Source organism: Frigoribacterium sp. MEB024 (genome assembly GCF_000878135.1).
Lineage (GTDB): Bacteria > Actinomycetota > Actinomycetes > Actinomycetales > Microbacteriaceae > Frigoribacterium.
The window spans coordinates 1-57,671 of sequence record NZ_JXQZ01000039.1 but is presented as its reverse complement, the minus strand read 5'-3'; the positions used below and the strand labels follow the sequence as shown (position 1 = coordinate 57,671).

Here is a 57,671-nt window from a genome sequence, read left to right as displayed (position 1 = left end):
TCGGTCCCGAACGGCTGCCCGGTTACGCCTCGAAGCTCGCCCAGCTCGTCCGGACGGTGCGGGACATGGCCAACGGCGCGAAGACCCGCATGCGCGACGAGATGGGCCCCGAGTTCGACGACGTCGAGTGGCAGAAGCTCGACCCGCGCCAGTACGATCCGCGTCGCATCATCCGCGACGCGCTGCTGGACGGCACGGACGCCGCTCCCAAGCCTTCGGCGCCGAGCATGGCGACGGCCGGTGCCGCAGCCGCGGCGGTGTCCGCAGGGTTGCCCGGGGGCCGCTCCTCCGCTCAGGCCGTGCCCTTGGCGACGGGCGAGGTGCCGCCCTACGACTCCGAGGCGACCTGACGCTCTTGCCGCGCCGCGCCTCCTGATCCGGCGGCCGGTCGCCCCTCCGGCCTCGTGCACGGTTGCCCCGGCGACGGGTCAGACGCCTCCGTGCACCGCCGCCACGCGGGAAGCCTCGGCGCGGAGCGCGTCGACGACCCGCCGGACGGAGGGGCGCTCCGCCCGGTCGCGCCGCATCACGGCCGACACCCAGCGCACTGCCCGGATGCTCTCGAGGGGCACGAGCACCATGTCGTCACGGGCGTCCTTGGCCGTGAAGCGCGGCAGCACGGCGATGCCGAGGCCGGCTCCGACGAGCGACTCGGTCACCTTGGTGTCGCTGAAGCGTTGGGCGACACGGACGGGGCTGCCGGTCACCCGCTCGATCTCGCGGTAGACCCACTCGAACGGGAAGTCGTGCGGCACGCCGATCCAGTTCTCTCCCTCGAGGTCGCCGGGCGCGAGCGAGGCGCGACCGGCCAGTCGGTGGTCGGCGGGCAGGGCGATGTCGAGGGGTTCGGTCAGCAGCGGGACGGTGACGAGTCCACGGCCGGGCCAGGGCTTGTCGTCGGACGAGTGCGCGACGACGACGTCGTGGTCGGCGGCCAGTTCGGGGAACTCACGGATCGACGGGTCGTGGTCGCTCGCGACGACCACCAGGCCCGGGGTCTCGGCCACCGTGCGCAGCAGGCCCGGCAGCAACATCTGCCCGCCCGTGGGAAAGGTGGCCAGCGTGACCTCGCCCTGCGGGGTCGCGACGAAGTCGTCCCAGACCGCCTGGGCGCGTTCGAGTGCCACGGCGACGTCGGTGGCCGTCTGGGCCAGCACGCGTCCGGAGCCGGTGAGCACGATGCCGCGTCCCACCCGCTCGGTCAGGGCGACCCCTGCTTCGCGCTCGAGCACCTTGAGCTGCTGCGAGACGGCGCTCGGGGTGCGGTGGGTGGCCCGGGCGACGGCGGCCACGCTGCCTCGTTCGGCGAGTTCGCGGAGGAGTTCGAGGCGCTTGACATCCATGTAGCAAAACTACTCTGTTTCGGTAGAAACGTGAGATTGATCTACCGCTTCCCGAGGCGCATCATTGAAGCGTCCCCGGAGCGCGTCGTAGCGCTCCCGAGCTCCGGTCGACCTGGTCCCGGGCTCGGTGGCGAATCCATCCCACCACGCAGAACCGCGCGCCGAACCGCGCCAGAAAGAGTCCCCCATGCTCACCGGAATCATCGTCCTCATCATCGCCGCAGTCGTCGGAATCGCCGGCTCGCTCGTCTCGGTCGCCCGCGACGGCTTCCGCGCCATCCCGACCAAGACCTACAACCGCTGGTCGTAGTCGACTTCGCGGTGACAGGCTCGTCTCCCTCCTGAGCGTGCCGTCACCGCGTGTGCCGCCCCTGTGCTGGGGTGCGGCACGAGCACGTCGCCGCCCCCGGGCGAGACGCTGTGACGAAAGGGCACCTCGCCACGCGAGGTGCCCTTTCTGCGGTTCCGGGAGTCGGGCCGGAGGTCAGCTGACGCTGAGTCCGAGCTTGCGGCCCGCCAGACCGCGTGCCCGCACGGCCAGTCGGCCCGCCAAGTCGTCGATGGCCGCGGCCGCGGGATCGTCGGGAGCGGCGAGCACGACCGGGACGCCGTCGTCACCGCCCTGCCGCAGGCCCAGGCTCAGCGGCACGCTGGCGAGCAACGGCACCTCGGCCTCTTGCCCGGTCGACAGTCGGCGTGCCGTCTCGGCGCCACCGCCCGACCCGAAGAGCTCGAGCACGCTGCCGTCGGACTGCGGCAGGCCCGCCATGTTCTCGACCACCCCGAGCAACCGCTGACCCGTCTGGCGCGCCACGAGCCCGCTGCGCTCGGCGACGTCGGCGGCGGCCGGTTGGGGCGTCGTGACGACCAGCACCTCGGCGTGCGGCAGCAACTGCCCCACCGAGATGGCGACGTCGCCCGTGCCGGGAGGCAGGTCGAGCAGCAGGACGTCGAGGTCGCCGAAGTACACGTCGGTGAGGAACTGCTGGATCGTGCGGTGCAGCATCGGACCCCGCCAGGCGACCGCCGTCGAGGCGTCGTCGACGAACATGCCGATCGAGATGACCTTCACGCCGTGGGCCACGGGGGGCAGGATCATGTCGTCGACGCGGGTCGGCTTGACGGACGCGCCGTCGGGGCCGACGAGGCCCAGCAACCCGGGGATGCTGAAGCCGTAGACGTCGGCGTCGACGATGCCGACCGCCAGGCCGCGGGCCGCGAGGGCGACGGCGAGGTTCGCGGTGACGGTGGACTTGCCGACACCGCCCTTGCCGCTCGTGACGGCGTACACCCGGGTCAGCGTGTCGGGCCCGAACTGCATGCCCCGCGCCGCCCGGCCCGCCCGGAGCTTCTCGGTGAGGGCGTGTCGTTCGTCCTTGGTCATGACGGTCACGTCGACGGTGACGGCGGTGACGCCGGCCACCGAGGCGGTGGCCTCGCGGACGTCGCGTTCGATCGTGTCGGCGGCGGGACAGCCCACGATCGTGAGCTTCACGGCCACCGTCGCCGCGCCTCCTGCGTCGACGGCGACCTCGCCGATCATGTCGAGCTCGGTGACGGGCTTGCGGATCTCGGGGTCGAGCACGCGACCGAGCGCACGGCGCACGTCGTCCGGCGTCGGCACCGGCGGCCGCGGTGCCGGCGCCGGCTCAGCCACGGTGCCCGTCGCGCCGGGCCTCGCGTCGCGAGGGGGACGAGGAGGCGCGGGTCGCCTCGACCCCGGAGGGCTCGTCGTCGTCGCGGCGGTCGAGCTCGTCGAGCAGCGAGCGCAGCTCGGCCCGGATGAAGTCCTTGCTCGCCATGTCGCGGATCGCGATGCGGAGGGCGACGACCTCGCGGGCCAGGTACTCGGTGTCGGCCAGGTTGCGCTCGGCGCGCTGGCGGTCCTGTTCGAACTGCACACGGTCGCGGTCGTCCTGACGGTTCTGCGCGAGCAGGATCAGGGGAGCGGCGTACGACGCCTGCAGCGAGAGGATCAGCGTCAGGGCCGTGAATCCGATGGCGGCGCTGTCGAACCGGATGTCGACGGGAGCGACCGTGTTGTAGATCATCCAGACGACGCAGAACAGGGTGAGGGCGATCAGGAAGTAGGGCGTGCCCATGCCGCGGGCGATGGACTCGGTGGCCCGGCCGAAACGGTCGCTGCTGACCCGCTTCCGCCCGGGCAGGACCCTGGTGCGCAGACCCTTCGGAGCGTCGAGGCGGACGTCGTTGCGGTTATCGCGGGCCATCGTCGCTCCTCGTGCTCTGACCGATCGCCGGGCGACGGGCGCGACCACGCGGTCGGCTCGCGGTCAGGGGTTGGTCGGGGTCTTGACTGCGCCAGTCGTCGGGCAGCACGTGGTCGAGCACGTCGTCGATGGTGACGACGCCGACCAGGCGGTGGGCCGAATCGACGACGGGCACCGAGACGAGGTTGTAGGTCGCCATGACACGCGTGACCTCGAGGGCCGTCGCGTCGACGCGGACCGGCTCGGTGGTCTGGTCGAGGATCGTGCCCAGGCGCTCGTTCGGCGGGTAGCGGAGCATCCGCTGGAAGTGCACCATGCCGAGGAACCGGCCGGTGGGCGGCTCGTAGGGTGGCAGGACCACGCAGACGGCCGCGCCGAGCGCGGGGGCCAGCTCGTGGCGACGGATGAGGGCCAGGCCCTCGGCGACGGTCGCGTCGGCCGAGACGATGACGGGCTCGGTCGTCATGAGGCCGCCGGCGGTGTCGGAGTCGTAGCTGAGCAGCATGCGCACGTCGTCGGCCTCGTCGGGCTCCATCAACGTGAGGAGTTGCTCGGTGCGCTCGTCGGGCAGCTGGGCGATGAGGTCGGCCGCGTCGTCGGGCTGCATCTGGTCGAGGACGCTCGCCGCGCGGTGGTCGTCGAGGCCCGTGAAGATCTCGACCTGCTCGGCCTCGGGCAGCTCTTCGAGCACGTCGGCGAGACGGTCGTCGGACAGTTCACCGGCGACCTCGAGCCGCCGTTCGGGCGTGAGGTCGAGCAGGGTGTTCGCCAGGTCGGCGGGCACGAGGTCGGAGTACGCGGCGATGAGGTGCTCGGCGCTCTGCGCCTCGCCCGGGCCAGCCTCTTCGACCACGTCGTCCCACGCAGCGAACGCCGTGGGCGGTTTGACGAACGGGGACGGCGACGTCTTGGGCTTGCGCAGGAAGAGCTGGCCGACCTCCCAGTCGCCCTCGCTCACCTCGTCGATCGCCACGTCCTCGATCGTGGCGTGGCCCCCACCGTGCCGGAACGACACCCGACGACCGAGCAGGTCGGCGATGACCCGGGTCTCGCCGCCCCGCTGTTCGAAGCGGCGGAGGGTGATGACGCCGTTCGTGATGATCTGGCCCGAGCCGATGCTCGTGACGCGGCCGATGCCGACGAAGACCCGGCGCTTGCCGGGCACCTCGACGACGAGCCCCACCACGCGGGGCGCCCCGGTGCGGCGGTAGACCACCAGCACGTCGCGCACCTTGCCGACCTTGTCGCCCGCAGGGTCGAAGACGGAGCAACCGGCCAGGCGGGCGACGAAGACTCTGGTTGCACTCACGCGTCCAATTTAGTCGCTCGCACCGACGCCGCCGACGGGGGCTCGGCAGGGGCACCGTGTTTAATGCAGGGATGACGAACCCGGGCCCCGTGGGGCGACGCCCGCCGATGGTTCCCACCCTGCCGCGGGGTGACGTGCTCGGCACCTACGACACGTATCCCGAGGCCCAGCGCGTGGTCGACCGGTTGTCGCAGGCCGAGTTCCCGATCAAGCAGCTGGCGATCATCGGCAACGACCTCAAGACCGTCGAACGCGTCACCGGTCGGCTGAGCTACGGGCGTGCCGCGCTGGCGGGGGCCGTGACCGGACTCTGGCTCGGCGTCTTCTTCGGGCTCGTCATGCTCGTCTTCGCGACCGAGACCGCCACCGCCGCCACCGTCGGGGCGGCCGCCCTGCTCGGTGCGGGCTTCGGCATGCTCTACGGCATCGTCAGCTTCGCGGTCACGCGTCGTCGCCGCGACTTCACCTCGACGCACCAGGTGCTCGCCTCGAACTACCAGATCGTGGTCGACCCCGTGGTCTCCGGTCGGGCGCACGAGATCCTCGCCCGTCCCGAGACCCCGCGCCGCTGACGTACCCTGGTGTCGACATGGCACCCCGCGACCCCTCCACGACGGCCACCCGGGCCGAGCGCTTCGCGCGTGGTTGGCTGACCGCCGGCGCCTCGACCCTGGTCGCGGCCTTCTCCCACGTGGCGGGCGGCGGCATGCAACCCGGCGTGCTCGGCGTGGTCCTCGCCCTGGCCGTGGCCGTGCCGGTCTCGATCGCCCTGGCAGGCGTGCATCTCTCGACCGTGCGGCTGGCCGTCGCGGTCGCGCTCAGCCAGATCGCGTTCCACCTGCTCTTCTCGCTCGGTGCCGAGGGCGTCGGCGGAGCCTCCGCCACGGGCGGCCACCACGCGGCGCTCGTGATCTCGACGGCCACCGACGGGTCGGTGTCCGGCACGGTCGCGGGTGCCATGGTCATGGGCGGCCCCACCATGTGGCTGGCCCACGCCCTCGCGGCCGTGGTCACGATCGTCGCCTTGCGGCGGGGCGAGGGCGCCGCGTGGGCCATCGTCCGACTGGCCGTCCGCGGTCTGACCGTCGCGCGCCTCCTGACGGCCGGACACCGACCCGAGGTGCCCGTCGTCCGACGCCCCTCGACCCCGACCGGCGTCCGTCCGCGTCCGCCCGGACGACGACACCTCACGGCCCGGCCCCGCCGCGGTCCGCCCTGCCCTGCCTGACCCCTCACGCCGTCGACTCCGTCGTCGGTGAACCCGTCGTGCGCGCCCCGCGCCGTCGGGCCCCATCGTCATGCACCGCAGACCGATCGCCCTCGCGATCGAGAGGACCAGATCCATGAACCGCACCACCGTCCCCGCATCCGTCACGACCCGCCGTCCCCGGTCGTCCGTCGTCGTCGCCCGGTCGGCCGCCGCCCTCGGCGCGGCCGCCCTGCTCGCGCTGGCCGCGCCCCTCGCGGCCTCGGCCCACGTCCACGTCGAGCCCGGCCAGGCCGAGGCCGGCTCGTACGAGACGCTGACCTTCAAGGTGCCGAACGAGTCCGCGACCGCCGGCACCGTCGGGCTGGTCGTCGACCTGCCCACCGACACCCCGTTCACCTCGGTGTCCTACGAGCCCCTGCCGGGGTGGACCACCGAGGTCACCACCAGCACGCTGCCCGAGCCTGTCGAGCTCGACGGCGCGACGATCACCGAGGCGCCGACCCAGGTGACCTGGACGGCCCAGGGCGGCACGCAGATCGCCCCGGGACAGTTCCAGCAGTTCGTCATCTCGGCCGGTGCGGTGCCCGACACCGGGTCGATCGCCCTGCCGGCCCACCAGCGCTACTCGGACGGCACGGTCGTCGACTGGGCCGACGCGACGCCGGCCTCGGGAGAAGAGCCCGAGCACCCCGCACCGACCCTCTACGTCAACGACGCCCCGCCGGCGGACGAGCACGCCGGACACGAGACGGACGACGACACGACGACCGCGGGTCTGAGCACCTCCGGCGACTCCGCGTCGGGTTCCGGTGACGCAGCGGTCGGACCGCTCGCGATCGGCCTCGGCATCGGCGGACTCGCCCTCGGTGCGCTGGCACTCGTCGTCTCGGTCGTGGCGCTGACCCGTCGGCCCCGGGCGACGGCGTCCGGTGCCTCGACGAGCGGTCGGGTGGACGCGTGACGGCCGCGCGCCTGCGGGCACCGCGCCTCCTCGGCGTCCTCGCGATCGCCGGCCTCGGCGTCGCGACCGGCACCCTCGCCCTCGCCCTCGTGCCGGCGGGCCCGGCCGCTGCGCACGACTACGTCGTGAGCAGCACGCCCGCCGCCGGCTCGACCGTCGACTCGTCCCCGTCGACCGTGTCGATCACGTTCAACGACGTGATCCTCGACCTCTCGGGGACGGGCAGCTCGAACGTGCTCGAGGTGACCGACGCCGCGGGCATGCACTACGAGGACGGCTGCTCGACCACCTCGGGGCCCACCCTCACGACCGGCGTCGCGCTCGGTGCGCCCGGGGCCTACACGATGACCTACCAGGCGGTCTCGGCCGACGGTCACACCGTGTCGGACGCCGTCCCGTTCACCTACGCACCCGCCGCGGGCACGGCCGAGGGGGTCGGCTCGCCGACCCGTCCGAGCTGCGGCAGTGCAGGAGGCGCGGGTGGGGCATCCGGCGCGCCCACCGGTGACGAGACCGACGCGGCCTCGCCCTCGGCGTCGCCCGAGCCCGAGATGACGACCCTGGCGACCCCGGGTGACGACACCGTGGCGACGCCGTCGGCCACGTCCGGGTCGGGCTCGGTCAACGCCGGTCTCGTCATCGGCATCGCGGTCGCGATCGTCGTGCTGGCCGCCGCCGGTGTGGTCGTGGCGATCGTCACCGGTCGGCGGAGGGACGGGACGCCCGCCGAGGCCGATGCCGACGACCCGTCGGTGCCGGACGGCGACGAGTCGTCCGACGGGCGATGACCGTGCCTCGCTGACCGGCGCGTGGACGGACGAAGGGCCCCGGGTGCGATGCACCCGGGGCCCTTCGGCGTCGGACCTCAGTCGCGCGAGATCCACGCCTCGACGTCGGCGACCGTTCGGGGGATGCCGACCGACAGGTTCTCGGCGCCGTCGGCCGTCACGAGGATGTCGTCCTCGATGCGGACGCCGATGCCGCGGAACTCTTCGGGGACGGTGAGGTCGTCGGGCTGGAAGTACAGGCCGGGCTCGATCGTGAACACCATGCCGGGCTCGAGGACGCCGTCGAGGTAGAGGTCGCGGCGGGCGGCGGCGCAGTCGTGCACGTCGATGCCGAGGTGGTGGCTCGTGCCGTGCACCATGTAGCGGCGGTGGTACTGGTGGTCGGGCTTCAGCGACTCGTCGGCGGAGACCGGCAGGAAGCCCCATTCGGCCGTGCGTTCGGCGATGACCTTCATGGCCGTCGCGTGGATCTCGCGGAACGCGATGCCCGGGCGCACGATCGCGAACGCCGCGTCGGCCGCCTCGAGCACGGCCTCGTAGACCAGGCGCTGCACGTCGGTGAACCGGCCCGAGACGGGCAGCGTGCGGGTGATGTCGGCCGTGTAGAGGCTGTCGAGCTCGATGCCGGCGTCGATCAGGATGAGGTCGCCGTCGCGCACGACACCGTCGTTGCGGGTCCAGTGCAGGACGCAGGCGTGGTCGCCCGACGCGGCGATCGTGTCGTAGCCGACCGTGTTGCCGTCGGCGCGGGCGCGGCGGTTGAAGGTGCCCTCGACGAGGCGTTCGCCGCGCGGATGCGCGACGATGTCGTCGAAGTCGGCGATCACGTCGGTGAATCCCTTTCCCGTCACCGTCACCGCCTGGCGCATCTGGGCGACCTCGTACGCGTCCTTGACGAGCCGGAGCTCGCTCAGGTCACGGGCGAGATCGGCGGAGGTCGCCCGCCCGGGGGCGCCGTCGCCGTCGGGTGTCACCTCGCCCGCAGCCGCCGAGGCGGGGGACTGCTCGGCTGCGGCCTCGACGACGGCGTCGAGACGACGGGTCAGGTCGGGGTCGGCTTCGCGGACGACGAGGGTCTCGGCGTCGACCGTGCCGACCACGGCCTCGAAGTCGGCCAGGTCGCGCGTGGCCAGACCCAGGTCGGCGGCGACCTGTGTCAACGAGGGGCGGGGGCCGATCCAGAACTCGCCGATCTCGGGGTTGGCGTAGAACTCGTCCGAGTCGCGGCCGGCGCTCGCACGCAGGTACAGGGTGGCGTCGTGCCCGTCGGCCGTGGGCTCGAGCACGAGCACCGAACCGGGCACGGTGTCCGAACCCCAGCCCGTCAGGTGCGAGAACGCCGAGTGTGCACGGAAGGGGTAGTCGCAGTCGTTCGAGCGGACCTTGGCGGAGCCGGCCGGCACGACCAGGCGGGTGCCCGGGTGCAGCACGGACAGCCGCGCGCGGCGGTCGGCGGCGAAGGGCGCCTGCTCTCGCGGCTCGGGCAGGACGTCGGGGCGGTCGGCCCACTGCGACGAGATGTAGTCCTTGAACGTGTCCGACCCGGGGGTGGTGGAGCGGTTGGTGGTCGCGCGCGGCGCCTTCTGATCTGCCATGCCCACCATTGTCCCGCCAAACGGGCCGGACGCCCAGTCGGCGGGGTCAGGCTCCCGTGCGACTGAGCTGCGCGACGACCGGACGATGGTCGCTGCCGGCGTCGTCGAGCTCGGTCACGACCCGGAACCCGGTCGGCAGCCACTGCTCGGTCGCCATGACGTGGTCGATCGGGGCGCCGAGGAGGGGAAGGACGTCGGTCGGCCAGGTGCCCACCCCGGCGTTGGCGGTCGCCTCGGCGGTGTCACGGCAGGCGCCTAGGGCTCCACCGTCGGAGCCGAGCCCGGCCATGTGGTCCAGCGTGGCGTTGAAGTCGCCTGCCATGATCACGTCACCCGACCGGCAGACGTCGGCGAGGTAGCCGAGGCCGGCACGCCACTGCCCCATGTCGTCGGGCGTCGGCGAGACGGGGTGCGCGGCGACGATGGTAGGCCCCTCGCCCGACACGGGCGTCGCGACGACCGTCGGGAGCACGGGCGTCGTGCGCGCGTCGGTGGTGCCGTCGTCGCCGACCGCGACCTGGTATTCGCCGAGCGCGGCGCTGATCAGCAGGGTCGTCGAGCGACCGCTCGCGATCTGGTCGTACGCCACCGTGTGCACCCACATGGGTTTGCCGGCGGCACCCATGGCCTCGGCGACGGCGACGCCGACCTCCTGCCGCGTCTCGGGGAGGGCGATCACGTCGGCGCCGACCTCGGTGGCGAGGGCGACCACGGCGTCGGCCCCGGTCGCCGCGCCGAGCGTGTTCCACGACAGGACGGTGACGTCGGTGGGCGTCTTCTCGACGAAGTCGGTGCGGCCGAGGCCTCGAGCCGTCACCACGCCGGCCGAGAGGACGCCGAACACGAGCAGCAGCACGGCCGCACTCGCCGTCAACGACCGGATCGGTCGGGCGATCAGGCCGAGCACGAGCAACAGCACCGTCAGGACGATCGCCACGGCCGCGGCGATCAGGCGGAACGACACCACCTGAGCGACCGGGAAGACGCGCTGCAGCCCGACGGCTTGGGGCCAGAGGGCGGCCACCAGCACGGCGGCGACGGCGAGGACGAAGACGAGGGCGACGAGACGACGGATCATGGCCCCTGGAGCCTAGGGGAACCCCCGACCGCAGGTCGGGCGCCGCACGGACGGCTCGGAAGCGCGCCGCCTACGATGGGGGGATGCCCACGCGCCTGGTCGACCTGCACACTCACTCGAGCGTGTCGGACGGCACCGAGGCGCCCGCGGCGTTGATCGCGTCGGCCGTGCGGGCGGGGCTCGACACCGTCGCCCTGACCGACCACGACAGCACCGCCGGGTGGTCCGAGGCCTCGGCCGCCGTCGCCGGGACGGGACTCACCCTCGTCCCCGGCATGGAGCTCAGCACCCGGCTCGGCTTGAACAGCGTGCACATGCTCGGCTACCTCTTCGACCCCGCGCACCCGGGTCTGGTCGCCGAGACGGCACGCCTCCGCGACAGCCGTCTGCACCGCGCCGAGCGCATCGTCGAGCGCATCGCCGCCGACTACGACCTCACCTGGGGCGACGTCCTCGCCCAGGCCAGTTCGGGGGCGACGCTGGGCCGGCCTCACATCGCCGACGCCCTCGTCGCGAAGGGCTACGCACCCGACCGCAGTGCCGCCTTCGCGGGGATCCTGCACTGGCGGTCCGGGTACTACGAACCCCACGAGGCACCCAGCCCCCTGATCGGCGTCCGCCTGATCCGCGAGGCCGGGGGAGTCCCCGTCATCGCCCACCCCGCGACCCGGGGGCGCGAGCCCAACGTCTCGAGCGAGGGCTTCGAGGCCCTGGTCGACGCCGGCCTGCTCGGCGTCGAGATCGACCACCGCGAGAACACCACGGCGGGCAAAGCGCGACTGCTCGAGCTCGCCCGGCGGTACGACCTCATCGTGACCGGCTCGAGCGACTACCACGGCGACGGCAAGCCCAACCGTCTGGGCGAGAACGCCACGGCTCCCGAGCAACTCGACCGGATCGTCGACGCGGCGACCGGGTGGGTGCCCGTCCGGGGCTGAGTCGACCCGCGCCTCCTCGTCCGGGACGGTGACGTGCCGGATGCACGAGACCCCCTCGCCGCGGACGGTCGAGGGGGTCTCGTGCTGGGTCGGTCGTCAGCCTTGGGGCTGTGACGACGAGTCGCCGGCGGGACGACGGCGACGGTTGCGGCTGCGCTTGCGCGGGGCCTCACCCGAGCCCTCACCGGCCGGAGCGGTCGCGTCGGACGCCTGTGCGGCGCCGCGGCCCGTGGCCGAGGGCTCACCCGAGGTGCGCACGGGAGCGTCGCCGCGACCGCGTCCACGGCCCCTGTCCCGGTCGCCCTGGGGGCCGCCGGTGCGCTCGCGCGAGCCGGCCGAACCCGCCTTGACCGCCGACAGGGAGGTCGCGCGCAGACGCCCCTTGGTGCCAGCGGGGATGTCGAGGTCGGCGAAGAGGTGCGGGCTCGACGAGTAGGTCTCGACCGGTTCGGGCTGACCCATGTCGAGCGCCCGGTTGATCAGGGCCCATTTGTGCAGGTCGTCCCAGTCGACGAACGTGACGGCGATGCCGGTCTTGCCCGCACGGCCGGTGCGGCCGGCGCGGTGCAGGTACGTGTCGTGGTCGTCGGGCACGGTGTGGTTGATCACGTGCGTGACGTCGTTCACGTCGATGCCGCGGGCCGCGACGTCGGTCGCGATCAGGATGTCCTTCTTGCCCGCCTTGAAGGCGGCCATGGCGCGCTCGCGTTGCTCTTGGTTGAGGTCGCCGTGGACGGCGGCCGCGTTGAAGCCGCGATCGTTCAGCTCTTCGACGAGCTTGGCGGCCGCGCGCTTGGTGCGGGTGAAGACGACGGTCTTGCCACGGCCCTCGGCCTGGAGGATGCGCGCGATCACCTCGTCCTTGTCGAGCGAGTGGGCGCGGTAGACCACGTGCTTGATGTTCGCCTGCGTGAGGCCCTCGTCGGGGTCGGTCGCGCGGATGTGGATGGGCTTCGACATGAAGCGGCGGGCCAGCGCCACGATGGGGCCGGGCATCGTCGCCGAGAACAACATGGTGTGACGCGTGGCCGGGACCTGCTGGAAGATCTTCTCGATGTCGCTGAGGAAGCCCAGGTCGAGCATCTTGTCGGCCTCGTCGAGCACGACCTCTTGCACCTCTTTGAGGTTCAGGAGGCGCTGGCCGGCCAGGTCGAGGAGGCGACCGGGGGTGCCCACGACGATCTGCGCGCCGGCCTTGAGCTGCTCGACCTGGCCCTCGTAGGCCTTGCCGCCGTAGATGCTGACGATCTTGGTGGCACGGTTCGAGGTGGCGACCTCGAGGTCGTCGGCCACCTGGACGCAGAGTTCGCGGGTGGGGACGACGACGAGCACCTTGACGCCGGGAGTCGGGTCGAGGCCGATCCGCTGGATGATCGGGAGGCCGAAGCCGAAGGTCTTGCCGGTACCCGTCTTGGCCTGGCCGATGATGTCTTGGCCGGCGAGGGCGAGGGGGATGGTCTGGGTCTGGATGGGGAAAGGTTCGAGGATCCCCTTCGACGCCAGAGCGTCGACCATGTCGGGGTCGATCGCGAGGTCAGTGAATGTCAAAGTGTTGCCCTGTCTCATATAGGGGGATGCGAGGAGTTTAGCCCGTCGCGACGGGCGGCCTCTCGGACCCCGTAAGATGTCGGCGTGGTGTCCTGGCCCGGTCGAGGTGCGAAACGCGGCGTCCCGTCCCTGCAGTGGCCGCGGCCCGCGGCGAAGCCGACCCCCGCGGCGCGTGTCGAGCTCGACCAGTTCACCCCCGACCTGTTGGTCTTCCTGGGGCACGCGGCCTACCTCGAGCTCGCTCTGTTCGAGACGCTCGGGCGCTCGTCGGCGTTCGCCCCCGACGTCCGCGCTAAAGAGACCACCGGTCGCATCGCCGAGTCGACGTTGGCACGACACCGTGGCCTGGTGGCCGAGATCGAACGATCGGGGCACGACGCCACCGAGTCGATGGAGCCCCACATCGCCGCGATCGACGAGTTCCGGGCCCGGACCGAAGGCACGGACTGGTACGAGGCGATCCTCGCGAACTACGTCGCGGCCGGCCTGCTCAACGACGTGTTCGTCCGGTTGGCGGCCGGGCTGCAGGCCGACCACCACAAGCGCATCGTGGCGGTTCTCAAGGCGCACGACGACGCACCGCTCGTCGTGCAAGAGCTCTCGGCGGCCATCGAGGCCGACCCGCGCCTCGCGTCGCGACTGGCCCTGTGGGGGCGCAGGCTGGTGGGCGACACCCTGTTGGTCGCGCGTGCTGCCGTCTCGGCGTCGCACGTGTCGGCGGACGACGAGCGTCTCGAGCCGGTCTTCACCGAACTCATCGCCGCGCACACCCGCCGCATGGACGCCCTGGGCCTGACCGCCTGAACCGATTCCGAGGCTTGGCTGATTCCAGAGGATCGCCTACGGGCAGATCCGTCAGGGGTCGCCGACCGACCTCTCAGCAGAGGCGTTCGACCGGACGTGCCGTGTCAGGAGGCGGAGCGGACCAGACGGGCGAAGTGCTCACTGTCGCGTGCCCGGCGACGGACGGCTGCGACGCGGCAGACGAGGACGGCGACGACGGCCGGGAGGACGAGCCCCACGACCCAGATCCAGCCGCCGTCGGCCGGCCACCCCGCCCAGGTGAGCGCCTCCCACACGATCGCGGCCACGACGGCACCGGAGGCCGGCGCGAGCAGCGCTCCGCGGGTGTCCGCATCGGGCAGCGCGTAGTGGAAGACGAATCCGAGGACGGCGCCGCCCAGGACGACGAAGAGGAGTTCCACGGCTAGCTGACGAAGCCGACTTTGCGGCTCTCTTCGCTGCCGACCTCGACGTAGGCGAGCGACGCGGTGGGGACCAGGTAGGTCTTGCCCTTGGAGTCGGCGAGGGTGACGTACGACTTGCCGCCGTCGAGCGCGTCGCCGACGACCTTCTCGACCTCGTCGGCGGTCTGCGCCGTCTCGAAGCTGATCTCACGGGGGCTGTTGGTGATGCCGATGCGAATGTCCACGTGGTCACGATAACCGACCTCGCCGCCCCGGCTCTGCACGTTCACTGTCGGCGCACAGGAGGTCGCCTCCCGGGCCGTCGCCCACCCGTCGGGCCGGCCTCGATGTCGGTGCGAGCCGGTAGCGTCGGGACATGGCCCCGACCGTCTCCCCGCCCCTCCCGGGTCCGACGCGAGCCGTGGCGCCGACGGCTCTCGACGACTCCCAGCGAGCAGTGCTCGACCTCCCTCACGGGCGGTCGGCGGCCGTCCTGGGGGCCCCGGGCTCGGGCAAGACCCGCACGCTCGTCGAGTTCGTGGTGGACCGGGTCGAGGTGCGCGGGTGGGGGCCGACGGCCGTGATGGCACTCGCGCCGACGCGGTCGACGGCCACGACGCTGCGCGACGTGATCGCGTCGAGGCTCACCGTCCCCACTCCGGGCCCCCTGGCCCGCACCGTCTCGTCGCTCGCGTTCGACGTGGTCGGCCATGCGGCACGACTCGTCGGCCTCCCCGCACCGACCCTGCTGACCGGCGGCGATCAGGACAGCATCGTCCGAGCCCTCCTCGAAGGGCACGAACTCGACGGCACGGGCCCGTCCTGGCCCGACGGGCTCGGTCCGACCGTCCGTCGGCTCCGCGGGTTCCGGACGGAATTGCGCGAGGTCCTCATGCGGTCGACCGAGCACCGCATCGGGTCCGAGGGGCTCCGACGCGCCGCCGAGCTGGCCGGCCGGCCCGAATGGGCGGCGGTGGCCGACTTCCGCGACGAGTACCTGGGCGTGCTCGACGCGGCCCGGGGACGGCACCTCGACTCGGCCGACCTCGTCGACTACGCCGTCGCCGCCCTCGACCGGGGCGAGACCTCCCCGGCCGTCGACGGGCTGCGGGTCGTCCTCGTCGACGACGCGCAAGAAGCGACCGAGTCGACGGTGGCGCTGCTGCGGGCACTGACCCGGCGGGGCGTCGCCGTGGTCGCGTTCGGCGACCCCGACCTGTCGACCAGCGCCTTCCGGGGCGGCACGCCCGACGTGCTCGGTCGTCTCGGCCCCCGGCTCGGCCTGCCCGACGTCGAGACGCTCTACCTCTCGACGGCGCACCGCCACCAGCCGCCTCTGCGGGATCTCGTCCAGCGCGTCACCTCCCGGATCGGGACGGCCGGGGCCGGTCGGCAGCACGGCGCCGTGGCCGCGCCGGTGGCCGAGCCCTCCGAGGTCGGCGACCGGCCCGACTCGCCGGTGCCCCCGATCGTCACCGTCCGGGCCGACAGCCCGACCCACGAAGTGGCGTCGGTGGCCCGGCTCCTGCGCGAGCACCACCTGGTCCGCGGGGTGCCGTGGTCACGCATGATGGTCGTCGTCCGCAGCGGCGGGCAGGTGGCGGGCGTCGCGCGGGGGCTCCAGCTCGCCGAGGTGCCGACCCGCACCTCCGTCGCCGGACGTGCCGTGCGCGACGAGCACGCGGCACGTCACCTGTTGCTCGCCGCTTCCGTGGCCGTCGGACGGGACGAGCTCACCGTCGACCTCGCGACCGAGTTGCTGCTGGGTCCTCTCGCAGGCTTCGATCCGCTCTCGCTGCGCCGCCTGAGGCTGGCCCTGCGCGCCGACGAACTCGGGGCGGGCGGCATCCGCTCGGCCGACGACCTCCTCGTCGAAGCCCTCGAGGGGGCCGGCCGGTTCGTCACGATCGACTCGAGGTTCGCCGCCCGCGCCGGGCGTTTCTCGACCAGTCTCGACGCGGCTCGTCGCGCAGCCGCGACCGGTGCGAGCATCGAGGAAGTGCTCTGGGGTCTGTGGGAGCGCAGCGGACTCGCGGCCGAGTGGTCGGCGCAGAGCGACGGTCACGGCATCGTCGCCGCCGAGGCCGACCGTCACCTCGACGGCGTCGTCGCACTGTTCACGGCCGCCAAGCGCTTCGTCGAACGCACCCCCGAGGCGCCGGCCGGGGCCTTCCTCGACTCGTTGCTCGGGGCCGAGGTACCCGAAGACACGCTCTCGCCGCAGGCGACGGCCGAGACGGTGCTGGTCTGTTCTCCGTCGAACGCCGTGGGAGTCGAGGTCGACGTGGTCGTCGCAGCGCGGCTGCAGGACGGCGTGTGGCCGAACCTCCGCATCCGCGGCGGGTTGCTCGCGCCGGACGAACTCGTCGCCCTGGCCGAGCGCGGGCTGCTCCGCGGCGGTCCGTCCGAGAACCCCGACGACGAGCCGGCCGCCCCCTCCGACGCGCGGGCCGTGGTGCTGTCCGACGAGTTGCGCATGTTCGCCCTCGCGGTGTCACGCGCCACCCGGCAGGTCGTGCTCTCGTGCACCTCGAACGACGACGAGGGCCCCTCCCCGTTCTTCCGGCTGCTGCCGGACGGCTGCCCGGAAGCCCCCGCCGGGCACCCCCTGTCGCTGCGCGGGCTCGTGGGGCACCTCCGGCACGTGCTCGTCTCGTCGCCTCACGGCCCACGGGCCGACGACGCGGTCGAGGCATTGGCCCGACTCGCCGGCGAGGGCGTGGCCGGGGCGTCGCCGGACGACTGGTACGGCCTGCTCGACCCGACCACCGTCGAACCGCTCATCGACCTCGACGACCCCGAGGCCCACGTGCCCGTGTCGCCGTCGCAACTCGGGTCGTTCGAAGAATGCCCCCTGCACTGGTTCGTCGACCGGTTCGGCGGCTCCCCTCCCAACGCGGCGATGGGTCTCGGCACGGTGCTGCACGACGTCATGGAGCACGCCGACGGCACGGACGCCGATTCGCTCTGGCGGGCGGTCGAGGGGCGCTGGCCCGAGCTCGAGTTCGAGTCGGCGTGGATCGCCGAGTCCGAGAAACGCCGGGCTCGCGACATGACCGAGAGCCTCTCTGCCTACCTGCGGGACTTCGAGGCGTCGGGTGGCAGTCTGCTCGGAGCCGAGTCGACCTTCACCCTCGACATCGGGCCGGCTCGTCTGCGGGGGTCGATCGACCGGGTCGAGCGGACCGCCGAGGGCGCCGCCGTCATCGTCGACCTCAAGACGGGGCGGTCGGCCCCGACGTCGTCCCAGGCCGTGGCCGAGCACCCGCAGCTGGGCAGCTACCAGGTCGCCCTCGCCGACGGTGCGGTCGAGGCCGTGCCCGAGGGCACGCCCCCCGGTGGGGCCAAACTCGTCATCGTGTCGTCGGGCGTCCGGGGCAAGCTCTACCGAGAGCCGGCCCAGGGGGCATTCGACGACGACCGACTCGCGGCCTTCCGGGCACGGGTCGTCGACGCGGCCGAGCACATGGCGGGCCGGGTGTTCGTCGCCCGCCTCGACGACCACTGCGAGGGCCGCCACGGCGGATCGTGCCGCATCCACGTGGTGGGCGAGGTGAGCGGCTCGTGACGGCCGTGGGCCGGGCCCCCGGCACGGCTGATGCGGCGGGTGCGGGTGACGGGAGCGGCGTGGGCGCCGCGACCCGCGCCTCCTCGTCCCTGCTCGGAGCGGCCGAGATCGCCGAGGCACTCGGGCTGCCCACCCCGACCCCCGAGCAACAGGCCGTCATCGAGGCCCCGCTCGAGCCCGCCCTCGTCGTGGCGGGCGCCGGCAGCGGCAAGACCGAGACCATGGCCAACCGCGTGGTGTGGCTGCTCGCCAACCGCCTCGTCGGCGTCTCGCAGGTGCTCGGCCTGACCTTCACCCGCAAGGCCGCCGGCGAGCTCGGTGAGCGCATCGAGCGGCGCATCGCCCAGCTCGGGGCGGTCGGACTGCTCGGCGACGAGGTGGATCCGTTCGACGTGCCCACCGTCTCGACCTACAACGCGTTCGCCAACGCGATCTTCCGTGACAACGCGCTGCGGGTGGGGCGCGAGAGCGAGTCCCAGGTGCTCGGCGACGCGTCGGCCTGGCAGCTGGCGCGCTCACTCGTCGTGGCCAGCCACGACGAGCGCCTCGCCGGGCTCGGCCGCAGCGTCGACGGCATCACCGAGGCCGTCCTCCGCCTGAGCCACGCCCTGAGCGAGAACGTCACCGAGCCCGAGCCCGTTGCGCGCCTGGCCGACCGGTTCCTCGACCTCGCGAGTCTGCCGTCGACGAAGGGCAGCGCCTACAAGTCCGTCGTCGACGCCGTCGGCGCGGTGTCGGCCCTCCCGCCGCTGCTCGACCTCGCCGCGGCCTTCGCCGACGAGAAGGCCCGTCGCGGCCTCGTCGAGTACTCCGACCAGGTGTCCCTGGCCCTCGAGGTCTGCGACACGGCGCCGAGCGTCGTGGCCGAACTGCGCGACCGCTACCGCGTCGTGCTCCTCGACGAATACCAGGACACCAGCGTCGTGCAGACCACCTTGCTGTCCCGCCTCTTCGAGGGCACCGGGGTCATGGCGGTCGGCGACCCCCACCAGTCGATCTACGGGTTCCGGGGTGCCAGCGCCGCGAACCTCGGACGGTTCCCGGAGGACTTCGGAGCCCGTCCCGACGCCGTCTTCAGCCTCTCGACCAGTTGGCGCAACGCGTCGCGCGTTCTCGACGCCGCCAACACCGTCGTGGCCGAGCTCGCGCGGTCCGCCGGTGCGGTCGTCGGCGAGCTGAACCCCCGGCCGGGTGCACCAGAGGGTCGCGTCGAACTGCTCTTCGACCAGACGTTGCCCGGTGAGGCCGACCAGGTCGCGGCGTGGCTCCAGCAAGAGTTGGCCGTCCCGACGGTCGTCGACGGCGAACCGGCCCGCCGGACGGCGGCGTTGCTCTTCCGGTCGAAGAAGACCATGCCCGTCTTCGTCGAGGCACTGGCCGCGCGCGGGGTCGAGTACCACGTGCTCGGTGTCGGCGGTCTCCTGCAACGTCCCGAGGTCGTCGACCTCGTGTCCTGCCTCCGGGTGCTGCACGACCCGTCGGCCGGTTCCGAGGCGATCCGCCTGATGGCCGGGGCCCGATGGCGGATCGGCGTGCGAGACATCGCGCGGTTGCGCGACGTCGCCTCGTGGCTCTTCTCGCACGACCACGCCCAACAGCGCCTCGACGACGACGTCGCCGCCGGGTTCCGGGCGTCGGTCGCCGCTGGCGAGCACGGGTCCGTCGTCGACGCCCTGGACTTCGTGGCCACGGCACCCGTGACCCATCGTCAACTCGCCGAGTTCAGCGACGAGGGCCTCGTGCGCCTGCGGCGGTTGGGCTCGCAGCTCGCGTTCCTCCGGGGCCGCACCGGGCTCGACCTCGTCGACCTCGTCACGCTGGTCGAGCACGAGATGCTGCTCGACGTCGAGGTGGCGGCGGCCACCGGGGTGCCCTCGGGCGGTGCCTGGTTGCAGGCCTTCGAGGACGAACTGGCCGGGTACGTCGCGACCGACGAGAACGCCGGGCTCGGGGGCTTCCTGTCGTGGCTGGCGGCAGCCGAGCGTCGTGACGACATGGGGCCGAGATCCGAGCAAGCCGAGCGGGGTACCGTCCAACTGCTGACCATCCATGGGTCCAAGGGGCTCGAATGGGACGTCGTGGCCGTGCCCCGCTTGGTCGAGGGCGAATTGCCCGGCACGTCCCGCGAGGGTGTGGGGTGGCTCGGTTTCGGCGAACTGCCGTACGAGTTCCGTGGCGACGCCGCCGAGCTGCCCGTGCTCGGCTGGCGGGGCGTCGCCGACCAGAAAGAGTTCGACCAGTCGCTGAAGGCGTTCAAGGACGAGCTCGTCGTCCGGCACCAGGCCGAAGAGCGGCGGCTGGCCTACGTCGCGCTCACCCGTGCCCGTGACGCCCTGCTCGTGAGCGGTTCCTTCTGGACGAGCGCCGTGCGCCCTCGCCCGGCGAGCCGGTTCGTCGTCGAGCTGGCCGAGAGAGCACTCGTGCCGATCGAAGACCTGCCCGAGCGGCCCGACGACGACGAGAACCCCCTGGCTGCGGCATCCCGCGAGCTCAGCTGGCCGCTCGACCCCCTGGGTCAGCGCCGCGCGGTCGTCGAGGACGCCGCGTCACGCGTCACCGCGGCCCTGGACCGGCGCTCACGTGACGAGCCCGCCGACGAGGAGCGACCAGGGCCCCGATCGAGATGGTCGTCCGACATCGAGCTGCTGCTGCTCGAGCGCGATGCCGCGCGAGCAGGCGCCGGGGCGGTTCCCCTGCCCCAGCGCATCCCCGCCTCTCGGTTCAAGGACTACGTCGACGATCCCGCCGCGGTCGCAGCCGCCCTCCGTCGTCCCCTGCCCGAACGGCCTTACCGGGCCACCCGCCTCGGCACGCTGTTCCACGAGTGGGTGGAAGAGCGCTTCCGGCCGACGGGTCGTGCCGAGACCCTCGACGCTTGGGGTGACGAGAGCGATCTGGACGACGAACGGGTCGGCTCGTCCGGGTCCGGGCCGATCGACCCCGACGACGCGAGGCGGTTCGAACAGCTGGTCGCGACCTTCGAGCGCTCGCCCTGGGCGTCCCTCGAACCGACCGACGTCGAGCTCGAGATCCACCTCCCCCTCGGCAGTCGCACCATCATCTGCAAGATCGATGCCGTGTTCGAACGAGACGGTCGGTTAGAGGTCGTCGACTGGAAGACCGGCAAGGCACCCACCGACGACGCCGATCTCGAGCTCAAGCAGCTGCAACTGGCGCTCTACCGCGAGGCCTACGCCCGGTTCACCGGCACCCCGGCCGAGAAGATCGACGCGGTGTTCTACTTCGTGGCCGACGACGTGGTGCTGCGGCCCCGACACGTGGCCGACCGCGGTGAACTGGTCGAGCTCTGGCAGCGGGTCGAGGCGGCGTCTCAGACGTGACGGCGCTCGGTCGCCTCGAGCAGGTCCTCGACGCCGTCGACATCGAGGGCGGCGGTCGAGCCCGAGCCGATGCCGGCCCGCCGATCTCCGGGCAACGAGTCGACGAGCTTTGTCATCATCTCGACGGCGTCGTCGACGACCGACGTGTTCTTGGTGCCGGTGCCGTGCAGCAGCCACTTCGCCAGGTCGAGTTCGCGGTAGAGGGTCGCCCGGTGCCGCAGCTGGTGGTCGCTCGTGCCGCGGGCGATGTTGTAGGCCTCGAACGCCGCGTCGACCGCCGTCGGGCTGGGGGCGCCGAGCAACCAGGCCAGGTCGCGGGCGGGGTCGCCGACCTGCAGCTCGTGCCAGCCGAGCACGCCGCTGACGGTGTCGCCGAGGACGAGCACCGAACCGGCGTCGAGGGAGCCGTTGACGACCGTCGGCTGGAATTGCCACAGCACGGAGTCCTGGATGGCGGCCTCCCACCGCTCGAGCAGTGCGGCCGGCAGCAGGCGCGTCGAAGCCGCGCGGTCGACGAGTGCCGCCGACGACCTCATCGCCTCGAACGGGGTGTGACTGGTCAGGCCGGCGTCGGTCACGAAGCTCGTCGGCAGCGAGTGGATCGCCGCCACCGCACGACCCAGGGCCGTGGGTAGGTCGCTCGTCGCGGTCAGTCGAGAGATCGACAGGTGCTCGCCGGGGACGACGTCGTAGACGATGCCGCGCGTGCGACCGATGGGCGCCTGGCCGCGGTAGGCGGGCACGTCGAACGAGAGCCGTCCGCGAACGCCGGCGCTCAGCGCGCGCAGGGCGACGAGATCGGCCGACTGCTCGGCCTCGGCTCGTTGCGACCGGGGGACACGGACGATGCAGTGCTCTCCGGCACGGCCGTCGACGAGTGCGGAGTCGAAGTCGCCACCCGTCTCGCTGCCGTGGCGTGACGCGCGCGTGACGTCCAGGTCCGCGACGGCGGCCGTGGCCAGCGCGGCTAGAGTGAGATGAGATCTGGCCATGCCCTCAGGGTAGGCCGCCGCACGCGATGCCCTGCCGTGCGCCACGCTGTCAACTCGCGATGATTGGTCGTCCGATGTCCTCGCCACTCACGTCCCGGCTCCCGTTGTCCCGCCACCAGGTCGACCGTGACTACCTCACCCGCGAGCGCGCCGGCGTCGTCGACGAACTGCTCGCCTCCGCGGCCACCCGTGTGCTGCCGGTCTGGCGGGGACGCACCCTCATGGCGTCGCCGGATTCCCTGGCTCTGCTGCCGGCCTCGTCGGTCCCGCCGGCCGACGACTACGTCTACCTCGGCGTCTCGAAAGACCCTTCGGCCGCCGAACCCGTGGGCACGCCCGTCCTGGCGGCACTCCTCGACGACGAACGCGCGAAGTCGATCGCGGCCGACGACTCGGCCTGGGGCAGTCCGCGAGTGTCGGGCACGGCGTTGAGCGCGCGCGACGCCGGCCTGGCCGTCGAGGCCGTCGCCGTGGCGAACTGGCACGACTCCCACCGGTTCTCGCCGCGGACCGGTCGGCGTCTGGTCACCCACAAGGCGGGCTGGGTGCGCCGCGACCCGGACGACGGCCACGAGATCTTCCCCCGGACCGACCCCGCGATCATCGTCGGCGTGACCGATGCCGACGACCGCCTCCTGCTCGGGTCGAACGCCCTGTGGGAGCAGAACCGTTACTCGTTGCTGGCGGGTTTCGTCGAGCCCGGCGAATCGCTCGAACACGCCGTGCAGCGTGAGATCTTCGAGGAGTCCGGCATCAACGTCGTGTCGCCCCGCTACCTGGGCTCGCAGCCCTGGCCGTTCCCGGCGAGCCTCATGCTCGGTTTCCGGGCCGAGGTCGACACCGATGATCCCGGCACGCTCACCCCCGACGGGGCCGAGATCCTCGACCTGCGCTGGTTCAGCCGGGACGAGCTGGTCGCGGGCCTCGGTGAGATCGTCCTGCCGGGGCGCACGTCCATCGCCCGTGCGATCATCGAGGACTGGTTCGGCGGCGAGATCGACCAGTGAGCGAGGCCGCCGACCTGATCGCGGGGCTCGACGAGCAGCAGCGCCGGGCGGCGTCCAAGCTGCTCGGTCCCGTGTGCCTGCTCGCGGGTGCCGGGACGGGCAAGACCCGCGCCATCACGCACCGCATCGCCTACGGGGTCGCCACGGGTGTCTACGCGCCGAACCGCGTGATGGCGCTGACCTTCACCTCACGGGCGGCCGCCGAACTGCGTGGTCGGTTGCGTCACCTGGGTGCCGGGGGAGTCTCGGCTCGCACCTTCCACGCCTCGGCGCTGTCCCAGCTGTCCTATTTCTGGCCGCAGACGATGGGCGGTCAGATGCCGCGCCTCCTCGACAGCAAGGCCAAGGCGCTCGCCCACGCCGCCGAGTCGTTGCGTCTCAAGATCGACACGGCGGCCTTGCGAGACCTCGCGGCCGAGATCGAGTGGCGCAAGGTCTCGCGGCTCACCCTCGAGGACTACGCGAAGGCCTTGCCGGGCAGGTCGCTGCCGCCCTCGATCAGCGTCGAGAAGGCCGTCGACCTGCACCGGGCCTACGAGGCCGTCAAGGACGAACGGCGCCAGCTCGACTTCGAGGACGTCCTGCTCGCGACGGTCGGCATGCTCGAACTCGAGCCGCGCGTGGCCCAGCAGGTGCACGAGCAGTACCGCTTCTTCGTCGTGGACGAGTACCAGGACGTCTCGCCGCTGCAGCAAGACCTGCTCGACCTCTGGCTCGGCGGTCGGAACGACCTCTGCGTCGTCGGCGACGCCAGCCAGACCATCTACTCGTTCGCGGGCGCGTCGTCGGACTACCTGCTCGGGTTCGGCGCGCGCTACGACGACGCCACGGTCGTCCGTCTCGAGCAGAACTACCGATCGTCGCGGCAGATCGTCGACACGGCCAACCAGCTCATGCGGGGTCGGCCGGGCGCATTGCACCTCCACCCGGCCGTCGAGACGACGGGGCCCGTGCCACCCGTGACCGAGTACGCCAGCGATTCGGCCGAGGCCCGGGGCGTCGCCGAGACGATCGCCGACGAGATCCGCTCGGGCGTCGCCCCGGAAGAGATCGCCGTCCTGTACCGGGTCAACGTCCAGGCCGCGGCGATCGAGCGCGCACTCGCCGACGTCGGCGTGTCGACCCGCATCCACGGTGCGACGCGGTTCTTCGAGCTGCGCGAGGTGAAAGAGGCCCTGATGATGATGAAGGGCGCGGCGGTCAGCATCGTGGGCGAGCCGCTCTTCAAGACCGTCAGTGACGTCCTGCGGTCGCTCGGCTGGACGCAGGACGCTCCCGACCAGAGAGGCGCGATCCGCGACCGGTGGGAGTCCTTGAACACGATCATGGGCCTGGCCGAGGCGTCGGCGCCCGGGACGACCCTCCGCCAGTTCGTCGACGAGCTCTTCGCCCGCCAGGCCGGGCAACACGAGCCGACGATGGCCGCGGTCACCCTGGCGACGTTGCACTCGGCCAAGGGGCTCGAATGGCGCAGCGTGTACCTGATCGGACTGAGCGAGGGCCTCGTCCCGATCAGCTACGCGAAGGACGACGCGGCGATCGACGAGGAACGCCGCCTCTTGTACGTCGGCGTCACGAGGGCGCGTGAGCGGCTGCGGCTGTCGTGGAGCCGATCGGGGCAGGGACGCGGCGGCGAACGGCGCGCGAGCCGGTTCGTGGAAGAGCTGCGCACCCGCACTCCGGGTGGGGCGCCACGTTCGCGCGAGTGACGAGACCTTCGGCGATCGAGATCGACTCGACCTCGGAGTCGTCCGGTGTGCCGGCCGCACCGCTCAGACGCGACCACAGACGACGGGCGGCTCTCGTGGCGACCTCGTGGACGGACAGCAGCGGAGGCGCGGTGAGGGGACGAGCGCTCAGCTGACCGGCGATCGCGGGCCAGGCGCGGTCGGCCTCGCCGGCGCAGAGGTCGAGACACCGGGCGCAGGCCGTCGCGCCGGGCACCGTCACGGGCCCGATCCGCGCATGACGATCGCCCAGTCGCACGACGAGGTGCGTCAGGTCGGACCGCACCCACTCTCGGACCACTCCGGGGTCGACGACGTGCCCGCCGACCAGGACGCCGGTGGTGTTCCTCGGGGGCGGCAGGTCGGCGTGGGCCCGACGGACGTCTGCCCCGCAGGAGCCCAGGAGGCGCGCGACGGCGTCGGCCACCGGGCCCGGCCCACCGACGAGGACGGACGGTGGGACGATCGGCTGGATGTCGCCGTCCAGCGCGGGCCGCAGGCGCTCGACCGAGGCCTCGACCGCGGCGCGGTCGAGACCGAGATGGGCGACGAGGGTGGGCAGCCCGCCTGCGCCGTGGCCCGCGGCGACGGCGGCGACCACGCGCTCGTCGAGCCTGCTGACCGGACTCAGGACGAGCGTCGGGCGATCGACGCCGACCTGGAGGGTCGACGGATCACGCCAGACGACGGGTGTTCGGGGATCGAGGACGAGAGGCATCGTCCGATCATGCCGTGGAGCCGGGGTGGATCAGAGGTTGTCCACAGGCGACCGTGGATCGACGTGACGCGAGGTCTCAGGACCGGGGGGCGTCCGGGTCGGGCCCCGACTCGCCCGGCTCGGTCGCCGATCCGTCGTCACCCTCGCGGGGACGATCGTCGGTGGTGTCGTCGAGCAGGTCCTGGATCGCCTGGTCGACGTCGTCGAAGGCGGGCTCGTTCGACGTCAGTCGAGCCACGAGGGCCTGGGGGTCGTCGACGTCGGCGCTGGTGGGCACGATGTCGGGATGCGACCAGAGGTCGTCTCGACGTTCGGCCCCGACGGCGTCGGACACGGTCTGCCAGAGGACGGCCGCCTCGCGGAGTCGTCGCGGACGCAGCTCGAGGCCGACCAGGGTGGAGAAGGCCGACTCGGCAGGCCCACCGGCGGCACGACGCCGGCGCACCGTCTCGGCGATCGCCGCGGACTTCGGGAGGCGCGCCGTGGCCTGGGCGGTCACGACGTCGACCCAGCCCTCGATCAGGGCGAGCGTCGTCTCGAGGCGGGCGAGGGCGGCGAGCTGCTCGTCGGTCTTCGGGGGGATGAGGGCACCGCTCTTCATCGCCTCTTGCAACTCGCCGGGGCTCGAGGGATCGAAGTCGACCGCGAGCTCTTCGAGCCGGGACGTGTCGATGCGGATGCCCTGGGCGAACTCGCGGATGGACGAGATGAGATGCAGCCGCAGCCATCGCGCGTGGCGGAACAGGCGGGCGTGGGCGAGCTCGCGCACCGCGAGGTAGAGCTGCACCTGGTCGGCCTCGATGTCGAGACCCTCGCCGAAGGCGGCGACGTTCTGGGGGAGCAGCGCGGCCTGCTGCTCGTCGAGCAGGGGGATGCCGACGTCACCACCGGACACGACCTCGGTCGAGAGCTGACCCACGACCTGGCCGAGCTGCATGGCGAAGAGCGTGCCCCCGACGCTCCGCATGACCTTGCTGGCCCCGGCGAGCATCGAGCGCATCTCTTCGGGAGCCTGTTCGCTGAGCACACCGGTGAGCGAGTCGGCGATCGACGTGGCCACGGGCTCGGCGAGCTGGCTCCACACGGGCATGGTCAGGCGGGCCCACTCGGCCCGGGTTACCAAGCGCGGCGTGGCGGTGAGCTCGGCCACGAACGTGACGTCGTCGAGCCACAGCGCGGCGACGTGGAAGGCCTGCTCGAGGGCGGCGGTCTCGGCGGCAGTCGGTGCGACGGCGGTCTGGGTGCCCACGGCGGTCGCCTGCTCGGTGGCGATCGACCAGTCGATGCCGTCACCGCTGCTGTTGACGGCGTTCTGCAGTTGGCTCATGAGTCGAGCCACGAAAGCCGGGTCGTCGGGCAGCCCCGCGGCCCCGGCGAGCTGTGACGGATCGATCTCGGAACCGCCGGACAGGAACTGCCGCAGCATGTCACGGAACTCGTCCTCAGGCCCGCGCGGCGAATCATCGGTCATGCTGACTACGCTAGCTGCTGGCCGCACGAAGATCCTGGGATTCGGCCACCGCCCCGGGGCCGACGCTCCGCTCGTGGCGAACGCGACCCGCGCCTCCCCGGCCGATCCCGAAAGGACCCTCCGTGGCCTTCTTCACGCCCCCGCGCACCTCCCCGTCGTCCGCTCGCCGTGCGGGTCGGGTCGGCTGGCCCCTCCTGGGCGTGGCCGTTGTCTCGGCGGTCGTCCTGAGCCTGCTGCCGGGGCCGTACCTGATCGAGCAGCCCGGCCCGGTGTTCGACACCTTGGGCAGCGCCGAGTACGAGGGCTCGTCTCAGCCGCTCATCACCGTCTCGGGCCACGAGACCTATCCCACCAGCGGCACGCTCGACCTGCTGACCGTCAGCGTCCAGGGCAACCAGGACGTCCGGCCGGGGTGGGTCGACGTCGTCCGTGCCTGGGCGGATCGCAGCCGTTCGGTCATCCCGGTCGAGGCCGTGTACCCGTCGGGGGTGTCGAACGACCAGGTCGACGAGCAGAACGCCGTGGACATGCAGAACTCGCAGAAGTCCGCGATCGCCGCGGCGCTGATCCACGAGGGGTACGCCATCCCCAGCGCCGTGACGGTCAGCCAGGTCTCCCAGGGCAGCCCGGCCGAAGGCGTCCTGCGCGAGGGCGACGTCCTGGTGAGCGTCAACGGGACGAGTCTCGCCACCGATGCGGACGTGGACGTCCTCCGCGGCCTCGTCGCGGCGAACGGCGCGTCGACGCCCGCCGAGGTCGTCGTCGACCGGGCGGGGACGAGCGTGACCGAGGAGGTCACCCCGCAAGAGGTCGACGGCACGCCGCTGCTCGGGGTCGGGGTCAGCGTGGACTACACGTATCCCTTCGACGTGACCCTGAAGCTCGACCAGGTCGGCGGGCCGAGCGCCGGCATGATGTTCGCGCTCGGGATCATCGACAAGACGACTCCGGGCGAGCTCACCGGCGGCGAGAAGGTCGCGGGCACGGGGACGATCACGGCTTCGGGCGAGGTCGGAGCCATCGGGGGCATCCGACAGAAGCTCTACGGTGCCCGTGACGCCGGGGCGACCGTCTTCCTCGCACCGTCCACGAACTGCTCCGAGGTCGTCGGGAACGTGCCTTCCGGGTTGGACGTCTACTCCGTCGAGACCTTGGACGACGCGGTGACGGCGCTCGAGACGGTCGCGGGCGGGGGCGACACGTCGTCGCTGCCCACCTGTACGGCCGGTCGATAGGGTTCGTGCAGCCCACGCAAAGCTGAGAAGGAGACGCTGAGGCGGCCAGGCTCGACACGTAGGATGGCCGTCCACGTCCCCGTCAGCCAGGAGCACACCCTTGACGTCACCCGCATCGTCGCGAACCGCACGACGCTCGCCCCGATTGCCCGTCTTGGTCACGGTGGCCGTCCTCGCCGCCCTGGTCATCGCCTTCTTCATCTTCTCGTCGCTGCTGACGGACTACCTCTGGTACCAGCAGCTCGGGTTCACGGGGGTGCTGACGACGCAGTGGATCGCACGCCTCGTGATGTTCGCGGTGGGCTTCGTGGCCATGGCGGTGCCGGTCTACGTCAGCATCGAAGTGGCTTTTCGGTTCCGCCCCGTGTACGCCAAGTTGAACTCGCAGCTCGATCGCTACCAGCAGGTCATCGAGCCCCTTCGACGTGCCGTCGTCATCGGCGTCCCCGCCGTGCTCGGCCTCTTCGCCGGCATCGCCACGTCGACGCAGTGGCAGACCGTCCTCGAGTGGATCAACCGCACCCCCTTCGGGCGGACCGACGCGCAGTTCGGGCTCGACATCGGGTTCTACGTCTTCGAGCTGCCGCTCTACCAGGCAGCGGTCGGCTTCGCCTCGGCCGTCGTCCTCATCGCCGGCATCGCCGCCGTCGCGACCAGCTACCTCTACGGGGCCCTGCGCTTCACCGGGCGCGAGGTGCGCATCTCCAAGATCGCGCGCATCCAGCTGGCCGTCACCGCCGCCGTCTACCTCCTGCTGCAGGGCGTCAGCCTCTGGCTCGACCAGTACGCGACGCTCTCCGACGGCACCAACAAGTTGCTCACGGGTGCCACGTACACCGACGTCAACGCGGGCATCCCCGGCAAGCAGATCCTCGCCGGGATCGCCGTCGTCGTCGCGATCCTGTTCATCGTGACCTCGATCGTCGGGCGCTGGCGCCTGCCGGTGATCGGCACGGCCGCGCTCATCATCATCAGCATCATCGTCGGTGGCATCTACCCCTGGATCGTCCAGCGGTTCACGGTGGAGCCCAGCGAACGGACGGTCGAGTCGCCGTACATCGAGCGCAACATCCAGGCGACGCGTGAGGCCTACGGCGTGGCCGACGTCGAGGAGCAGACCTACGACGCCAAGTCCGACGCCGAGGCCGGGGCCCTGGCCGGCGATGCCGTCACCACCGCCAACATCCGCATCATCGACCCCGCGCTCGTGACCGACGCCTTCGCCCAGCTCCAGCAGTACCGCCAGTACTACAGCTTCCCCGAGCAGCTCGCGGTCGACCGGTACACGATCGACGGCAACGTGCAAGACACGGTCATCGCCGTGCGCGAGCTGAACACCTCGCAGCTCGGCAACTCGGCGACCCCCTACAACACGACCTTCGTCTACACCCACGGCTACGGCGTGGTGGCGGCGTACGGCAACCAGCGGTCCGCGGACGGCCAGCCCGTCTTCCTCGAGTCCGGCATCCCCGTGACGGGCGCCCTCGGCGACGCCGGGGACTACGAGCCGCGGATCTACTTCGGCCAGGAGTCGCCGACCTACTCGATCGTGGGTGGCGACGGCGGCAACGACATCGAGCTCGACTACCCGTCGGGCAGCAACGACAACGGCACGAACGAGACGACGACCTTCGAGGGCAACGGTGGGCCCAAGCTCGACAACGTCTTCAAGAAGCTCATCTACGCCATCAAGTTCCAGTCCGAGCAGATCTTCCTGTCGGACGCCGTGAACGACCAGTCGCAGATCCTCTACGACCGCGACCCCACCGAACGCGTCCAGAAGGTGGCTCCCTACCTCACGATCGACAGCGCGCCGTACCCCTCCGTCGTCGACGGCAAGGTCGTCTGGATCGTCGACGGATACACGACGACGAACGAGTACCCGTACTCGAAGCCGCAGGCGTTGTCGGACGCGATCGCCGACACGTACAACGACCGCCCGGTGTACGCGTCGAACAACATCAACTACATCCGCAACTCGGTGAAGGCCACGGTCGACGCCTACGACGGTTCGGTCAAGCTCTACGCGTGGGACACCAGCGACCCGATCCTGCAGACGTACGACAAGATCTTCCCGTCGACGTTGTCACCCCTGAGCGACATGTCCGCCGAGCTGCTCCAGCACGTGCGCTACCCGCAGGACATGTTCAAGGTGCAGCGGGCGATCCTCGGGACCTACCACGTGACGGACGCCGACTCGTTCTACTCGAGCGACGACGCGTGGGTCACGCCGAACGAACCGACGAGCAACGCGCAGAACCCGCCGTTGCAGCCTCCGTACTACCTGACGCTGCAGTTGCCCGACCAAGACCCGGCGTTCTCGATCTACTCGACGTACATCCCGCAGCAGTCCGGTGAGAACGCCCGCAACGTGTTGACGGGCTACTTGGCGGCGAACGCCGATGCCGGGTCGACGCCGGGCGAGATCTCGTCGGACTACGGCAAGCTCACGTTGCTGGCCCTGCCACGCACCGACACGTTGCCCGGCCCCGGGCAGGTGCAGAACAACTTCAACACCGACACCGCCGTGGCGAACCAACTCGCACTGCTCACCCGGGGTGACACGAGCGTCGTTCGAGGCAACCTGCTGACCCTGCCGGTCGGTGGCGGTCTGCTCTACGTGCAGCCGATCTACGTGAAGTCGAACTCCGAGACGTCGTACCCCGTCCTGCAGCGCATCCTGGTGTCGTTCGGCGACAAGATCGCCTTCGAGGACACCCTCGACGGCGCCCTCGACTCGCTCTTCGGTGGCAACTCGGGTGCGACGGCCGGAGACAACGGCGTACCGACCACGGGTGAGGGCACCGACGGCACCGGAACCGGCACGGACTCCGGCGACGGGGCGACGGACGGGGGAGCGGCGACGCCTGACACCGGGTCGGGCACCGACAACGCGGCGCTCGACCAGGCCCTGGCCGACGCACAGCAGGCTCTGACGGACCGCGCCGCGGCCTACGCCGAGAACAACTTGGTGGCGGCGGCGGAGGCCGACACGCGCCTCCAGACGGCCCTCGAGGACGCAGTCGCAGCCAGCGGTCAGTAGTCACGCGACAGGCACGACGACGAACCCCCTTCCGGCACGCCGGGAGGGGGTTCGTCGTCAAGGGGGCGCGAGGTGGTGGTCGCCTCCGGGGGCTCGATTGGACGGCGTCCGAATGCCGTGCTAGTGTTTCTTCTTGTGCCGCGGGGTGGAGCAGTTCGGTAGCTCGCTGGGCTCATAACCCAGAGGTCGTAGGTTCAAATCCTGCCCCCGCAACAAGAAAGAAGAAAGCCCCGGTCATCGACCGGGGCTTTCTTCGTGTGGTCACGCCTCGGCCTGCTCTGTGCCGCCGGGGCGGATCATGCCAAGGTTGAGGCATGTCGAGACTCCGGGTGGTCCTCGCCCCCGATGCGTTCAAAGGCAGCCTGGACGCGTCCGAGGCTGCGGCCGCCCTCGCCGCAGGGTGGTCCCGGTCACGACCCGACGACGAGATCGTCGCGCTGCCCCTCGCCGACGGCGGAGAAGGCACCCTCGATGCATTCGAGCGGGCCGTCCCCGGAAGCATCCGCCACGAGGTCGTCGTCGACGGCCCCGACGGCCGTCCCGTCGATGCCCCCTGGCTGGCGTTGCCCGACGGCACGGCCGTCGTCGAACTCGCCTCGTCCTGTGGACTCGGCCTCTTGACGTCACCCGCGCCGCACGACGCCACCACCCGCGGCCTGGGTGACGTCATCCGCGCGGCCGTCGACGCCGGCGCCGTGCGGTTGCTCGTCGGCCTCGGGGGCAGCGGGTCGACGGACGGGGGAGCAGGTGCTCTGACGGCCCTCGGTGCTCGGATCGTCGATTCCCTGGGCGAGCCCGTCGGTCCGGGCAACCACGGTCTCACCACGGCTGCCCGGGTCGATCTCTCGGGTCTGATCGCCCTCCCACCGGACGGCGTGGTGTTGCTGGTCGACGTCGACAGCCCCTTGCTCGGACCCAGGGGAGCAGCTGCCGTGTTCGGGCCGCAGAAGGGAGCCTCGGCCGACGACGTCCTCGCGCTCGAACGGGGTCTCGAGCGTTTCGCGAGCCTCGTCGACGTCGATCCCCTGACCGCCGGTGCGGGGGCCGCGGGCGGAACGGGCTTCGGTCTGCTCGCCTGGGGTGCCCGTCTGCAGCTCGGGGCCGTCGCCGTCGCCGAGGCCGTCCGCCTCTCCGAAGCCCTGGCCCTGGGGGACGTCGTCGTCACCGGAGAAGGGCGTTTCGACGGTCAGACCGCCGCCGGCAAGACCGTGTCGCTCGTGCGGCGGATGGCCGACGCGGCCGGAGTCCCGGTCGTCCTCGTCGCCGGTTCCGTCGAAGCCCCCGACGACGGTTTCGCCGACGTCGTGTCGACCACGGAACTGGCGGGCGACGTCCTCGAGTCGACGACCCGCGCCTCCTTCTGGCTGGGCGAGGCGGCCGCGCTGGCGGCCGGGCGGTGGGCACGATGAGCACCGGCAGCACCGGCAGCACCGGCAGCACCGGCAGCACCGGCAGCGCGTCCGACGTCGTCGTCGCAGTGGTCCAGACCGCTCCCGGTGACGACCCGGAGCGCAACCTGCGGACGATCACGGACCTCGCCGAGGAGGCGGCTCGACGGGGCGCGCGGGTGGCCGTCTTCCCCGAGTACTCGTCGTACTTCTCGGCCGAACTGGGGCCGTCGTACCTCGAGGCCGCGGAGTCCACGGACGGGCCGTTCGTCAGCCATCTGACCGGACTGGCGGATCGTCTCGGCCTCGTGCTCGTCGCCGGTCTGGTCGCCGTCTCGCCCGATCCGGCGCGGTTCGAGAACCTGCTCGTGGCCGTGGCGCCCGATCGGGGCGTCGTCGCCACCTATTCGAAGCAGCACCTCTACGACGCGTTCGGCGGGCAGGAGTCCCGGTGGATCGTGCCGGGCCCGTTGGCCGTCGCCGCGACCTTCGAGGTCGGCGGGCTCGTCTTCGGCCTGCAGACCTGCTACGACCTGCGGTTCCCCGAGGTCACCCGGACGCTCGTCGACGCCGGGGCCGACGTGGTCCTCATGCCGGCCGAGTGGGTGCGCGGACCGCTCAAGCAGCACCACTGGACGACCCTGCTGACGGCCCGGGCACTCGAGAACACCGTGTACGTCGCCGCGGCGGACCACGCACCCCCCGTCGGCGTCGGCTGCAGCACGATCGTCGATCCGACGGGCGTGGCTCTCGCCTCGGTCGGCGACGAGGTCGACGTCATGGCGCTCGGCAGGGTCTCGGCCGACCGGATCGCTGCCGTGCGCCGGACGAACCCGTCGCTGGCCCTGCGTCGGTACGACGTGGTCCCGCGCCGTCGGGACGACGTTCCGCCCGCGGGGAGTGGCTCAGACCGAGAGTGACGCGAGCTGGGCCGAGGCCTGCTCGAGCACCTCGATGCGCTTGCAGAAGGCGAACCGAATGAGGGATGACTGCTCCGCGGCGAGCACCGGGTGGCAGAAGGCGCTGATCGGCAGCCCGACGACGCCGGCCAGCTCGGGGAGCCGCCGGCACAGGTCGGAGGCGTCGTCGAAGCCCAGGGGAGCGGCGTCGGCGACCACGAAGTACGACCCGTGGCTCGCCCGCACGGCGAACCCGGCACGAAGCAGCCCGTCGGACAGGACGTCGCGTTTGTGGGCCAGTGTGCGTGCGACGCCCTCGAAGTAAACGTCGGGGAGTCCGAGCCCGACGGCGATCGCGGGCTGGAAGACCGAGCCGTTCACGAAGGTCAGGTACTGCTTGACGGCCACGATCCGGTCGACGAGGTCCGCCGGACCGGTCAGCCAACCGATCTTCCACCCGGTCGTGTTGAAGGTCTTGCCGCCCGACGAGATGCTGATCGTCCGGGCCGCCGCGCCGGGCAGGGTGGCGAACGGCACGTGGACCGCACCGTCGAAGAGCAGGTGCTCGTAGACCTCGTCGGTGACGACGAGCGCGTCGTGCTCGACGGCGAGCTCGAGCAGGAGGCGCCGGGTCGCGTCGTCGAGGACGCTGCCCGTGGGATTGTGCGGATCGTTCAGAACGACGAGCCGGGTGCGCGGTCCGAAGGCCCGGCGCAGTTCGTCCGGGTCGACCGTCGAGTCCGGCCCGCGGAGCGGCACGGTGACGTGGACGCCGCCCGCGAGCCCGATGACGGCCCCGTACGCGTCGTAGAACGGTTCGAGCGTCACCACCTCGTCGCCCCGGTCGACGAACGCCAGGATCGTCGCCGCGAGCGCCTCGGTCGCCCCCGCGGTCACGAGCACCTCGCGCCGCGGATCGACGTCGAGGCCGTAGAACCGCCGCTGGTGGGAGGCGACCGCCTCGAGCAGGACGGGCATGCCCCGGCCCGGCGGGTACTGGTTGAGGCCGGCGCGCAGGGCCTCGTGCGCCGCTTCGAGGACCTCGACCGGGCCGTCCTCGTCCGGGAAGCCCTGCCCGAGGTTGATGCTGTCGGTGGCTGTCGCGAGGGCCGACATCTCGGCGAAGATCGTCGGAGCGAGTCGGCCCGCGGCGTCGAGGAGCATCGCGCCGCTCGCCGCGCGCTGCCAGGGTGCTGGAGGAGTCATGATCCCGTCACCGTATCTCCGCGGGACGGGTGCCGGGGTGGCCCTGTCCAGCCGCCGCATAAGCTGGGTGCAGTCCGCTCACAGGCTCGCCGTATGATCCGCCCAGCTTGGGCGACCAGGCTGTCAGGGCTTGGAAGGAGCACCATGACCGACACCCCCCGCCACGACGACATCGACGACGGCGCCCCGCGCACGCCCGAGGGCACCGCCGACGGTTCGCAGAGCGTTCCGGGTGAGGACCGGAGCGCACGCGACGGGGCCCAGCCCACGACGCCGTACCCGGCCGACCAGGGCGTCACCTACGGTGCTCCGCCGCTCCCCGGCAGCACCCCGCAGGCCGGGGCCTTCGGGTCCGGGCCCGAGAAGGCGCGGCACGACCAGGCCCACGACCCGAGTCAACCCCACCCCGGCTCGCATCAGCAGCCGTCGTCGTACCAGCAGCCCGGCTCGTACCAGCAGCCTGCTCCGCATCAGCAATCCGCATCTCACCAAGAGCCCGGCTCGTACCAGCAGCCGGGTCCCTACCCGCAGTCAGGGTCGTACCAGCACGGTGACTCCTACCAGCAGCCAGGGTCGTACCAGCAGGGCGACCCCTACCGACAGGCAGGGGCGCACCAGCAGGGCGACCCTTACCAGCAGTCGACCTCCGACCCGTCGGCGTTCGCCTACGACACCACGAACTCGTACGCCGCGGCGGGGTGGCAGGCGCCCGCCCAGAAGCCGAAGAAGAGCCGACGTGGTGTGGGCTCCGTGGCCGCGGCCCTCCTGGTCGGCGTCCTCGTGGGCGGCGCGGCGGGCGGTGGCGTCGCCGCGGTGCTCTCCCGCGACTCGGGGGCCGGGGTCTCGGCGACCGGTGAGTCCCGCGACCTGACGGTGAACGACTACGACGACGCGACGGTCGTCACGGCGGTCGCGGCGAAGGCGACGAAGTCGGTCGTCACGATCAACGTGACCGCGGGCGAGTCCGGCGGCACCGGCTCGGGCGTCATCCTGAGCGACGACGGGTACATCGTCACGAACACGCACGTCGTCACCCTGGACGGGGCCAGCGCGTCGGGCACCGTCACCGTCACGCTCAGCGACGGCAGCATCCTGCCGGCCGAGGTCGTGGGGCTCGACCCCACGGTCGACCTCGCCGTGCTGAAGGTCGACGCGACGGGGCTCACCCCGATCGACTTCGCCGACTCGTCGAAGCTGAACGTCGGCGACACGGCCGTGGCCATCGGAGCACCGCTCGGCCTGTCGAACACGGTGACCGACGGCATCGTCTCGACCCTGAACCGCAGCATCACCGTGCAGTCCTCGGCAGCGCCGACCGACGGCAGCGACGAGGGCCAGCAGAACGACAACAACGGCCAGGGGCCCTTCTCTTTCAACAACGGTGACGGCTCCACGCAGAACCAGGCCAGCTCGGTCATCTCGCTGCCGGTCATCCAGACCGACGCGTCGATCAACCCGGGCAACTCCGGTGGTGCGCTGCTCAACTCGCAGGGCGAGCTGATCGGCCTCAACGTCGCCATCGCCAGTTCGGGGGAGTCGTCCGGCAGCATCGGCGTCGGGTTCTCGGTGCCGTCGAACCTCGTGCAGCGGGTCGCCAAAGAGATCATGGCGAACGGCAAGGCGAGCCACGGCCTCCTCGGTGCCAGCGTGAACGACGCCACGAGCGACGCGGCGGCCACCCGGGTCGGTGCCCTCATCGTCCAGCTCAGCCCCGGTGGCGCGGCCCAGAACGCCGGCCTGCGACAGGGCGACGTCGTGACCGAGTTCAACGGCGTGCCGATCAGCGACCGCACCGACCTCACGGCGCAGGTCAGGTTCCTGGCCGGTGGCGCGACGGCCGACCTGACCTACGTCCGGGACGGGACGACCGACACGACGAAGGTCACCCTCGACACCTTGACCAGCTGACGGTCCGCCCCGGTCGGTAAGGCGGGGGTCGGGACGCGACGGCGTCCCGGCCCCCGTTCGGGTGTTGCTAAGCTCGCCACGATCCCTGCGGCCGTCCGCAGTCCCGACCCGCGCCTCCCCGGCGCTCACCAGCCCGAGGAACGCGATCCATGCAAGCAGGCGACGCCACCCGACCCGGGGTCTCGTACGTCATGCCCGTCCTCAACGAGGAGCGTGACATCCGGGCGGCGGTCGAGAGCCTGCTGGTCCAGGACTACGAGGGCCCGTTCGAGGTGATCCTGGCCCTCGGCCCGAGCGTCGACCGCACGAACGAGGTCGTGGCCGAGATGGCGGCGGCCGACCCCCGGGTCCGGAGCATCCCCAACCCCGTCGGCTCGACCCCGGCCGGCCTCAACGTGGCCATCCGCGCCTCGGTCCACCCGATCACGGTGCGCGTCGACGCCCATTCGGTGCTGCCGAGCGACTACACGCGCATCGCGGTCGAGACCCTCGAGCGCAGTGGGGCCGACAACGTGGGCGGCATCATGGCCGCCGTCGGGCGCACCCCCTTCGAGAAGGCCGTGGCCCGGGCCTACGGCAGCAGGGTCGGCCTCGGGGGTACGCCGCACCACGTCGGCGGTGCCGAGGGCCCGACCGACACGGCCTACCTGGGCGTCTTCCTGCGACACCGACTGCTCGAGGTCGGGCTCTTCGACGAGGGCGTCAAGCGCGGCCAGGACTGGGAGCTCAACCGGCGGCTCCGGGCCACGGGCGGGACGGTCTGGTTCACGCCCCGGCTCGTGGTCACCTACCGACCTCGCCCGAGCCTGCGCAAACTGGCCCGACAGTTCGTCGCCACCGGGCTGTGGCGGGGCGAACTGGCCCGGCGGTTCCCGAAGGCGAACACGGTGCGGTACCTGGTGCCGCCCGTCATGGTGCTCGGGGTGGCCCTCGGCCTCGTGGTCGGGTTGGTCGGCGTGGTCGGACTCGCGCTCGGCAGCCCGCTCGGGTGGGCCACGCTCGCCCTCGTCGTGCCCGGTGTGTACGTCGTCTTCGTCCTCGCGGCCGCACTGCTCGCCGCCCGCGGCGACGACCTCCGCACCCGCCTCTGGTTTCTCGTAGTCTTGCCTTCCATCCACTTCGGGTGGGGCGTCGGCTTCGTGCTCGGCTTCCTCGACCTCACGAAGAACATCACCGCCCAGACCGGAAGGTAGCCGCCGATGACCGCGCTGCCCACGAGACCGAGTTCGATCGCCGAGCTGCGACGCGTCGCCCAGCCGCCCGAGGTGCGCAGTCGCGCGAACGCCGAGCACTGGACGGCCTCGTTGTACCTGCGCGACGTCTCGCCCTACCTGACCTGGTGGCTGCTCAAGACGAGCGTCTCGGCGAACGGCGTGACCGGGCTGATGATCCTCGTCGGCTGGTGCACCGCCCTGTCGCTGCTCGTGCCGGGCATCACCGGCGCGTTGCTCGCCCTCGTGCTGGGCCAACTGCAGATGCTCGTCGACTGCTGTGACGGCGAGGTCGCCCGCTGGCGGGGCACCAGTTCGCCGGCCGGGGTCTTCCTCGACAAGGTCGGCCATTACTCGACCGAGGCCCTCATCCCGATCGTGTTGGGCATCCGCGCCGCCGGATTCCCGTTCGAGACGCCGGGTGACTTCCTCTGGACGACCGCGGGCTTCGCCCTCGCCCTCGTGATCGTGCTCAACAAGGCCCTCAACGACATGGTCCACGTCGCCCGTGCGAACGCGGGTCTCGACCGGCTCGAAGACAAACGAGGAGGCGCGACGCAGCCGAGCGGGCGCCTCCTGTCCCGACTGCGCAGCGCCGCGCGGTTCGTGCCGTTCCACCGGCTGTACCACTCGGTCGAGCTGACCATGCTCGTCTTCCTCGCGGCGCTCGTCGGCCTCGTCGTCGGAGGCGTCACCGCCGACCGCGTCCTGCTCGTCGCCCTGCTCCCGCTGTCGGTGCTGGCGCTGGTCGGCCACTTCGTCGCGATCATGGCGTCGAAGCGGGTGCGCTCCTGAGCGAGGCCCTGCCCCGGGTCGGAGTCGTGAGCCTGACCCAGGGGCGTCGCCCGGACGACCTGCGTCGGGGGCTCGCTTCGCTGTCGGCCCAGCGCGACGTCGCACTCGACGTCGTCTGCGTGGTCAACGGACGCGACGCCGCGAGCCCGGAGGTCGAGGTGCCCACCGGGGTCCGCCTGCTCGAGCTCGCCGAGAACGTGGGCATCCCCGCCGGCCGCAACCGGGGGGCCGAAGCCGTCGCGGGCGAGTGGATCTTCTTCCTCGACGACGACGCGAGCCTGCCCTCCGACCGGTTCCTCGCGGACGCCGTCGCGTTGTTGCGGGCCCGACCCGAGATCGGGCTCCTTCAGCCACGGGTCGTGGACCCCGACGGCGCCGCCAATCCGCGGCGATGGACGCCTCGCCTGCGCAAGGGCGACCCTCGCCGGTCGAGCGACGTCTTCTCGGTCTGGGAAGGGGCGACCCTGCTGCCCCGCGACGTCTTCGACGCCTGTGCCGGCTGGGGCGAGCCGTACTTCTACGCACACGAGGGCATCGAGCTGGCGTGGCGGGTCTGGGCCCAGGGCAGGCGCACCTGGTACGAGGGCTCGCTCGTGGCGAACCATCCGGCCATCGACCCGGCGCGTCACGCCGAGTACTACCGGCTGAACGCGCGCAACCGGGTCTGGTTGGCCAAGCGCAACCTCCCGTGGCCGCTCGTCCCCGTCTACGTCGCGTCCTGGACGGCGGTCCAGCTGCTGCGCTGGGCACGCACCCCGCAGCGCCTGCGGCCGTGGTTCGCGGGCTGGGCGGAGGGGTGGCGAGAGGCGCCGGGCGGTCGACGGTCCATCGGTTGGGTAACGGTCCTCCGCATGTCCAGGGCCGGTCGACCTCCGGTCCTCTAGGCTTTCCGGGGTCCGGCGCCGATCGGGGTGACGGACCGACCCGAGGAGGGCATGTGCCGCTGACCCGAGACCTGGGGCTCGCCTGGAGCCTGGCCCGCCGGGCCGTCCGATCGCGCAGCAGTCGACGTCGGCTCGAGCGCGACCCACGGGCGGCGGCGACGCCCGCTCCGGGCACCGTCCGCGTCGCCGTGTACTTCGCCGACACGACCGTGAACATGTACCAGATCCGACAGTGGTACGCCCCGCTCGCCCGCCTGGCCGAGACCTTCCCCGTCGCCGTCGTCGTCCGCTCGCCGGGCACGATGGTCACCATGCTCGACGAGAGCCCGGTGCCGCTCGTCTACGCCCGCAAGGTGGCCGACCTCGAGGACTTCGTCGCCGCTCAACCCCTCGCCATGACCCTCTACGTCAACCAGAACGCGAAGAACTTCCAGATGATGCGGTACGGCCGCATGTGGCACGTCTTCGTCAACCACGGCGAGAGCGACAAGATGTACATGACGACGAACCAGTTCAAGGCGTACGACTACGCCTTCGTCGCGGGCGACGCCGCGAAGGACCGACTCGCCGCCAAGCTCTGGGACTACGACCTCGACAAGCGCGCCGTGCCCATCGGTCGGCCCCAGGTCGACCACTTCTCGGGTGAGGTGCCCTACCCCGACGACGACCGTCTGGTCGTGCTCTACGCCCCCACCTGGGAGGGCGACCGTCCTGCGGCCGCCTACGGGTCGATCGCCACGCACGGCCTCGCCCTCGTCAGGGCCCTGCTGGCCTCGGGGCGTCACCGGGTCGTCTACAGGGCACACCCGCGCAGCGGTGTGCTCGACCCCGGGTACCGGCGAGCCCACGAGGCGATCATCCGGGCACTGGCCGAGGCCAACACTCGTGATCCCGATGCTCATCACATCCACGACGAGGGGCCCGAACTCGGTTGGCAACTGGCCGCGGCGGACGTCGCCGTGACCGACATCTCGGCGATGGTCTACGACCGCCTCGCGACGGGCCGACCCCTCGTCGTGACCCGTCCGGTGGCCGTCGAGGCCGACGTCGACGAGTCGGGATACCTCGGGGACGCCGAGTGGTTGACGGCCGACGGCGCGGGCGACATCGTTTCTCTCGTCGACAGGGTCGTCGACGATCCGGAGGCGCGGAGCCGTCTCGATCACTGGGTACGGCGTCACTTCGGCGACACGTCGCCCGGGGCGGCCACGCGTCGGTTCGAGAACGCGGTGGCGGACCTCGTGCGGCTGCGTGACGACTACGCCGCACGTCGACCGTCGTTCGTCGAACCACGCTCGGCCGGTGCGGCCGACGACGCCGAGCAGGAGGCCAGCGACGCGGAGGCGACGGACCTCTGACCCCGGCGACGGGGCACGGAAAGCTTCTCAACGCTGAGGCATTCATGTCCCGGTGCTGAGGACTCTGGATCTCAGACGCTGAGCAGCGTATCCATGAGGCATGCCTGAACCGACGTCCGCCGCCGCCCGCCAGTTCGGAGAGCGCATCCGCGACGAGCGCCTGCGGCTCGGCCTGAGCCAGGACGAGGTGGCCCACCTCGCGGGCATGAACGTGTCGAACTACGGAAAGATCGAGCGTGGCATCGGGAACCCCGTGCTGCACACGATCGTCCGGCTCGCCGTGGTGCTGGGGGTCGACCCGGCCGTGCTGGTCACCGGCCTCGGGGTCGATCACCTGCCGCCCCTCCTGGAGGCCTTCACGGCCGCGGACTACGTCGCTGAGAGACGGGCTCGGCTCACTAGCTGACGCGGCCCCCCACCCGGCAGGACTCGTCCACCCCGGAGGTCAGAAGCTGAACCGCCAGAGGTACTCGTCGCCGTCGGGCCGGAACCACCGCACGACGGCGATCGCGCTGCGGGCCAGTTCGACACCCAGCACACAGAGGTCGACCGAGTCGCCGGGGTCGAGCCGGGTGGTCGCGACGGGGACGAGCAGCCCCGTGCCGACGAGGGTGACCCGGACGCCGGTCACGGTCTCGGGGGAGTCGTTGAGCAATCGGTAGACGCGGGGTGCGCGGGAGCGGTCGAGGGTGAAGGGGACGGTGTAGGCGAGGGACGTCGACGTCATGTCGTCGACCCTAGGAGCGGCCGCCGAGGGTCGTCTCGAGTCCTTGTGGATGACGGCCTCTTGGGGAGGACCCGTCGAAGGGGACGTGACCGACCACGCCGGCCGCCCCCGGCCGGCTGCTCAGAGGGACAGGGCGACCGGGAACTCGGCCGGCGCCGCACCGAACGCCGTGCGGGCCGTCGTGACGACCTTGCGTCCGAGCAGGTGGTTGCCCGTCCCTCCCACGACGGCCCCGATGCCGAACGGGAGGGCCCGCCCGAGGACGGAGGCCCCTTGCGAGGCGGCGAATCGCCGGATGAACTGTTTGCGGATCGTGTCGGTCAGGCCGCTCATGGCCGCCTTCGGCAGTTTGGAGGTCACCAGCTCGCCCCAGAACGCGGTCCGGGCCGGAGCCGTGCCCATGGCCTCGCCGGCGAACTGACGGACGAGGCTGGCACCGGGACCGCCGAGCAGCATCGCCATGACCAGTGCCCGGGCGCGGTCGGGGTCCGAGACGGCGATGCCGTGGACCTCGGTCACGGACTGGGCGAAGAGTGCGCTCGCCTCGAGGAAGCCGGCGGTCTCGACGCCCGAGAGCGCCAGCGACACACCCCAGCCGACACCGGGGATCACCGCGCTGGCCCCGACGGCGGCCCCACCGGTCGTGACCGCGGCGAGGTACTCGCGCTCGAGGATGGTGATGAGCTTCTGTGGTGTCGCCTTCTTGTGACGCCGACGCAGCGTGGCGACGTGCTTGACGACGACCGGACGCTGGACGGCCAACAGCTTGTCGAGACGTCGCACCCAGGCGGCGTCGTCCGACCGGTCGGGCGCCGACGTCTGGTAGTGGTACTCGGTCGAGTTCGCGGCGTCGCGGGCGGCGAGCTGTGCGTCCGTCGTCGAGGCGGCGTGATCGGGGCTGTGGGGCTGACTGCGTTCGGGCACCCCTCGACACTACGCCGAGGGGCGGGGAGGGTGATCGGAGGCGTACCGGGCCAGGGCGTCGTCGAGGGGGCCGTCGAACACCAGGGCACCCTTGTCGAGGTAGAGGCCCCGTCGGCAGAACCGCTTGAGGTCGCGTTCGTTGTGCGACACGAGGAAGAGCGTGCGACCGTCGGCCAGCATCTCGCCGATCCGGGCGTAGCACTTCTCGCGGAAGGCCTTGTCACCCACGGCGAGCACCTCGTCGACCAGCACGACGGGCTCTTCGAGCCGTGAGATGACGGCGAACGCGATGCGGACCTTCATGCCGCTCGAGAGGTGCTTGTACGGGGTGTCGACGAAGTCGCCGATCTCGGCGAAGTCGATGATCTCGTCGAAGCGCTGGTCGATCTCGGGGCGGGTCATGCCGTGCAGGCCGGCGGTCAGGTACACGTTCTCCCGCACCGTCAGGTCGGCGACGAAGCCACCGGTGATCTCGATGAGGGGGGCGACGCCGCCCGACACCTCGACGGTGCCCGTGTCGGGCAGGATCACCTCGGCCACCAGCTTGAGCAGCGTCGACTTGCCCTGGCCGTTGCGTCCCACGACGCCGATGGCCTCGCCCGGTCGGACCTCGAAGCTGACGTCGCGGAGGGCCCAGAACTCGCCCGGTCGCGACCGTCTGCTGCTGTCGGCGAAGAGGTCCTTGAACGATCGCCGCCCGCGCCGGTTGCGGCGGAAGCGGATGCCGACGCCGTCGACGCGGATCACGGGGTGTTGTCCGGTGGTGGACATCAGATCTCCTTCAGCACGGCACGCTCGCTGGCCCGGAAGACGAGCAGCCCGACGCCCAGGACCACGACGCACACGGAACCGCCGACGAGCACCTCGGTGAGGTCGAACTGCTCGGGGAAGAACGCCGACCGGTAGAGGCCGAAGATGCCGCTCAGCGGGTTGAACGCGGCCAGGAGGTGCAGGCTCTCGGGGAGGTCTTGGGTGCCGTAGATGATGGGCGAGGCGTAGAAGGCGAACCGCAGGGCGAGCTTCGTGGCGCGCTCGAGGTCGCGGAAGAACACGACGAGTGGTGCGACGACGAGCCCCACCCCGGCGACGAGTACGGTCTGCATGACCATGGCCAAGGGGAAGAACACAGCCTGCCAGTGCAACTGGGCCCCTCCGACGGCGGCGAACAAGGCCAGGACGGGCAGGCTGAGGGCGAATTCGATGCCTTTGGAACCCACGAGTCGGAACACCCAGATCGTCCGGGGGATCTTGGTCGATCGGACGAGCTTCGCCTCGCGGATGAACGCCCGGGTGCTGTCGGAGACCGCGCCGTTGAACCACATCCAGGGCAGGAGGCCGGAGAGGAGGAAGACGATGTACGGCTCGTCGCCGACCGAGCGCTTGAACACGACCGAGAAGACGAAGAAGTAGATGCCCGACATCACGAGCGGGTCGAGGATCGACCAGAAGTAGCCGAGCTTCGAGGTGGAGTACCGGACCTTGAGGTCGCGACTCGTCAGCAACCAGAGCGTCTGGCGGTATCGCGCGAAGCCGCTGCGACGGGGCCGTTCGGCCAGGTCAGTGCTCACGGACGTCCTTCTCGTTCAGGACATCGCGTAGCGGCACGCGGCCGTCGGGAGACGGCCCGGTTCAGACGAACAGGTTCGCGCGCTCGAGGTCTTCGGCGAAGTCGACCTCGACGGCGTAGAGGTCGGAGATGTCCACGGGCTCAAAGCGTAGCCCGTCCTGGCCGATGGCCAGTTCGATGCCACGCTCGAAGTAGTCCTGGTTGTCGACCTTGGAGAGCTGGTGCATGAGTGTCGCCTTGTCGGACTTCGACACGTAGTTGATGCCCACGGCCTCGCCCAGCCCGCCCTTGACCTGCTTCGACAGCTCGGCGATGTAGCCCTCGGCGTCGGTCGTGTACTTCACCTCTTCGTCGGACACCTTAGAGGTGTTGACGGTGACGAACGACTGGTCGTCGCGAACGAGGCGGGCCGCACGGGTGAGGGCCGTCGGGTCGAAGACGACGTCGCCGTTCATCCACAGCACGCCGCCGGAGGCGCTGGCCCGCAGGGCGCGGAGCAGGCTCTTCGACGTGTTGGTCTGGTCGTACATCTCGTTGTAGACGAACGAGGCGGACGGGAAGGCCTCGACGATGTGCTCGAACTTGTAGCCGACGACGACGGTCACCCGGGCGTCGGGCCCGAAGGCGTCGCGGATGTTGTCGAACTGCTGCTGCATGATGGTGCGGCCGTCGTGGAGCTCGGTCAAGGCCTTGGGCAGCGAGCGGCCGAGACGGCTGCCGAGCCCGGCGGCCAGGATGACGATCTGCTGGCGGTGGTTCGTGTCGTTCTTGCTCACGCTGGTCTCCTCACAAGGGGCGAGCCCGTGCGGGACGGGCTCTGCGGTGGCCCCGGCGGTGCGGACCGGACCCGTCTCTGGGTGCGATTCGCCTCGTGTTCGAGCGGTGTTCACCGCGGAGCATCGATCTGGACACGTCGTCGTGCCGTTGAAGACTACCCGATCAGGCCAGGAGCAGCCAGGGAACGGCCCCGAAGCGTGTCCCTTTCGTGATATGCGCCTCCCGTCGTCCGGTCGGCGTCGTGGCCTTGGTACGGTGGGGCGATGGCTGGACGGCGCGAGGACGAAGTGGGTGACATCGCCCCCGACTCGACGCCGGGTGACGACACGGTCGGAGCGGTGGGCGCATCCGACCAGGGGGAGAACACAGTGGACGACGACGCGACGACCGCGGGGGACGTGGCCGAGGGGACGGCCGCCACGACCGAGGCCACGACGCCCCGCGTGCCGGTGACGAAACCGTCGACGGCTCGCAAGCCCTCGGCGCCCCGGAAGCCCTCCTCGCCTCGCAAGCCCTCTCAGCGCACCGCCGCCGATCGGTCGGCGGCGGCCAAGAAGGCGGCAGCGACCCGCGCCGCGAACGCGCGCGCCCGGGCCGAGGCGGCGGCGAGGGCCGCAGAAGAAGAGGTCGTCGCCGAACTGGCCGACGCAGGAGTCACGACGGAGGGCACAGTCGTCGTCCGCGTCTCGGCCGACGACTACTTCGGTGATGCCCTGACCTCCGAAGAGGAGTCGGCCGCCGCCCTCGACGACGCGCTCGCCGGCGACTCTCCGTCGACCGCCCCGGACGACGACGACACGACCACCACCGACGAGACCGTCGGCGATCTCTCCGAGGCCGAGGACGGCGTCGCCGTCGAGACCGAACGGACCTCCGCCGACGAGGGCTCGGTGCGAGCGGCGCGCGAGGTCGACGCCGAGGCCCCCGTGGTGCTCGCGATCTCGGGGCTCATGAAGCGCTACGGCGGCACGGTCGCGGTGGAGAACGTCGACCTCGAGGTCCGAGCCGGGTCGTTCTACGGAATCGTCGGTCCGAACGGGGCCGGCAAGACGACCACCTTGTCGATCGTGACCGGTCTGCTGCGACCCGACGCCGGCACGGTGACCGTCCTCGGGGCCGACGTCTGGCGCGACCCGGCCGCGGCGAAGCGGTCGCTCGGTGTCCTCCCCGACCGTCTGCGACTCTTCGACCGGCTGACCGGTGCGCAGCTCCTCTACTACTCGGCGACCCTCCGCGGGCTCGACGGCGTCACGGCACGCAAGCGCTCCTCCGACCTCGCCACCGCGTTCGGCCTTCACGACGCGCTCGGCCGTCTCGTCAGCGACTACTCCGTGGGCATGACGAAGAAGATCGCCCTGGCCGCCGCGATCATCCACTCGCCCCGGGTCCTCGTGCTCGACGAGCCGTTCGAGTCGGTCGACCCCGTGTCGGCCGCCACCGTGACGGACGTCCTGCAGCGCTACGTGGCCGGGGGTGGGACGGTGTTGCTGTCGAGTCACAGCATGGACCTCGTCGAGCGCATCTGCGACAGCGTCGCGGTGATCGTCGACGGTCACGTCCTCGCCAGCGGCACGGTCGACGAGGTCCGGGCCGGACGCTCTCTCGAGCAGCGGTTCGTCGAGCTCGCCGGCGGGCGCGCGGTCACGGAGGGCATGGAATGGTTGCAGAACTTCTCCGACTGAGGCTCCAGACGATCGGCAACACGGTCCGCTTCGGCCCGCGCCGCCTGACCGTCGCCGTGGCTTCCGTGCTCGCCGTCCTCATCGTCACGATCGCCGTCGCGAGCCTCGTGAGCGGCCTGCGCGACGCGCCCCTCGACGACGTCCGCGCCCTCGCGGTCGGTGGGGGCTCCCTGCTGCTGGTCGGCTTCGCCGTCGTCCCCTTCGCGACCGTCCGTCCCGCCTGGAGCGACCCCCGCCGTCTCGCCGTCCTCGGCGTGTCCGAGGGAGGGGCAGCGGTCGGCCTCGCGCTCGGTGCCGCGATCGGCCTGCCCACGCTGGCCCTGCTGGTCCTCTCGACCGGGTACGTCCGTGCCTGGGGCGAGGGCACCGGCGTCGCGGCGATCGCCGTCGTCGGCGCCCTCGTCGCCGGCGTCACGGCGCTGTTGCTGGCCCTCGTGGCCTCGACGCTGAACAGTGTCGTGCTGACGTCCCGTCGCGGTCGCGAGCTCGCGCTCGTCGGGGCCGTGCTCGTCGTCCTGCTGGCCGTACCCGTGATCGTCGACCTCGTCCGCCTCTCGTTGCCCGGCCGCTCGGGCACCGGCGTCGTCGCGGACGCCCTCGCCTGGACGCCCTTCGGGGCCGCGCTCGCGCTTCCCGGCCACGTCGCCGCGGGCCAGACGGGTCGCGTCGTGGCCGACGTCGCCATCGCCGTCGTCTCGCTCGTGGCCCTCTGGCTCGCCTGGCGGGCACTCGTCGCTCGCGCGTTCGTCGACCGGCCCGAACCCGAAGAGGTCGACGACGGCGACGGCCTCGGCTGGTTCGAGTACGTCCGGGCCTCGCCGACCGGTGCCGTCGCCGGCCGCAGCCTCACCTACTGGATGCGCGACGCGCGCTACCGCATGTCGCTCGTCATCATCCCGTTCCTGCCTCTGCTCGTCGTCCCCCTCGGCATCGCGGGCGTCAGTTGGAACTGGCTGGCGCTCGTCCCGGTGCCGATCATGTGCCTCATCCTGGGGTTCCTGCCGCACAACGACGTGGCCTACGACAGCACGGCCCTCTGGATGCACGTGGCGTCCGACACGCGGGGCCTGGCGGACCGCGTGGGGCGACTCGCGCCTCCACTGCTGATCGGCGTCCCTCTCGTCGTGCTGGGCTCGGTCGTCGCGACCTGGCTGTTCGGCGACTGGCAGGCGCTGCCGTCCGAGCTGGGGGTGAGCGCCGGCTTCCTGCTCAGCGGCCTCGGCCTGTCGAGCCTGGTGTCGGCCCTCATGCCCTACGCCACGGTCCGTCCGCACGACGACCCGTTCCAGCAGCCGCAGTCGAACGGCGCCACCGCGGCCTGGGCGCAGACCGTCATGATCGGGGGAGCGGTCCTCGCGACGGCACCCGCGCTCTGGTTCGCCGGTCGCGGATTGATCACGGGCTACCCGGCGGGTGGCACCTGGGCGCTGGCGCTCGGTGTCGGAGTGGGACTCATCGTGTTGGTCGCGGGTGTGGCCCTCGGCGCCCGGGTCTTCTCGCGGCGAGCGCCCGAGCTCCTGGCGTTCGCCCTCCGCAGCTGAGTCGAGGTCGACGTACGATGTCTGCATGACTGACACGCAGACGGGCGGCGGCCTCGACGTCATGGACCGCGAGCTCGAGAAGCTCCTGAACGACGAGGCGATCGACCCGGGCGACCACGAGCGCTTCTCGCACTACGTGAAGAAGGACAAGATCATGGAGTCCGCGCTGAGCGGCAAGCCCGTCAAGGCGCTCTGTGGCAAGAAGTGGACGCCTGGTCGCGATCCCGAGAAGTTCCCGGTGTGCCCGACCTGCAAAGAGATCTACGAGAAGATGACGTCCGAGTGAAGCCGGCGCCGGGTCAGGCGTAGACGGTCGGGACGACCGGCTCGCCACGGCCCAGCCTCAGCGCCTGGTCGGGCAGCTCGGCCACGGCCGCGGCTCGGTGGAGGCGCGCGCGGGCCACGCCCTCGGCTCCCGTGTGACGGGTGTCGATTTCTCCTGCCACCACGAGCGGCACGTGCAGCGGGCGCTCCCCGGCCGCGACCTCGGACGATCCGACGCGGATGAGCTCGCGGGTGGCGACCCCGTCGACGATCACGCGCACGGGGGACTTCCGTCCACCGACGGTGGCCTTGTCGGCCGACTTCTTCGCCACCGAGACCCAGGCGCCGTCGTCCCCGCGACGCGCGACCAGCTTGAAGACCATGCCGGCGGCCGGGTGGCCCGAGCCCGAGACGACCGACGTGCCCACGCCGAAGGAGTCGACCGGGGCCGCGCGCAGAGCGGCGATCGTGTACTCGTCGAGGTCGTTCGTGACGGTGATCTTCGCCCCCGTCGCGCCGAGCTCGTCGAGCTGGGTGCGGACCTGTCCCACCAGTGACGGCAGGTCGCCGCTGTCGATGCGCACCGCTCCGAGCCCCGGCCCGGCCACCCGGACGGCCGTGGCCACCGCCTCGGGGATGTCGTAGGTGTCGACGAGCAGGGTGGTACCCGGCCCCAGCGTGTCGACCTGGGCGCGGAAGGCGTCCTCCTCGGTGTCGTGCAGGAGCGTGAACGCGTGGGCCGCGGTGCCCATCGTCGGAACGCCCCACGACCGTCCGGCCTCGAGGTTGCTCGTGGCGCCGAAGCCCGCGATGTACGCGGCCCGGGCCGCGGCCACGGCGCTGCGTTCGCCCGTGCGACGTGAACCCATCTCGGCGAGGGGGCGCCCGTCGGCGGCCGAGACCATGCGCGCCGCCGCGCTGGCCACCGCCGAGTCGTAGTTGAAGACGCTCAGCGCCAGGGTCTCGAGCAGCACGGCCTCGGCGAACGTCGACTCGATGACCAGCAGCGGTGACCCGGGCAGGTACACCTCGCCCTCGGCGTAGCCCCAGATGTCGCCCGAGAACCGGTAGTCGGCCAGCCAGTCGGCCGTCGTGGCGTCCACGACGCCCGCCTCGCGGAGCCAAGCCACCTCGTCGTCGCCGAACCGGAAGTCGGACAGGAGTTCGAGGAACCGACCGGTGCCCGCGACGATGCCGTAGCGCCGTCCCTCGGGCAGGCGTCGGGCGAACACCTCGAAGACGCTGTCCCGGTGGGCCGTGCCCGCCTTGAGGGCGGCCTCCACCATGGTGAGCTCGTACCGGTCGGTCAACAGCGCGCTGGTCACCCCGCCAGCCTAGGCTCGCCCGGTCGTCCCGGGGGGCGCGGCTCGCGACGGGTAGGCTTCGTGGTCGTGACGGACGCACCCATCGGAGTCTTCGACAGCGGCGTCGGCGGCCTGACCGTGTCGCGGGCGATCATCGACCAGCTGCCCCACGAGTCCATCCGGTACGTGGGCGACACGGCCCACTCGCCGTACGGACCGAAGCCCATCGCCCGGGTGCGCGAGTACGCCCTCGCCGTGATGGACGACCTCGTCGCCCAGGGCGTCAAGCTCCTGGTCATCGCCTGCAACACCGCGTCGTCCGCCGTGCTGCGCGACGCCCGCGAGCGGTACACGATCGGCGCCGGCATCCCCGTGGTCGAGGTGATCCAGCCGGCCGTGCGCGCCGCCGTGCAGCAGACGCGCAACGGCCGCATCGGCGTCATCGGGACCGAGGGCACGATCAACTCGCGGGCCTACGAGGACGCCTTCGCCGCCGCCGCGGGCCTCGAGTTGTTCACGCAGGCCTGCCCGCGCTTCGTGGAGTTCGTCGAGGCGGGCGACACGTCGAGCCCCGAGCTGCGGGGCGTCGCCGAGGGCTACCTCGCCCCGCTGCGCGACGCCGGCATCGACACCCTCGTCCTGGGCTGCACCCACTACCCCCTCATGTCGGCGGCCGTGCAGTACGTCGTGGGCCCCGACGTCCGGCTCGTGTCCAGCGCGGAAGAGACGGCGGCCGACGTCTACCGCACGCTCGTCCAGCACGGGCTCGAGCGCACCGACCGCGGCGAGCCACACCACGAATTCGAGGCCACCGGGCCCGACGAGAAGGCGTTCCTGCGCCTGGCCCGGCGGTTCCTGGGGCCCGAGGTCTCGCGCGTCGGTCACCTCGAGACGGGGGCGATCGAGTTGCCCACGAACCTCCGCACCGTCGAGCGGACCTGACCCGCGCCTCCTGCGTCCCTCGGGGTCGACGACCCCGACGCCACCGTCCACCACCGCCGAGAGAAGGCATCATGACCGACACCACGAGCACGACCGTCCGCGCCGACGGGCGCAGCACCACCGATCTGCGACCCGTCACCATCGAGACCGGGTGGAGCGCCCACGCCGAGGGCAGCGCCCTCATCACGTTCGGCGGCACCAAGGTGCTCTGCACCGCGTCCTTCACGAACGGCGTGCCCCGCTGGCTGACGGGCAAGGGCAAGGGCTGGGTCACCGCCGAGTACGCGATGCTGCCCCGGGCCACCAACTCGCGCAACGACCGCGAGAGCGTCAAGGGCAAGATCGGTGGACGCACGCACGAGATCTCGCGCCTGATCGGCCGCAGCCTCCGGGCCGTGGTCGACACCAAGGCGCTCGGCGAGAACACGATCGTGCTCGACTGCGACGTCCTGCAGGCCGACGGCGGCACCCGGACCGCCGCGATCACGGGTGCCTACGTCGCCCTGGCCCAGGCGATCGAGTGGGGCCGCGAGAAGAAGTTCGTGGGGCAGAAGGCCACGCCGCTGACCGACAGCGTCTCGGCGGTCTCGGTCGGCATCATCGACGGCGAGCCCATGCTCGACCTCGCCTACGTCGAGGACGTCCGGGCCGAGACCGACATGAACGTCGTCGTCACGGGCAGCGGGTCGTTCGTCGAGGTGCAGGGCACGGCCGAGGGAGCGCCGTTCGACCGGCGCGAGCTCGACTCCCTCCTCGACCTCGCCGTCGCCGGCGCCGTCGACCTGAGCCGCTTCCAACGCGAGGCCCTCGGCCGATGACCCGCGTCGTCATCGCCACGCACAACCAGGGCAAGGTGGCCGAGCTGCGGCTGCTGCTCGCCGAGACGGCGCCGGGCGTCGAGCTGGTCGCCTACGACGGCCCCGAGCCGGTCGAGGACGGTGACACGTTCGCCGCCAACGCCCTGATCAAGGCGCGTGCGGCAGCACGTCACACCGGGCTTCCCGCGCTCGCCGACGACAGCGGCATCTCGGCGGCGGCCCTCGGCGGGGCTCCCGGCATCCACTCGGCACGCTACGCCGGCACCCGCGACGCGGACGACAACATCGACAAGTTGCTGACCGAGCTCGACGGTGCCGACGACCGCTCGGCGTGGTTCTCGTGCGCCGCCGCCCTCGTCGTGCCGAGCCCCGCCGGTACCGGGGGCCCCGACGGGCCGCCCGAGGCGAGCGAGTGGGTCGAGCACGTCGAGTACGGCGAGTGGCACGGCGAGGTGCTGGAGGCGCGGGTCGGCTCGAACGGGCACGGTTACGACCCCGTCTTCCGCCCCGAGGGCGAGAGCCGCAGCGCGGCCGAGCTCACCGCGGACGAGAAGAACGCCGTCAGCCACCGCGCCCGGGCGTTCCGGGCGATCGCACCCCGGGTGGCCGCGCTGGCGGACTGAGCCGCGCGCGCCTCCTCGGGGTGGTGCGGTCGGCAGCCGCCCACGTGCCCGCGGTGCTCAGGCGTCGTGCGGCGCGGACGACACCTGAGGCGTCTCGACCTCGCCCGAGGCCTCGGCCTTCTTGGCCTGGTGCACCCCGTGGAAGTAATGGATGGCGATGGGGATCACCGTGGCCAGCACGGCCCCGAGCAGGATCAGGTCGATGTACGAGCTGACGAAGTCCGCGACGGGTGGGATGTGCCCGATGCCGAAGCCCGCCAGCGTGATGCCCATGCCCCAGACGACGGCGCCGATCGCGTTGAAGAGCGAGTAGCGCCGGTAGCTCATGTGGCCGACGCCGGCCATGATGGGCGCGAAGGTCCGGATCACCGGGACGAACCGGGCGATGATGACGGCCATCGGGCCGAACCGCTCGAAGAAGGCGTTCGTGCGGTTGACGTTGGCGACGCTGAACAGGCCGCTCTCTTTCCGCTCGAAGATGCGCGGGCCGACCTTGTGGCCGATCAGGTAGCCGAGCTCGCCACCGGCGAACGCGGCGATGCTGATGAAGATCGCGATGAGCCAGATCGGCAGGCCGAGGGCCCCGGGGTTGGTCGCGGCGAGGATGCCCGTGATGATCAGCAACGTGTCGCCCGGGAACAGGAACCCGACGAGCAGGCCCGTCTCGGCGAAGACGAGCAGGCAGACGCCGAGCACGGCCCACGGGCCGAAGGACGTGAGCAGGTACTCGGGGTTGAGCCAGGGGATGGAGACGAGGGGCAGCATCGGGTGTTCTCCGGTCGTGGTCGCCGGCGTTCCCGGGGCCTCAGATGGGTCGTGCGGGAGAAGGGACTTGAACCCTCACGCTCGAAAGCACAGGAACCTAAATCCTGCGTGTCTGCCAATTCCACCACTCCCGCGGCAGACCGAGTGTACCGACGACGGCCTCGGGCCGGAACGGCGGACGAGGAGGTGCTAGCGCTTCGAGCGGGGCACGTGCGGTGAGTACCGGGGCACGTAGCGCACGAGGATCGCTGCGCCCACGAGACCGAGCACACCCATCACCCCGCTGGCCAGCGAGATCGACACGACGGCGGTCACCCCGGAGATGACAAGCGGAGCGGCCGCGCTGCCGGCGTCCCCGGTGAAGCGCCAGGCGCCGAGGAAGGGCGCGGGGTCGCCCTTGTCGGCCAGGTCGGCGCCGAGCGTCATGAGGATGCCGCTGCCCACGCCGTTGGCCAGGGACATCAGGATCGCGACGGTGACGAACCAGCCGACGTTCGCGTCGAGGTCGTGCGTGACCGACAGCGCGAGGTACGAGAGGCCAAGGCCGACCATGCAGGGGACGGCGCTCCACAGGCGCCCGAAGCGGTCCATGATCTGGCCGCTCGTGTAGAACAACGCGAAGTCCACGGCGCCGGCGATGCCGATGATGATCGCGGTCTCGGACGCCCCGAGGCCGATGCTGACGGCCCAGAGCGGCAACATGACCTGGCGGCCCGAGCGCATGGCGCCGATCAGGGCCGCGCCGCTGCCGAGCTTCAGCAGCACGCCGCGGTGACGCCAGAGGGTGCCGAAGAGCCCCTGGGCCTCCCTCGCGACGAGGTCGGCGCCGTCCTCGGTGCCGCGACCCGGCCGGACGCCGAAGGCCGCCGACGGGTCACGCAGGACGAGCAGCGCGACGGCCGCACCGAGGCAGCCGACGATGTGCACGACGAACGCCGACTGGACGGACCCGGTCAGCTCGATGACCCCGGCCGACAGGAACGGGCCGACGAAGTAGCCGAGCCGGAAGACCCCGCCGAGGCTCGACAGAGCCCGGGCGCGGATCTCGACGGGCACGAAGCTCGTCATGAAGGCGTGTCGAGCGAGGGCGAAGACCGCGGTCGCGAGGCCGATGACCAGCACGCCGACGGCGAGGACGATCTCGTTCGGCGCCAGCAGGCAGGTGACGAGACCGCCGATGCTGACGAGCGAGGCGCCGATCATCGAGGTGCGCTCGCCGATGCGACTGACGAGCCATCCGCTCGGGATGTCGCCGATCAGCTCGCCGACGAGGATGAGCGCGGCGACGAAGCCGGCGAAGGGGAGCGAGGCGTCGAGCTCGCTCGCCACCACGGGGATGATCGGGATGATGGCCCCCTCGCCGATGGCGAAGAGCGCCGCGGGCAGGAACGCCGCGAGGGCCACCGACCGCATGCTGAAGGCGGGGGAGGAGGAAGACATGTCGTCCGCCACCCTAGGCCCGCTGCGTACACTTGTCGGATGAAGGTCTTGGCAGCGATGAGTGGTGGAGTCGACTCGGCGGTCGCCGCGGCGAGGGCGGTCGAGGCCGGCCACGACGTGGTGGGGGTGCATCTGGCGCTCAGCCGCATGCCCGGCACGCTGCGGACGGGCAGCCGGGGTTGCTGCACCATCGAGGACTCGATGGACGCCCAGCGCGCCGCCAACAAGATCGGCATCCCCTACTACGTGTGGGACTTCTCCGAGCGCTTCAAGCTCGACGTCGTCGACGACTTCGTCGCCGAGTACACCGCGGGTCGCACTCCCAACCCCTGCATGCGCTGCAACGAGCGCATCAAGTTCGCCGCCCTGCTCGAGAAGGCGCTCGCGCTCGGCTTCGACGCGGTCTGCACGGGGCACTACGCGACGATCCTCACCGACGACCGGGGCAATCGCGAGCTGCACCGCGCCTCCGCCTGGGCGAAGGACCAGTCGTACGTCCTGGGCGTGCTCACCGCCGAGCAGCTCGCGCACTCGATGTTCCCGCTCGGGGCGACGCCCTCCAAGGCCGAGGTGCGGGCCGAGGCGGCCGAACGCGGCTTCAGCGTGGCGTCGAAGCCCGACAGCCACGACATCTGCTTCATCCCCGACGGCGACACCCGCGGGTGGCTCGCCGAGCGCGTCGGTGCCGAGTCGGGCGAGATCCTCGACCGCAGCGGCGCCGTGGTCGGCTCGCACGAGGGCGCGCACGCCTTCACTGTCGGTCAGCGCAAGGGCCTCAACATCGGGTTCCCCTCGGACGACGGCAAACCTCGCTTCGTGCTCGAGGTGCGGCCCGTCGACAACACGGTCGTCGTCGGACCGAAAGAGGCTCTCGACATCGCCGAGATCGCCGGCGGCTCGTACACGTGGGCCGGGCTCGCCCCGGTCGACCCGACGGTCGCGTTCGACTGCGACGTGCAGATCCGTGCCCACGCCGACCCGGTTCCCGCCGTCGCGCGGGTGTCGGTGGTCGAGGGTAAGAAAGAACTCGTGATCACACCTCGCGAACCCCTCAACGGCGTCGCCCCCGGGCAGACCGCCGTCGTCTACGTCGGCACCCGCGTCCTCGGGCAGTGCACGATCGACCGCACGGTCAGCGCCGTTCCGGTCCCCGCTGCCGCCACCGCCTGAGGCGACCGACGATGAGCGAGACCGGCACCGACGCCGCCTCCGGGTCGGCGGTCGAGACGGACGGCGTCCCCGACGACCTGTCCCGGGCGCGAGACGAGGCAGAACGGCTGACGACCCGCATCCTCGAGCTGCGGGACCAGTACTACGAGGGCAACGGCTCGACCGTCGCCGATGCCGACTACGACGGGCTCGTGCGACGCCTCGACGCCCTCGAGCGGGTGCACCCCGAGCTGCAGAAGCCCGACAGTCCCACGCAGACGGTCGGCGGCCGGGCCGAGACCACCCAGTTCGCACCCGTCGAACACGCCGAGCGCATGCTCAGCCTCGACAACGTGTTCAGCGACGACGAGTTGGCCGAGTGGGCCGGCAAGGTGCAGCGCGACGCCGGCGCCGAGCGCGTGCGGTTCCTCACCGAGCTGAAGATCGACGGCCTGGCGATCAACCTGCGCTACGAAGACGGAGTGCTCGTCACCGCCGCCACGCGCGGCGACGGCGTCGTCGGCGAAGACGTGACCGGCAACGTGCTCGCGATGGGCACCATCCCCGAGCGCCTCGAGGGCACCGGCCACCCCCCGCTCGTCGAGGTGCGGGGCGAGATCTTCTTCCCGGTCAGCGAGTTCGACGAGCTCAACGCGCAGCAGCGTGAGGCCGGCGAACGCGTCTTCGCGAACCCCCGCAACGCCGCCGCCGGCTCGCTGCGTCAGAAAGAAGAGGGCAAGAGCCCCGAGAAGCGCGAGTTGATGCACGCGCGCCTCCGTCGCCTGCGCATGCTCGTGCACGGGATCGGTGCCTGGCCGGTGCGCGAACTCGAACGCGCGACCGAGGTGCGGTCGCAGTCCGAGGTCTACGACCTGCTGGGCGGGTGGGGGCTGCCCATCTCGACCCACTACCGCGTCTTCGACACGGTCGCCGAGGTCGAGGCGTTCATCCACGACTACGGCGTACGCCGCTCGTCGGTCGAGCACCAGATCGACGGCATCGTCGTCAAGGTCGACGACCTCGCCCTGCACGACGAGCTCGGGGCGACGAGCCGGGCCCCGCGCTGGGCGACGGCGTTCAAGTACCCGCCCGAAGAGGTCAACACGAGGCTGCTCGACATCGTCGTCAGCGTCGGACGCACGGGGCGGGCCACGCCGTTCGCCGTGATGGAGAAGGTCGAGGTCGCCGGCAGCGAGGTCCGTCAGGCGACCCTGCACAACCAGCAGGTGGTCAAGGCCAAGGGCGTGCTGATCGGCGACACCGTCGTGTTGCGCAAGGCGGGCGACGTCATCCCCGAGGTGCTCGGCCCGGTCATCGAACTGCGCGACGGTGCCGAACGCGAGTTCGTCATGCCCGTCGACTGCCCCGAGTGCGGCACCCCGCTCAAGCCCGCGAAAGAGGGCGACATCGACCTCCGCTGCCCCAACGCCGAGAGCTGCCCGGCGCAGGTGCGCGGTCGCGTCGAGCACATCGCTTCCCGTGGCTCGCTCGACGTCGAAGGCCTCGGCGAGGTCGCCGCCGCCGCGCTGACGCAGCCCGTCGAGCCGGCCACGCCGCCGCTCCGAACCGAGGCGGGCCTGTTCAGCCTGACGATGGCCGACATCTTCCCCGTACGGGTCGTCGTGCGTGATGCCGAGACCGGCATGCAGAAGCTCGAGGCCGACGGCCAGCCGAAACTCGTCACCCCGTTCCGGCGCAAGCGCGCCAAGCGCGACGGCACGTACGACCCCACGGCGGGCGAGTTCTCGGGCGACGAGACCTCGGTGCCGTCCAAGACGGCGATCGAGATGCTCGCCAACCTCGAGAAGGCGAAGACCAGCCCCCTGTGGCGCATCCTGGTCGGTCTCAGCATCCGGCACGTCGGACCGGTCGCAGCTCGCGCCCTCGCGAACCACTTCGGCTCGCTCGACGCCATCCGGGCGGCTTCACGCGACGAGCTCGCGGCGGTCGACGGCGTGGGCGGCATCATCGCCGACGCGCTGCTGGCCTGGTTCGACGTCGACTGGCACACCGAGATCATCGATCGGTGGGCGGCCGCGGGCGTGCAGTTCACGACTCCGGGTCACCCCGGCCCGGGAGCGGCCGAGGCAGCAGGGGGAGTGCTCGCCGGGGTGACCGTCGTGGCGACCGGCAGCCTCGAGGGCTTCACCCGCGAGGGCGCTCTCGAGGCCATCGTCGAGGCGGGGGGCAAGGCCGCCGGCAGCGTCAG

The 57,671-nt window shown here is 71.5% G+C and carries 50 protein-coding genes and 2 tRNA genes (1 of these 52 running past the window's edge); 31 read left to right on the top strand and 21 right to left on the bottom strand.

The features are described from left to right. On the top strand, positions 1-350 hold the 3' portion of the coding sequence (locus tag SZ60_RS09590) for a translocase (protein WP_043595455.1). The gene continues 58 nt to the left of window position 1, outside the view; 350 of the gene's 408 nt are visible here — the last part of the coding sequence; the start codon falls outside the window, past its left edge; it ends in the stop codon at positions 348-350. Between the two features lie 78 nt (positions 351-428). Here the strand turns inward: SZ60_RS09590 and SZ60_RS09585 are convergent, their stop codons facing one another. Then, a complete protein-coding gene (locus SZ60_RS09585; protein ID WP_043595453.1) occupies positions 429-1,343 on the bottom strand; it encodes a LysR family transcriptional regulator in 915 nt (304 codons plus the stop codon). Between the two features lie 187 nt (positions 1,344-1,530). On the opposite strand from SZ60_RS09585, the gene SZ60_RS17795 reads away from it, so the two are divergent. Beyond that, positions 1,531-1,653, top strand: a complete 123-nt coding sequence (locus tag SZ60_RS17795) for a hypothetical protein (protein WP_255349708.1) — start codon at positions 1,531-1,533, stop codon at positions 1,651-1,653. Between the two features lie 174 nt (positions 1,654-1,827). On the opposite strand, the gene SZ60_RS09580 is transcribed toward SZ60_RS17795, so the two are convergent. Genes SZ60_RS09580 through SZ60_RS09570 form a run of 3 tightly spaced genes read right to left on the bottom strand, consistent with a single transcriptional unit; the run spans position 1,828 to position 4,883 of the window. After that, a complete protein-coding gene (locus tag SZ60_RS09580) occupies positions 1,828-2,949 on the bottom strand; it encodes an Mrp/NBP35 family ATP-binding protein (protein ID WP_197073538.1) in 1,122 nt (373 codons plus the stop codon). Between the two features lie 43 nt (positions 2,950-2,992). Next, positions 2,993-3,574: a DUF1003 domain-containing protein gene (locus SZ60_RS09575; RefSeq protein WP_043595450.1), complete on the bottom strand. Its 582-nt coding sequence runs from the start codon at positions 3,572-3,574 to the stop codon at positions 2,993-2,995. Further along, complete coding sequence (locus SZ60_RS09570) at positions 3,561-4,883, bottom strand: magnesium transporter MgtE N-terminal domain-containing protein (RefSeq protein ID WP_043595448.1); 1,323 nt, start codon at positions 4,881-4,883, stop codon at positions 3,561-3,563. Before SZ60_RS09570 ends, SZ60_RS09575 begins: the two co-directional genes overlap by 14 nt. A gap of 71 nt (positions 4,884-4,954) precedes the next feature. Here SZ60_RS09570 and SZ60_RS09565 point away from each other — a divergent pair, with 71 nt between their 5' ends. The 4 genes from SZ60_RS09565 to SZ60_RS09550 all read left to right on the top strand — a co-directional run bounded on the left by SZ60_RS09565 (position 4,955) and on the right by SZ60_RS09550 (position 7,842). Next, entirely contained in the window at positions 4,955-5,455 is a 501-nt protein-coding gene (locus SZ60_RS09565; RefSeq protein ID WP_043595447.1) for a general stress protein, read from the top strand. A gap of 17 nt (positions 5,456-5,472) precedes the next feature. Continuing rightward, positions 5,473-6,111, top strand: coding sequence for a hypothetical protein (locus SZ60_RS09560; protein ID WP_052505286.1), 639 nt, complete (start codon positions 5,473-5,475; stop codon positions 6,109-6,111). 115 nt (positions 6,112-6,226) lie between these two features. Beyond that, entirely contained in the window at positions 6,227-7,054 is an 828-nt protein-coding gene (locus tag SZ60_RS09555) for a YcnI family protein (protein WP_082060020.1), read from the top strand. Beyond that, positions 7,051-7,842 (top strand): copper resistance CopC family protein, encoded by a 792-nt coding sequence (locus tag SZ60_RS09550; RefSeq protein ID WP_231567102.1) that lies wholly within the window; start codon positions 7,051-7,053, stop codon positions 7,840-7,842. Before SZ60_RS09555 ends, SZ60_RS09550 begins: the two co-directional genes overlap by 4 nt. A 77-nt stretch (positions 7,843-7,919) precedes the next feature. On the opposite strand, the gene SZ60_RS09545 is transcribed toward SZ60_RS09550, so the two are convergent. Both SZ60_RS09545 and SZ60_RS09540 read right to left on the bottom strand, forming a co-directional pair. Continuing rightward, positions 7,920-9,437, bottom strand: a complete 1,518-nt coding sequence (locus tag SZ60_RS09545) for an aminopeptidase P family protein (protein WP_043595516.1) — start codon at positions 9,435-9,437, stop codon at positions 7,920-7,922. Between the two features lie 46 nt (positions 9,438-9,483). Next, positions 9,484-10,515 (bottom strand): endonuclease/exonuclease/phosphatase family protein, encoded by a 1,032-nt coding sequence (locus SZ60_RS09540; RefSeq protein ID WP_043595445.1) that lies wholly within the window; start codon positions 10,513-10,515, stop codon positions 9,484-9,486. Between the two features lie 83 nt (positions 10,516-10,598). Between SZ60_RS09540 and SZ60_RS09535 the strand changes: the two genes are divergently transcribed. Next, entirely contained in the window at positions 10,599-11,453 is an 855-nt protein-coding gene (locus SZ60_RS09535) for a PHP domain-containing protein (RefSeq protein WP_043595443.1), read from the top strand. A 96-nt stretch (positions 11,454-11,549) separates the two neighbouring features. On the opposite strand, the gene SZ60_RS09530 is transcribed toward SZ60_RS09535, so the two are convergent. After that, positions 11,550-13,001, bottom strand: coding sequence for a DEAD/DEAH box helicase (locus tag SZ60_RS09530; RefSeq protein WP_043595514.1), 1,452 nt, complete (start codon positions 12,999-13,001; stop codon positions 11,550-11,552). Between the two features lie 84 nt (positions 13,002-13,085). Between SZ60_RS09530 and SZ60_RS09525 the strand changes: the two genes are divergently transcribed. Next, the gene (locus SZ60_RS09525) at positions 13,086-13,805 is read left to right on the top strand and encodes a ferritin-like fold-containing protein (RefSeq protein WP_043595442.1); all 720 of its coding nucleotides are present in this window, start codon (positions 13,086-13,088) and stop codon (positions 13,803-13,805) included. A 104-nt stretch (positions 13,806-13,909) separates the two neighbouring features. Here SZ60_RS09525 and SZ60_RS09520 read toward each other — a convergent pair whose 3' ends face one another. After that, positions 13,910-14,206 carry a hypothetical protein gene (locus SZ60_RS09520; RefSeq protein ID WP_052505285.1) on the bottom strand — a complete coding sequence of 99 codons (297 nt, stop codon included), beginning with the start codon at positions 14,204-14,206 and terminating at the stop codon, positions 13,910-13,912. A gap of 2 nt (positions 14,207-14,208) precedes the next feature. Continuing rightward, positions 14,209-14,433 carry a DUF3107 domain-containing protein gene (locus tag SZ60_RS09515; protein WP_043595511.1) on the bottom strand — a complete coding sequence of 75 codons (225 nt, stop codon included), beginning with the start codon at positions 14,431-14,433 and terminating at the stop codon, positions 14,209-14,211. A gap of 131 nt (positions 14,434-14,564) precedes the next feature. Between SZ60_RS09515 and SZ60_RS09510 the strand changes: the two genes are divergently transcribed. After that, complete coding sequence (locus SZ60_RS09510) at positions 14,565-17,756, top strand: UrvD/REP family ATP-dependent DNA helicase (protein ID WP_043595440.1); 3,192 nt, start codon at positions 14,565-14,567, stop codon at positions 17,754-17,756. A 59-nt stretch (positions 17,757-17,815) separates the two neighbouring features. Beyond that, positions 17,816-21,097: an ATP-dependent DNA helicase gene (locus tag SZ60_RS09505; protein WP_043595509.1), complete on the top strand. Its 3,282-nt coding sequence runs from the start codon at positions 17,816-17,818 to the stop codon at positions 21,095-21,097. On the opposite strand, the gene SZ60_RS09500 is transcribed toward SZ60_RS09505, so the two are convergent. Next, complete coding sequence (locus tag SZ60_RS09500; RefSeq protein ID WP_043595438.1) at positions 21,088-22,089, bottom strand: phosphotransferase; 1,002 nt, start codon at positions 22,087-22,089, stop codon at positions 21,088-21,090. The genes SZ60_RS09505 and SZ60_RS09500 overlap by 10 nt on opposite strands. 74 nt (positions 22,090-22,163) lie before the next feature. Here SZ60_RS09500 and nudC point away from each other — a divergent pair, with 74 nt between their 5' ends. Next, a complete protein-coding gene (gene nudC, locus SZ60_RS09495) occupies positions 22,164-23,096 on the top strand; it encodes an NAD(+) diphosphatase (RefSeq protein WP_156155563.1) in 933 nt (310 codons plus the stop codon). Beyond that, on the top strand, positions 23,093-24,805 hold the full coding sequence (locus SZ60_RS09490; protein WP_043595435.1) for an ATP-dependent helicase: 1,713 nt from the start codon (positions 23,093-23,095) through the stop codon (positions 24,803-24,805). The genes nudC and SZ60_RS09490 overlap by 4 nt, the downstream gene beginning before the upstream one ends. 812 nt (positions 24,806-25,617) lie before the next feature. Here the strand turns inward: SZ60_RS09490 and SZ60_RS09485 are convergent. Next, the gene (locus SZ60_RS09485; protein WP_043595433.1) at positions 25,618-27,012 is read right to left on the bottom strand and encodes a zinc-dependent metalloprotease; all 1,395 of its coding nucleotides are present in this window, start codon (positions 27,010-27,012) and stop codon (positions 25,618-25,620) included. A 122-nt stretch (positions 27,013-27,134) separates the two neighbouring features. Here SZ60_RS09485 and SZ60_RS09480 point away from each other — a divergent pair, with 122 nt between their 5' ends. From SZ60_RS09480 to SZ60_RS09460, 5 genes are all read left to right on the top strand, one after another. Continuing rightward, positions 27,135-28,247, top strand: a complete 1,113-nt coding sequence (locus SZ60_RS09480; RefSeq protein WP_043595431.1) for a PDZ domain-containing protein — start codon at positions 27,135-27,137, stop codon at positions 28,245-28,247. Between the two features lie 154 nt (positions 28,248-28,401). Continuing rightward, positions 28,402-31,290 carry a UPF0182 family protein gene (locus tag SZ60_RS09475; RefSeq protein ID WP_043595507.1) on the top strand — a complete coding sequence of 963 codons (2,889 nt, stop codon included), beginning with the start codon at positions 28,402-28,404 and terminating at the stop codon, positions 31,288-31,290. A 139-nt stretch (positions 31,291-31,429) separates the two neighbouring features. Further along, a tRNA-Met gene (locus SZ60_RS09470) sits at positions 31,430-31,503 on the top strand. Between the two features lie 101 nt (positions 31,504-31,604). Beyond that, the gene (locus tag SZ60_RS09465; RefSeq protein WP_043595430.1) at positions 31,605-32,699 is read left to right on the top strand and encodes a glycerate kinase; all 1,095 of its coding nucleotides are present in this window, start codon (positions 31,605-31,607) and stop codon (positions 32,697-32,699) included. After that, positions 32,696-33,598, top strand: a complete 903-nt coding sequence (locus SZ60_RS09460; RefSeq protein ID WP_043595506.1) for a carbon-nitrogen hydrolase family protein — start codon at positions 32,696-32,698, stop codon at positions 33,596-33,598. The genes SZ60_RS09465 and SZ60_RS09460 overlap by 4 nt, the downstream gene beginning before the upstream one ends. On the opposite strand, the gene SZ60_RS09455 is transcribed toward SZ60_RS09460, so the two are convergent. Next, positions 33,584-34,783: an aminotransferase class I/II-fold pyridoxal phosphate-dependent enzyme gene (locus SZ60_RS09455; RefSeq protein WP_043595428.1), complete on the bottom strand. Its 1,200-nt coding sequence runs from the start codon at positions 34,781-34,783 to the stop codon at positions 33,584-33,586. The two genes, SZ60_RS09460 and SZ60_RS09455, sit on opposite strands and share 15 nt — an antisense overlap. Before the next feature lie 144 nt (positions 34,784-34,927). Here SZ60_RS09455 and SZ60_RS09450 point away from each other — a divergent pair, with 144 nt between their 5' ends. From SZ60_RS09450 to SZ60_RS09425, 6 genes are all read left to right on the top strand, one after another. Beyond that, positions 34,928-36,691, top strand: a complete 1,764-nt coding sequence (locus SZ60_RS09450; RefSeq protein WP_052505284.1) for a S1C family serine protease — start codon at positions 34,928-34,930, stop codon at positions 36,689-36,691. Between the two features lie 149 nt (positions 36,692-36,840). After that, the gene (locus SZ60_RS09445; RefSeq protein WP_043595427.1) at positions 36,841-37,884 is read left to right on the top strand and encodes a glycosyltransferase family 2 protein; all 1,044 of its coding nucleotides are present in this window, start codon (positions 36,841-36,843) and stop codon (positions 37,882-37,884) included. 6 nt (positions 37,885-37,890) lie between these two features. After that, on the top strand, positions 37,891-38,697 hold the full coding sequence (locus SZ60_RS09440) for a CDP-alcohol phosphatidyltransferase family protein (RefSeq protein WP_043595425.1): 807 nt from the start codon (positions 37,891-37,893) through the stop codon (positions 38,695-38,697). Then, the gene (locus tag SZ60_RS09435) at positions 38,694-39,581 is read left to right on the top strand and encodes a glycosyltransferase family 2 protein (protein WP_043595423.1); all 888 of its coding nucleotides are present in this window, start codon (positions 38,694-38,696) and stop codon (positions 39,579-39,581) included. Before SZ60_RS09440 ends, SZ60_RS09435 begins: the two co-directional genes overlap by 4 nt. A gap of 53 nt (positions 39,582-39,634) precedes the next feature. Next, positions 39,635-40,939 (top strand): CDP-glycerol glycerophosphotransferase family protein, encoded by a 1,305-nt coding sequence (locus SZ60_RS09430; RefSeq protein ID WP_043595422.1) that lies wholly within the window; start codon positions 39,635-39,637, stop codon positions 40,937-40,939. Positions 40,940-41,039: 100 nt separating this feature from the next. Then, entirely contained in the window at positions 41,040-41,345 is a 306-nt protein-coding gene (locus SZ60_RS09425) for a helix-turn-helix domain-containing protein (RefSeq protein WP_043595421.1), read from the top strand. A 39-nt stretch (positions 41,346-41,384) separates the two neighbouring features. Here the strand turns inward: SZ60_RS09425 and SZ60_RS09420 are convergent, their stop codons facing one another. The 5 genes from SZ60_RS09420 to SZ60_RS09400 form a co-directional block, all read right to left on the bottom strand. Then, the gene (locus SZ60_RS09420; protein WP_052505283.1) at positions 41,385-41,666 is read right to left on the bottom strand and encodes a hypothetical protein; all 282 of its coding nucleotides are present in this window, start codon (positions 41,664-41,666) and stop codon (positions 41,385-41,387) included. Positions 41,667-41,786: 120 nt separating this feature from the next. After that, positions 41,787-42,590, bottom strand: a complete 804-nt coding sequence (locus SZ60_RS09415) for an EcsC family protein (protein ID WP_231567101.1) — start codon at positions 42,588-42,590, stop codon at positions 41,787-41,789. 9 nt (positions 42,591-42,599) lie between these two features. Next, positions 42,600-43,361, bottom strand: coding sequence for an ABC transporter ATP-binding protein (locus SZ60_RS09410; RefSeq protein WP_043595419.1), 762 nt, complete (start codon positions 43,359-43,361; stop codon positions 42,600-42,602). After that, positions 43,361-44,158 (bottom strand): ABC transporter permease, encoded by a 798-nt coding sequence (locus SZ60_RS09405; protein WP_171007257.1) that lies wholly within the window; start codon positions 44,156-44,158, stop codon positions 43,361-43,363. The genes SZ60_RS09410 and SZ60_RS09405 overlap by 1 nt, the downstream gene beginning before the upstream one ends. Before the next feature lie 61 nt (positions 44,159-44,219). Then, positions 44,220-44,933, bottom strand: coding sequence for an NTP transferase domain-containing protein (locus SZ60_RS09400; protein ID WP_043595417.1), 714 nt, complete (start codon positions 44,931-44,933; stop codon positions 44,220-44,222). 264 nt (positions 44,934-45,197) lie between these two features. Here SZ60_RS09400 and SZ60_RS17685 point away from each other — a divergent pair, with 264 nt between their 5' ends. The 3 genes from SZ60_RS17685 to SZ60_RS09385 are packed head-to-tail and all read left to right on the top strand — an operon-like array spanning position 45,198 to position 48,443. Further along, on the top strand, positions 45,198-46,616 hold the full coding sequence (locus tag SZ60_RS17685) for an ABC transporter ATP-binding protein (protein ID WP_231567100.1): 1,419 nt from the start codon (positions 45,198-45,200) through the stop codon (positions 46,614-46,616). After that, on the top strand, positions 46,592-48,157 hold the full coding sequence (locus SZ60_RS09390; RefSeq protein WP_043595415.1) for a hypothetical protein: 1,566 nt from the start codon (positions 46,592-46,594) through the stop codon (positions 48,155-48,157). The genes SZ60_RS17685 and SZ60_RS09390 overlap by 25 nt, the downstream gene beginning before the upstream one ends. Before the next feature lie 25 nt (positions 48,158-48,182). Then, positions 48,183-48,443 (top strand): DUF3039 domain-containing protein, encoded by a 261-nt coding sequence (locus SZ60_RS09385; RefSeq protein WP_043595414.1) that lies wholly within the window; start codon positions 48,183-48,185, stop codon positions 48,441-48,443. Between the two features lie 13 nt (positions 48,444-48,456). Here SZ60_RS09385 and SZ60_RS09380 read toward each other — a convergent pair whose 3' ends face one another. Next, a complete protein-coding gene (locus SZ60_RS09380; protein WP_043595496.1) occupies positions 48,457-49,707 on the bottom strand; it encodes a nicotinate phosphoribosyltransferase in 1,251 nt (416 codons plus the stop codon). A 105-nt stretch (positions 49,708-49,812) separates the two neighbouring features. On the opposite strand from SZ60_RS09380, the gene murI reads away from it, so the two are divergent. The 3 genes from murI to SZ60_RS09365 all read left to right on the top strand — a co-directional run bounded on the left by murI (position 49,813) and on the right by SZ60_RS09365 (position 52,108). Beyond that, entirely contained in the window at positions 49,813-50,667 is an 855-nt protein-coding gene (murI, locus tag SZ60_RS09375) for a glutamate racemase (protein ID WP_043595494.1), read from the top strand. 71 nt (positions 50,668-50,738) lie between these two features. Further along, on the top strand, positions 50,739-51,485 hold the full coding sequence (rph, locus tag SZ60_RS09370) for a ribonuclease PH (protein WP_043595412.1): 747 nt from the start codon (positions 50,739-50,741) through the stop codon (positions 51,483-51,485). Beyond that, entirely contained in the window at positions 51,482-52,108 is a 627-nt protein-coding gene (locus SZ60_RS09365) for a non-canonical purine NTP pyrophosphatase (protein ID WP_043595410.1), read from the top strand. The genes rph and SZ60_RS09365 overlap by 4 nt, the downstream gene beginning before the upstream one ends. Positions 52,109-52,165: 57 nt before the next feature. Here the strand turns inward: SZ60_RS09365 and SZ60_RS09360 are convergent, their stop codons facing one another. From SZ60_RS09360 to SZ60_RS09350, 3 genes are all read right to left on the bottom strand, one after another. Beyond that, positions 52,166-52,873: a DedA family protein gene (locus tag SZ60_RS09360; RefSeq protein ID WP_043595409.1), complete on the bottom strand. Its 708-nt coding sequence runs from the start codon at positions 52,871-52,873 to the stop codon at positions 52,166-52,168. A gap of 52 nt (positions 52,874-52,925) precedes the next feature. Beyond that, positions 52,926-53,007, bottom strand: a tRNA-Leu gene (locus SZ60_RS09355). Between the two features lie 55 nt (positions 53,008-53,062). After that, the gene (locus SZ60_RS09350) at positions 53,063-54,313 is read right to left on the bottom strand and encodes an MFS transporter (RefSeq protein ID WP_043595408.1); all 1,251 of its coding nucleotides are present in this window, start codon (positions 54,311-54,313) and stop codon (positions 53,063-53,065) included. A gap of 39 nt (positions 54,314-54,352) precedes the next feature. Here SZ60_RS09350 and mnmA point away from each other — a divergent pair, with 39 nt between their 5' ends. Further along, entirely contained in the window at positions 54,353-55,483 is a 1,131-nt protein-coding gene (gene mnmA, locus SZ60_RS09345) for a tRNA 2-thiouridine(34) synthase MnmA (protein WP_082060017.1), read from the top strand. 11 nt (positions 55,484-55,494) lie between these two features. Beyond that, a partial coding sequence (gene ligA, locus SZ60_RS09340) for an NAD-dependent DNA ligase LigA (RefSeq protein WP_043595406.1) occupies positions 55,495-57,671 on the top strand: 2,177 nt, incomplete at its 3' end.

Bases quoted from the DNA above. Each gene is read 5' to 3' on its own strand.
- SZ60_RS09585 (WP_043595453.1), bottom strand. From the start codon at position 1,343: ATGGATGTCAAGCGCCTCGAACTCCTCCGCGAACTCGCCGAACGAGGC.
- SZ60_RS17795 (WP_255349708.1), top strand. From the start codon at position 1,531: ATGCTCACCGGAATCATCGTCCTCATCATCGCCGCAGTCGTCGGAATC.
- SZ60_RS09575 (WP_043595450.1), bottom strand. From the start codon at position 3,574: ATGGCCCGCGATAACCGCAACGACGTCCGCCTCGACGCTCCGAAGGGT.
- SZ60_RS09565 (WP_043595447.1), top strand. From the start codon at position 4,955: ATGACGAACCCGGGCCCCGTGGGGCGACGCCCGCCGATGGTTCCCACC.
- SZ60_RS09560 (WP_052505286.1), top strand. From the start codon at position 5,473: ATGGCACCCCGCGACCCCTCCACGACGGCCACCCGGGCCGAGCGCTTC.
- SZ60_RS09555 (WP_082060020.1), top strand. From the start codon at position 6,227: ATGAACCGCACCACCGTCCCCGCATCCGTCACGACCCGCCGTCCCCGG.
- SZ60_RS09545 (WP_043595516.1), bottom strand. From the start codon at position 9,437: ATGGCAGATCAGAAGGCGCCGCGCGCGACCACCAACCGCTCCACCACC.
- SZ60_RS09540 (WP_043595445.1), bottom strand. From the start codon at position 10,515: ATGATCCGTCGTCTCGTCGCCCTCGTCTTCGTCCTCGCCGTCGCCGCC.
- SZ60_RS09535 (WP_043595443.1), top strand. From the start codon at position 10,599: ATGCCCACGCGCCTGGTCGACCTGCACACTCACTCGAGCGTGTCGGAC.
- SZ60_RS09510 (WP_043595440.1), top strand. From the start codon at position 14,565: ATGGCCCCGACCGTCTCCCCGCCCCTCCCGGGTCCGACGCGAGCCGTG.
- SZ60_RS09500 (WP_043595438.1), bottom strand. From the start codon at position 22,089: ATGGCCAGATCTCATCTCACTCTAGCCGCGCTGGCCACGGCCGCCGTC.
- nudC (WP_156155563.1), top strand. From the start codon at position 22,164: ATGTCCTCGCCACTCACGTCCCGGCTCCCGTTGTCCCGCCACCAGGTC.
- SZ60_RS09485 (WP_043595433.1), bottom strand. From the start codon at position 27,012: ATGACCGATGATTCGCCGCGCGGGCCTGAGGACGAGTTCCGTGACATG.
- SZ60_RS09465 (WP_043595430.1), top strand. From the start codon at position 31,605: ATGTCGAGACTCCGGGTGGTCCTCGCCCCCGATGCGTTCAAAGGCAGC.
- SZ60_RS09460 (WP_043595506.1), top strand. From the start codon at position 32,696: ATGAGCACCGGCAGCACCGGCAGCACCGGCAGCACCGGCAGCACCGGC.
- SZ60_RS09455 (WP_043595428.1), bottom strand. From the start codon at position 34,783: ATGACTCCTCCAGCACCCTGGCAGCGCGCGGCGAGCGGCGCGATGCTC.
- SZ60_RS09450 (WP_052505284.1), top strand. From the start codon at position 34,928: ATGACCGACACCCCCCGCCACGACGACATCGACGACGGCGCCCCGCGC.
- SZ60_RS09445 (WP_043595427.1), top strand. From the start codon at position 36,841: ATGCAAGCAGGCGACGCCACCCGACCCGGGGTCTCGTACGTCATGCCC.
- SZ60_RS09440 (WP_043595425.1), top strand. From the start codon at position 37,891: ATGACCGCGCTGCCCACGAGACCGAGTTCGATCGCCGAGCTGCGACGC.
- SZ60_RS09425 (WP_043595421.1), top strand. From the start codon at position 41,040: ATGCCTGAACCGACGTCCGCCGCCGCCCGCCAGTTCGGAGAGCGCATC.
- SZ60_RS09420 (WP_052505283.1), bottom strand. From the start codon at position 41,666: ATGACGTCGACGTCCCTCGCCTACACCGTCCCCTTCACCCTCGACCGC.
- SZ60_RS09410 (WP_043595419.1), bottom strand. From the start codon at position 43,361: ATGTCCACCACCGGACAACACCCCGTGATCCGCGTCGACGGCGTCGGC.
- SZ60_RS17685 (WP_231567100.1), top strand. From the start codon at position 45,198: ATGGCTGGACGGCGCGAGGACGAAGTGGGTGACATCGCCCCCGACTCG.
- SZ60_RS09390 (WP_043595415.1), top strand. From the start codon at position 46,592: ATGGTTGCAGAACTTCTCCGACTGAGGCTCCAGACGATCGGCAACACG.
- SZ60_RS09385 (WP_043595414.1), top strand. From the start codon at position 48,183: ATGACTGACACGCAGACGGGCGGCGGCCTCGACGTCATGGACCGCGAG.
- SZ60_RS09380 (WP_043595496.1), bottom strand. From the start codon at position 49,707: ATGGTGGAGGCCGCCCTCAAGGCGGGCACGGCCCACCGGGACAGCGTC.
- rph (WP_043595412.1), top strand. From the start codon at position 50,739: ATGACCGACACCACGAGCACGACCGTCCGCGCCGACGGGCGCAGCACC.
- SZ60_RS09365 (WP_043595410.1), top strand. From the start codon at position 51,482: ATGACCCGCGTCGTCATCGCCACGCACAACCAGGGCAAGGTGGCCGAG.
- SZ60_RS09360 (WP_043595409.1), bottom strand. From the start codon at position 52,873: ATGCTGCCCCTCGTCTCCATCCCCTGGCTCAACCCCGAGTACCTGCTC.
- SZ60_RS09350 (WP_043595408.1), bottom strand. From the start codon at position 54,313: ATGTCTTCCTCCTCCCCCGCCTTCAGCATGCGGTCGGTGGCCCTCGCG.
- mnmA (WP_082060017.1), top strand. From the start codon at position 54,353: ATGAAGGTCTTGGCAGCGATGAGTGGTGGAGTCGACTCGGCGGTCGCC.